This is a genomic window from Sinomicrobium halophytocola (genome assembly GCF_052983395.1).
In genome coordinates this window covers 346029-403699 of record NZ_JBRKIT010000042.1, presented here as the reverse complement: position 1 = coordinate 403699, position 57671 = coordinate 346029, and the positions used below count along the sequence as shown (strand labels likewise).

The 57671-nt window shown below is 43.6% G+C and carries 36 protein-coding genes and 1 tRNA gene (2 of these 37 cut by a window edge); 13 read left to right on the top strand and 24 right to left on the bottom strand.

Annotation, left to right across the window (positions count from 1 at the left end; all coding sequences use genetic code 11):
* The 5 genes from ACVBDY_RS20030 to ACVBDY_RS20010 form a co-directional block, all read right to left on the bottom strand.
* Positions 1-430: the start of a DegT/DnrJ/EryC1/StrS family aminotransferase gene (locus ACVBDY_RS20030; protein ID WP_447177240.1), read on the bottom strand. 803 nt of this gene lie to the left of the window's left edge; the window shows 430 of its 1233 coding nt (coding positions 1-430); its start codon is at positions 428-430; its stop codon lies off the left edge, out of view.
* Between the two features lie 3 nt (positions 431-433).
* Positions 434-922: a RidA family protein gene (locus ACVBDY_RS20025; protein ID WP_447177239.1), complete on the bottom strand. Its 489-nt coding sequence runs from the start codon at positions 920-922 to the stop codon at positions 434-436.
* Between the two features lie 14 nt (positions 923-936).
* Complete coding sequence (locus ACVBDY_RS20020) at positions 937-2475, bottom strand: SusD/RagB family nutrient-binding outer membrane lipoprotein (protein WP_447177238.1); 1539 nt, start codon at positions 2473-2475, stop codon at positions 937-939.
* An 11-nt stretch (positions 2476-2486) separates the two neighbouring features.
* Positions 2487-5945: a SusC/RagA family TonB-linked outer membrane protein gene (locus ACVBDY_RS20015; protein ID WP_447177237.1), complete on the bottom strand. Its 3459-nt coding sequence runs from the start codon at positions 5943-5945 to the stop codon at positions 2487-2489.
* A gap of 140 nt (positions 5946-6085) precedes the next feature.
* Positions 6086-7243, bottom strand: a complete 1158-nt coding sequence (locus ACVBDY_RS20010; protein ID WP_447177253.1) for a FecR family protein — start codon at positions 7241-7243, stop codon at positions 6086-6088.
* A gap of 124 nt (positions 7244-7367) precedes the next feature.
* Between ACVBDY_RS20010 and ACVBDY_RS20005 the strand changes: the two genes are divergently transcribed.
* On the top strand, positions 7368-7967 hold the full coding sequence (locus ACVBDY_RS20005; protein WP_447177236.1) for an RNA polymerase sigma factor: 600 nt from the start codon (positions 7368-7370) through the stop codon (positions 7965-7967).
* A gap of 59 nt (positions 7968-8026) precedes the next feature.
* Here ACVBDY_RS20005 and ACVBDY_RS20000 read toward each other — a convergent pair.
* A tRNA-Gln gene (locus tag ACVBDY_RS20000) sits at positions 8027-8098 on the bottom strand.
* A 175-nt stretch (positions 8099-8273) separates the two neighbouring features.
* Between ACVBDY_RS20000 and ACVBDY_RS19995 the strand changes: the two genes are divergently transcribed.
* The 8 genes from ACVBDY_RS19995 (at position 8274) to ACVBDY_RS19960 (ending at position 23477) form a co-directional block, all read left to right on the top strand.
* Positions 8274-11522, top strand: a complete 3249-nt coding sequence (locus ACVBDY_RS19995) for a protein O-mannosyl-transferase family (RefSeq protein ID WP_447177235.1) — start codon at positions 8274-8276, stop codon at positions 11520-11522.
* Between the two features lie 77 nt (positions 11523-11599).
* Positions 11600-14908: a glycosyltransferase family 117 protein gene (locus ACVBDY_RS19990; RefSeq protein WP_447177234.1), complete on the top strand. Its 3309-nt coding sequence runs from the start codon at positions 11600-11602 to the stop codon at positions 14906-14908.
* 104 nt (positions 14909-15012) lie between these two features.
* A complete protein-coding gene (mscL, locus tag ACVBDY_RS19985) occupies positions 15013-15426 on the top strand; it encodes a large-conductance mechanosensitive channel protein MscL (protein WP_447177233.1) in 414 nt (137 codons plus the stop codon).
* A 433-nt stretch (positions 15427-15859) separates the two neighbouring features.
* Positions 15860-16852 (top strand): aspartate-semialdehyde dehydrogenase, encoded by a 993-nt coding sequence (locus tag ACVBDY_RS19980; protein ID WP_447177232.1) that lies wholly within the window; start codon positions 15860-15862, stop codon positions 16850-16852.
* A gap of 179 nt (positions 16853-17031) precedes the next feature.
* The gene (locus tag ACVBDY_RS19975) at positions 17032-17352 is read left to right on the top strand and encodes a hypothetical protein (protein ID WP_447177231.1); all 321 of its coding nucleotides are present in this window, start codon (positions 17032-17034) and stop codon (positions 17350-17352) included.
* A gap of 222 nt (positions 17353-17574) precedes the next feature.
* Complete coding sequence (locus tag ACVBDY_RS19970) at positions 17575-19989, top strand: TonB-dependent receptor (RefSeq protein WP_447177230.1); 2415 nt, start codon at positions 17575-17577, stop codon at positions 19987-19989.
* 19 nt (positions 19990-20008) lie between these two features.
* Positions 20009-20623 carry a type 1 periplasmic binding fold superfamily protein gene (locus ACVBDY_RS19965; RefSeq protein WP_447177229.1) on the top strand — a complete coding sequence of 205 codons (615 nt, stop codon included), beginning with the start codon at positions 20009-20011 and terminating at the stop codon, positions 20621-20623.
* A gap of 694 nt (positions 20624-21317) precedes the next feature.
* The gene (locus ACVBDY_RS19960) at positions 21318-23477 is read left to right on the top strand and encodes a prolyl oligopeptidase family serine peptidase (RefSeq protein ID WP_447177228.1); all 2160 of its coding nucleotides are present in this window, start codon (positions 21318-21320) and stop codon (positions 23475-23477) included.
* 53 nt (positions 23478-23530) lie between these two features.
* On the opposite strand, the gene ACVBDY_RS19955 is transcribed toward ACVBDY_RS19960, so the two are convergent.
* From ACVBDY_RS19955 to ACVBDY_RS19940, 4 genes are all read right to left on the bottom strand, one after another.
* Positions 23531-23827, bottom strand: a complete 297-nt coding sequence (locus ACVBDY_RS19955; RefSeq protein WP_447177227.1) for a thioredoxin family protein — start codon at positions 23825-23827, stop codon at positions 23531-23533.
* Positions 23828-23870: 43 nt separating this feature from the next.
* Positions 23871-25100 carry a metallophosphoesterase gene (locus ACVBDY_RS19950; protein ID WP_447177226.1) on the bottom strand — a complete coding sequence of 410 codons (1230 nt, stop codon included), beginning with the start codon at positions 25098-25100 and terminating at the stop codon, positions 23871-23873.
* 176 nt (positions 25101-25276) lie between these two features.
* The gene (locus tag ACVBDY_RS19945) at positions 25277-26875 is read right to left on the bottom strand and encodes a RagB/SusD family nutrient uptake outer membrane protein (protein WP_447177225.1); all 1599 of its coding nucleotides are present in this window, start codon (positions 26873-26875) and stop codon (positions 25277-25279) included.
* Between the two features lie 4 nt (positions 26876-26879).
* Positions 26880-29960, bottom strand: coding sequence for a SusC/RagA family TonB-linked outer membrane protein (locus ACVBDY_RS19940; RefSeq protein ID WP_447177224.1), 3081 nt, complete (start codon positions 29958-29960; stop codon positions 26880-26882).
* Positions 29961-30352: 392 nt separating this feature from the next.
* Between ACVBDY_RS19940 and ACVBDY_RS19935 the strand changes: the two genes are divergently transcribed.
* On the top strand, positions 30353-31411 hold the full coding sequence (locus ACVBDY_RS19935) for a sensor histidine kinase (RefSeq protein ID WP_447177223.1): 1059 nt from the start codon (positions 30353-30355) through the stop codon (positions 31409-31411).
* Positions 31412-31413: 2 nt separating this feature from the next.
* Here ACVBDY_RS19935 and ACVBDY_RS19930 read toward each other — a convergent pair whose 3' ends face one another.
* The 4 genes from ACVBDY_RS19930 to ACVBDY_RS19915 all read right to left on the bottom strand — a co-directional run bounded on the left by ACVBDY_RS19930 (position 31414) and on the right by ACVBDY_RS19915 (position 38433).
* The gene (locus ACVBDY_RS19930) at positions 31414-32145 is read right to left on the bottom strand and encodes a copper homeostasis protein CutC (RefSeq protein WP_447177222.1); all 732 of its coding nucleotides are present in this window, start codon (positions 32143-32145) and stop codon (positions 31414-31416) included.
* A 128-nt stretch (positions 32146-32273) separates the two neighbouring features.
* A complete protein-coding gene (locus ACVBDY_RS19925) occupies positions 32274-33950 on the bottom strand; it encodes a beta-N-acetylhexosaminidase (protein WP_447177221.1) in 1677 nt (558 codons plus the stop codon).
* Positions 33951-34195: 245 nt separating this feature from the next.
* The gene (locus tag ACVBDY_RS19920) at positions 34196-36499 is read right to left on the bottom strand and encodes an NADP-dependent malic enzyme (RefSeq protein ID WP_447177220.1); all 2304 of its coding nucleotides are present in this window, start codon (positions 36497-36499) and stop codon (positions 34196-34198) included.
* A gap of 131 nt (positions 36500-36630) precedes the next feature.
* Positions 36631-38433 (bottom strand): glycoside hydrolase family 15 protein, encoded by a 1803-nt coding sequence (locus ACVBDY_RS19915; RefSeq protein WP_447177219.1) that lies wholly within the window; start codon positions 38431-38433, stop codon positions 36631-36633.
* A 301-nt stretch (positions 38434-38734) separates the two neighbouring features.
* Here ACVBDY_RS19915 and ACVBDY_RS19910 point away from each other — a divergent pair, with 301 nt between their 5' ends.
* Positions 38735-40954: a bifunctional alpha,alpha-trehalose-phosphate synthase (UDP-forming)/trehalose-phosphatase gene (locus tag ACVBDY_RS19910; protein WP_447177218.1), complete on the top strand. Its 2220-nt coding sequence runs from the start codon at positions 38735-38737 to the stop codon at positions 40952-40954.
* A 288-nt stretch (positions 40955-41242) separates the two neighbouring features.
* Complete coding sequence (locus ACVBDY_RS19905) at positions 41243-42280, top strand: LacI family DNA-binding transcriptional regulator (RefSeq protein ID WP_447177217.1); 1038 nt, start codon at positions 41243-41245, stop codon at positions 42278-42280.
* Positions 42281-42288: 8 nt separating this feature from the next.
* On the opposite strand, the gene queG is transcribed toward ACVBDY_RS19905, so the two are convergent.
* The 3 genes from queG to ruvB all read right to left on the bottom strand — a co-directional run bounded on the left by queG (position 42289) and on the right by ruvB (position 47637).
* The gene (gene queG, locus ACVBDY_RS19900) at positions 42289-43227 is read right to left on the bottom strand and encodes a tRNA epoxyqueuosine(34) reductase QueG (RefSeq protein WP_447177216.1); all 939 of its coding nucleotides are present in this window, start codon (positions 43225-43227) and stop codon (positions 42289-42291) included.
* An 84-nt stretch (positions 43228-43311) separates the two neighbouring features.
* Positions 43312-46476: a TonB-dependent receptor gene (locus tag ACVBDY_RS19895; RefSeq protein WP_447177215.1), complete on the bottom strand. Its 3165-nt coding sequence runs from the start codon at positions 46474-46476 to the stop codon at positions 43312-43314.
* A gap of 138 nt (positions 46477-46614) precedes the next feature.
* Positions 46615-47637, bottom strand: coding sequence for a Holliday junction branch migration DNA helicase RuvB (ruvB, locus tag ACVBDY_RS19890; protein WP_447177214.1), 1023 nt, complete (start codon positions 47635-47637; stop codon positions 46615-46617).
* A gap of 139 nt (positions 47638-47776) precedes the next feature.
* On the opposite strand from ruvB, the gene ACVBDY_RS19885 reads away from it, so the two are divergent.
* Complete coding sequence (locus ACVBDY_RS19885; RefSeq protein WP_447177213.1) at positions 47777-50044, top strand: acyl-CoA dehydrogenase family protein; 2268 nt, start codon at positions 47777-47779, stop codon at positions 50042-50044.
* A 53-nt stretch (positions 50045-50097) separates the two neighbouring features.
* Here ACVBDY_RS19885 and ACVBDY_RS19880 read toward each other — a convergent pair whose 3' ends face one another.
* From ACVBDY_RS19880 to ACVBDY_RS19850, 7 genes are all read right to left on the bottom strand, one after another.
* Positions 50098-51918 (bottom strand): cytochrome c oxidase subunit I, encoded by a 1821-nt coding sequence (locus ACVBDY_RS19880; RefSeq protein WP_447177212.1) that lies wholly within the window; start codon positions 51916-51918, stop codon positions 50098-50100.
* A 64-nt stretch (positions 51919-51982) separates the two neighbouring features.
* The gene (locus ACVBDY_RS19875) at positions 51983-53047 is read right to left on the bottom strand and encodes a cytochrome c oxidase subunit II (protein ID WP_447177211.1); all 1065 of its coding nucleotides are present in this window, start codon (positions 53045-53047) and stop codon (positions 51983-51985) included.
* Between the two features lie 35 nt (positions 53048-53082).
* Positions 53083-54399 (bottom strand): quinol:cytochrome C oxidoreductase, encoded by a 1317-nt coding sequence (locus ACVBDY_RS19870; RefSeq protein ID WP_447177210.1) that lies wholly within the window; start codon positions 54397-54399, stop codon positions 53083-53085.
* A gap of 112 nt (positions 54400-54511) precedes the next feature.
* On the bottom strand, positions 54512-55075 hold the full coding sequence (locus ACVBDY_RS19865; RefSeq protein ID WP_447177209.1) for a c-type cytochrome: 564 nt from the start codon (positions 55073-55075) through the stop codon (positions 54512-54514).
* A 129-nt stretch (positions 55076-55204) separates the two neighbouring features.
* Positions 55205-55729 (bottom strand): DUF3341 domain-containing protein, encoded by a 525-nt coding sequence (locus tag ACVBDY_RS19860; protein WP_447177208.1) that lies wholly within the window; start codon positions 55727-55729, stop codon positions 55205-55207.
* Entirely contained in the window at positions 55722-57113 is a 1392-nt protein-coding gene (nrfD, locus tag ACVBDY_RS19855; RefSeq protein WP_447177207.1) for an NrfD/PsrC family molybdoenzyme membrane anchor subunit, read from the bottom strand. The genes ACVBDY_RS19860 and nrfD overlap by 8 nt, the downstream gene beginning before the upstream one ends.
* A 105-nt stretch (positions 57114-57218) precedes the next feature.
* Positions 57219-57671 carry the end of a TAT-variant-translocated molybdopterin oxidoreductase gene (locus tag ACVBDY_RS19850; RefSeq protein ID WP_447177206.1) on the bottom strand. It continues 2673 nt past the right edge of the window, so the window shows 453 of its 3126 coding nt (coding positions 2674-3126); the start codon falls outside the window, past its right edge; its stop codon occupies positions 57219-57221.

Genomic DNA, 57671 nt, shown 5'->3' with positions numbered 1-57671 from the left:
TCATACCGGTCCCTGCCAGGTGCGGAAGTTTTGCCGCCTTTTCCGGATCGGTACCGGTCAACACCCCGGCAGTGCCAAGGGTAATTGCCGAAGCCGCTCCCGAAGTGACCGTAGCTGCCTCACAGCCAAGTAAAGCAGCTATACGTTCACCTACTTTATCCTGAAGTTCATCGATATTGACAAAGTCTTCGGAAGTTCCCATATAGGCCTGTTTTACCTCATCTGCCATCAAAGATCCGGTCATGGAAGTATAGGTGCCGGCCGCATTGATAAAAGTCCTGACACCCAGTTCCTGCAAATAATTACGGGCAATTGGCATTGTCACTTCAGGCTGTATTAACCTAGAGGCTGTTGCGAGATCAAAAGACATCAGACCTCCCATAAGCGGGAGGGCTGATAATTGTTGTATTAACCTGCGTCTGCTGATCATAGCTTATGATTTTAACGTAGCAATACAGTCTATTTCCACCAGCGAATCCCCGGGAACACCTCCATATACCGCTACGGTAGTACGTACCGGAGGTTTCTTTCCGAACTTGCCGTGGTACACTTCGTTCATGGCTTTGTAATCGTGCAGATCGGCCAGATATACATTCACTTTCAATACATGCTCCATAGAAGAACCTGCCTTTTCCAGTTCTTTTTTCAGTTCTTCCAGGACGTGCTCCGTATGGTCTTTGATATCTCCTTCGAAATGAGCTCCCTTCCCGGCAATATACACCAGCCCGTTATGCACCACCGAGCTGGAGAACAGGGGGACCTCCTGGTCCTCATCTTCTTCTCTTTTAAACCTGGTAATCGGTGAAGCTGATGCATTTCCGGGGCTTCCCGAATTCAAAGTTCTTCCGAAAGCAGCTACTCCGACCAAACCTAAAACCGAGGTAGCAATTTTGCGCAAAGCGCCTCTTCTTTGTGTTTCCATAATAATCTCTGTTTTTATTGTTCGACATCCCACCAAACCCGTGTTACAAACGTGTCCGCTCCCTGGATCTTAATCGCTTCCTGGTAGCTTTCCGTATTCACGCTTATTTCACTTGGCGGATAAGTTAATCTCCTTGGTATAGTCCCGTTGGTCAGGTTTCCGGTGACATCCACCGGGGTCAGTTCGGGGTATCCCGTTCTTCTCCAGTTGGAATATACTTCTATTTCATCCGGGAAAACGGACACCCAGAACTGGGTATGAATAGCTTCCATCTGCTCTTCAAAAGAAGATGGCAGAGGATGGCTGTCAATATAATCCTGTATCTTGTCACTTGGAATAGCCGCACCATTCCCATAAAGGCTTCCCATATTATTCATAGCGTTACCAATTGCTTTCTCATAATAGGCAGACGGATCTCCGGAAGTCCATCCCCGTACGGCGCTTTCGGCCAGGAGCAGGTTCATTTCTGCGCTTCCCATTACGGTCAATGATGCGGTAAGAGAAAGGAAAGTCCCCAGGTTAGGTTCGGATAACGCCCCGAAGTCAGCCGGTTTGTTTACCAGTCCGTTTGGCATCCCCTGCTGAATAGTAGTAGTAGTATCCTGTAATCCGTTTACCCAAACGGCTGCTATGGAGGTTAAACGAGGATCGTCATTTTCCCTGAGATGATTTATAAAAGTAGCTGAAAACTTTCCGCCTTCGGTATTGCTTGACCCTCCGTTGGATACACTATAATTATTATTGCGCAACTGAAAGGAAATAGGATTTGAATTGATTTCCTGGCCGCCTACATAAGGCATGATCGCCTCATCCGCTGTATTTTCTATAACTCCTCCGGCAATAGCGGTCTGAGCCCATGTTTGCGCCGAAGAAGCATCGACCTTGGTCATTCGCATGGCCAGACGAAGCATGAGGGAATATGCGAATTTTCTCCATTTCCCGATATCTCCTCCGTAGATAAGATCGCCACTACCAAAGGTTTCTTTGCCGCTGTCGAAAGCATCAATAGACGTTTGTAATGTGGAAAGCATACCTTTATAGATATCTTCCTGGGTATCGTAAGCCGGACTGTAGTTTCCTTCGCCATACGCGGTAACAGCTTCCGTGTATGGGATCATCCCGTACAAATCGGTTACCCGGTGAAAGATGTACACTTTCCATATGGAAGCGATGGCATGCATATTCGCTTTATCTTCATCGCCTTCCAGAACATTTACGACTTTTCCGATCTCATTGATCCCATCTACATAGGCTCCGGAAAAATAGGCATAAGGATATGTTCCGGAGGTATAAACATATTTATCTCCCAATCCCGGAACTTCGAGATAGGTGGCAAAATGTTGTACAAACCCTCCCGCAGAAAACTCATATACTGTTCCGGTACTATTGTTCAATGCATCGTAAAGCGATTTGGTAAACATATATTCGGGCTCCACCTGGGTTGAAGCATCCGGGTTCGTGTTCTCTTCTTCAAAGCCTTTGTCACATGACACCATGAACAACGGTGCCCATATCCATAAAGCGACGAGGTATTTTATGTTTAGTTTCTTCATGATGATTTCCATTAAAATTTTAGCATTAGGTTCAGGCCGTAACTCCTTGTTCTCGGAAGTGCAAAAGATTCGAATCCCTGGGCATTACCGTTGGTAAATGCGGATTCGGGATCAAAATTGTCCGTTTTACTATAGAGCAGGGCCAGGTTCCTGGCTATGAACGATACGGATGCGGATTGCAGTTTGAACAACTTCAGTTTATCCACCGGGATATTGTAACTCAATACGACCTGTCTCAGCTTTACAAAACTCCCGTCGTATATAAACTGGTCCGAATAGTTTTTCATATTCTCATAATAGGACCGGATTTCGGAAGAAGGAATATTATTGGTATAGGGGTTTCCGCTTTCATCAACACCGGTTAATGCCAGGCCTTCTTCACGTCCTTCCAGGGTTCTTTTGGACAGGCCAAAGCGTGTGGCATACACGTTTAACACGGAGAATACATCGTTACCAAATCTTCCGTCAACCAGCACATCCAAAGAAAAGTTCTTGTATTTAAAATGATTATTAAGCCCCATGGAAAGCGGAGCTACGGAATTCCCTATTTTTTTCAGTTCGCTTTTTACGGGGAAACCGGAGGAGGAATCGAAAACGATGTTCCCGTTGTCGTCCCTTAACATGGAATATCCCTTGATAATACCAAAAGGCTGTCCGACTTCATGGTGGATTTCTGCCCAGGCCCCTACGGAGCTTGCCACGGAAATCGTATTCAACCCTTCAGCCAGTTGTACTACTTCGCTATTGTTATAGGCAAAATTATAACCGACATTCCAGGTGAAATTATCGTTTCTCACCGGGGTTCCGTCGAGAGTAACTTCAATACCTTTATTGACCACTTTACCTACGTTGAAATAGGTATATTCATATCCTGTGGTAACGGGTAATTGTGCATTTACGATATCATCGGTTGTCGTTTTGTTGTAGTAAGCTACATCAAAACCAAAACGATTACCGAACATTTTGGATTCAAGACCGAATTCATAGGTGGTGGAAGTATAAGGGCGCAAATCGGAATTAGCCAGCAGGCGCTGTCCGGAAACCTGGGTAACCTGTTGTAACGGTTCTCCGCTACTCGGCACCATGGTATAGCTTTCGCTAAGGGTATAAGGGTCAGGCAAACCTCCGCCTACCTGTGCCCAGGAACCCCTGAGTTTTCCGTAGTTCACCCATTCCGGCAATTTCAGTACCTGCGAAAATATGAACCCGGCACCTACGGACGGATAAAATATATTGTTATTGCTGTTACTGCCGTCAGAAGCTGTTAAGGTAGAGAACCAGTCTTCCCGGGCCGTTGCGTTAAAGTACAGGAAGTCCTTATAACTCAGATCCAAAGAAGCAAAAACAGAATTTGTGGTCAGGTGTTTATTCGTAGGGATGGTAGTACTCGTGGCCAGGTTGGTAAAGCTGTAGAAGAACGGGATAATAAACTGGGTACCGTCAAAAGACGTCTGTTCGTTCTTGTACTTCCGGATATTGCCGCCTACCATGGCCCCGAGGTTAATATCCTCCGATATGTCCTTGTTGTAGTTAATGTTCAACATGCTGTTGGTTTCACTGACGATAAGATCAAAACCGTGATATTCACCTGCGGCATTATTGGTATAAAGGGTTCCTGTAGGGAGTATCGCGGTAAAATTAAAATTGCTGTAATCCTTACTTACCGATCCTTTAACGGACAACTCTTCGGTAACCTGATAATTTAATGAAAACTGTCCTATAAAACGGTCCCTGACTTCATTATTTTTAAACTTGTTCGCTACGAAATAGGGGTTTGAAGCGTAAGGCGTTTCGTTCCATTCTATTTCTGTACCATTTTCGTCATAACCGGGGTCCAGCCATCTGGCATCCACGGTATTGGCCAGCATATTTAGCCAGTTGGGATTTCCGGTTGCATCTCCTGCACTCGATTTGTTATACGCCTTGGATTTATTGAACTGGACCATTCCTTCCAGAGTCAGTTTTTCTCCTATTTTAGAATTGAAGTTCAGGCTAAATATCCGTCGGTTAAAGCTGTTGTTAGGCACTAAACCTTTATTATCCGTATCCGATGCCGAAAACCTGTAACTGGTCTTTTCTCCTCCTCCACTGATCGCCACTGTGTTGGTAAAAGTAGTACCGGTATTATAAAAGTTTTTGACGTTGTTCTTCTTAGCCGTATAAGGATGTAGCTGTCCGTCAAAGGCAATATAATCAGAACCATCGATGAGGGCTCCCCAGTTTCTCCTGCCCCAGGTAACGGCCTCGGATTGATTGCCGGGTTTTTGCCCGCCGTTCCCCTGCCCGTATACGTATTGCCAGTCGGTAAAATCCATAGGGGAATCGAGGGTAAAACTGGAGTTCACTTCTATGCCTATACCTGTTTGTAAAGCGCCTTTTTTGGTGGTGATAATTATGGCCCCGTTGGATGCCCGTGAACCGTAAAGAGCGGCTGCCGTGGCTCCCTTCAATACACTTATAGATTCGATATCATCAGGGTTAATGCCTCCCGTACCATCGCCATGGTCAATGTTAAAACCTCCTCCGCTTGTAGAAGCGCTACCTCCCATAGTGGTATTGTCCATAGGCATCCCATTGATAACGTACAGCGGTTGATTATCTCCGGACAGCGAGGTATTACCGCGGATGACAACCCTGCTGGACCCCCCGGCCCCGGTAGCAAGACTGGAAACATTCACACCTGCTATTCTCCCGGACAGCGCGTTTGCCAGGTTTGTTTCTTTGGCCTGGGTAAACTGGTCGCCGCCCACTTCGGTAACGGCATAGGTCAGGGAGCGTTTTTCCTTTTTAATACCCAATGCTGTTACCACAACTTCACCTAACTGCTCCGTATTGGGCATTAATTTCACATTTATCACAGTTTCACCGCCCACTGTTATTTCCTGAGGTTTAAAACCCATTGCCGAAAATGTGAGTACCGCGCCTTCATTTACGGCAATGGCATAATTTCCGTCAAAATCGGTGGACGTACCGTTATCGGTCCCCTTTTCTACAATGTTTACGGCAGGTAAGGGTATCCCCTGATCGTCTGCAACAACTCCGGTAACCTGAAGCTGTACCGGTCCCCGTACATCAGGTTTGGCAGAAGGCGGATTGGCCAGGCTTTGCTTTTTTCTCTTTAAAAGAAAGACCTGCTTGTCCAGAATCGCGTATTCCGTCTCCGAACTATTGAACATTACATCGAGTACTTTGGTAATTAATTCATTAGATACTTTTAAGGTTATCTTCCTGTTCAGATCCACATCTTCCAGTTTGTACACAAACTGGTAATCTGTTTTGCGCTCTATCTGCTCCAGAACCTGCCGGACAGATTTTTGACTGATGTCCAAAGAGACCTTATTATGCTGCGAATAGGAATTATTCGCATGCATAGCAAAAAGTGCCATAAATAGGAAGAGTGCACTTAGCTTCATCTTAAGGTCAAATTTTAATAGCTGAAAATTACTTTTACGCTTAAGAAGTTTTTTCATACTTTTGTACTGTTTATGAGTGGTTAATGACTAAGGATTAATCGCATCGTATGTAATCGGGAAATGGGCCAACATTTTCCGATTTTTTTTATCTCCGATGCACGTCTTTTTTCGTTTCAAAATGTTACATAGGCATTTTTTTATTTTATTATAATAGTATCTTCTTTAATAGTATAGCTTATACCGTACATCTTTTCAAAGTAAAAAAGAATACGTTCAAGCTTGACATCGCTTCCGAAACTGGTATTGAATTTTGATTTTCCCAGTTCCTGGTTATCATTGATAATTTTTACGTTATAATGTCTTTCCAGGGTTTCGAGAATCTCATTAAAGGTTTTGTTCCTGAATATAAGTTTACCATTCATCCATGCGGTATACAGGTACGTATCTACTTCTTCCACATCTATCGTCTCGGAATTACTTTTCAGTTCTCCCCTGAAACCGGGTTTTAACACCACCCCGGTTTTGTGCTGTTTATCAGGCGTATTGGGTTGCATTTTTACGGAACCTTCTACCAGCACTACTTCCGAAAGGTCTTTGTCCCGATAGCTGGAAATATTGAACTTCGTTCCCAACACTTCAATCTGCAGATCATCCGAACTAATCACAAAAGGATGTTCTTTATCCTTCGAAACCTCAAAAAATGCTTCTCCTTGCAGATATACTTCCCTGTTTCCCGTATTGCGGAAATACACCGGATATTTCAGAGTTGTCCCGGCATTCAGATGCACTATAGTACTATCTGCCAGTACCAGCTTAAACCGGTTGCCGTTAGGTACTTCGATGGTATTGTACTCCGGATCACCGCTATTTTTTGCTTTTGACAAAATATTGTAGTAATTGAGCTGGTTGGACTTGTAGTGACTTTTGACCCTTCCATTGCTCGTAACATCTACCAGTGTATCTGCCAGGTTCAAAACCCGGGTCTTTCCGTCACCCAATTTCAGGACTACCGATGTATTGGTATCCACCAGATCGTCTGGATTGACCTTAGATGAAAGGTACTCCCGAATAAAAAAAACAGACCCTAAAACCAGGATTAAAATGGCGGCTGCCATGGAATAAGTAAAAACCCTGGTACTTAATTTTCTAACCGGTTTTTCTTTTTCATTGATTTTATTCCATATTTTTGGATAGGTTTCGTCCGCATCGCCATTATGAAGTAGCTGTAACAGGTCCTGGTTTGATTTCACATAGCCCTCAAACACCTTTTGATTGTCCGGAATAGCTAACCAATCCCGGAGTTCTTGCAGTTCTTCCGGCGTCAGGGAATCCGATAAAAATTTAACTATTAGCACTTCCAAATTAACATCATTTTTAACCTATTACGTTGATTTCAACAAAACCCTTAACAATAATTTAATTTTTTTTTCAATATTTATCTGTTTAAGGGAATTTTTTCTAAAACTAAACTAACTCAGAATGGATAAAAGCATAGTTAAATCTATTAAAGAAGATGACGAAAAAGCCTTTTATATTTTTTTTACGGAATACTACAGCAAGCTTTTTGCCTATACTATGTCTCATGTGGTAGATAAAGACATTGCAGAAGACATAACACAACAAGCTTTTGTCAATTTTTGGATAAACCGGAAAAAGATAAACGAAAACGATTCCCCGAAAAGTTATTTATACACCACTGCGTACAACCTCTATGTCGATTATTACAGAAAAGAAAAAATGCAGTATTCTGTTTTCGATCAGCTTAAGGCAAAAGCCATTGAAGAAAACGAAAGGGAAAACAAGGAACTCACCGAAAGGCGCCTGCAAAGGCTGAAAGAAACTATAGACATATTACCCTATCGTTGTAAAAGAATTCTGGAAATGAACAAGATCGAAGGTCTCAAATATCGTGAAATATCGGAAATACTGGGTATATCGGTCAAAACGGTGGAATCGCAAATGCGGATAGCATTTCAAAAAATCCGGGAGGCATTTAAAGACGAGGAACTGTTCCTTTTTTTCCTGTCCAGAACTTTCAATAATGAGAAAAGCACACTTAAACAAAAAATCCAGACTTAAGACTACTAAAACCACAAAAAAATCCCGATTCGTATTTGAACCGGGATCTCTGCTGGCAGTTGGCCTACAAGGACTCGAACCTTGAACGACTGAACCAAAATCAGCTGTGTTACCAATTACACCATAGGCCAGTGCTTTATTGCGGATGCAAATTTATAACAAAGTTTGATTTGCACAAATATTTTTCACCTTTTTTATTTCCCCTCATAGTTCCTCCCGGCTACGATGATTGGAGGGCTTTAACCTTTATTTAAGAAAATAAGATGGTTTTATTCTTATTTTCACTTTCTAAACACCAAAATATCCATGATTACAACTGTTTTTAACCGCTGGAATACACTTCTCGGATGGGTTGTATTCCTCATTGCTTTAACGACATACGGGCTTACAGTCGAGCCTACGGTAAGTTTCTGGGATTGCGGGGAGTATATTGCTACTTCCTCCGGACTGGAGGTAGGACATCCTCCGGGGGCCCCTCTTTTTCAAATGCTCGGTGCCGTTTTTTCCATATTCGCAACGGGGCCCGGGGATATTGCCCTGGCTGTCAATTGTATTTCGGTACTATCCAGTGCGTTTACCATTTTATTTATGTTCTGGGTCATCACCAACCTGGTGAAAAAGATCGCTATAAGAAACGGAGAAATGTCCGCAGAAACTGCCATTGCCATTTTAGGTAGTGGAGTTGTTGGTTCCCTGGCCTTTACTTTTTCCGATTCTTTCTGGTTTAGCGCCGTAGAAGCCGAAGTTTATGCCATGGCCAGTCTTCTGATGTCCCTTCTGTTATGGCTGGGACTAAAGTGGACCGACAATCTGCATTCTCCCCGGGGAAACCGGTGGTTACTACTTATAGCCCTCATTACCGGTATGGCATTCGGACTGCACTTCATGGGATTTCTCGCCATCCCTTCTGTTGTTCTTCTGTACTATTTTAAAAAATACCGCTCCACAACGGTTAAAAATTTCATAGCAGCTCATTTCTTAGCAATCGTTATTCTCATTCTTGTATATCAATTCTCACTCACATATATTTTGAAGTTATTCGCATGGGGTGAGCTGTTTATTGTCAACCACACCGGATTACCGTTTCATTCCGGTAGTATTATCACGGCACTTGCAATAATCACATTATTCGGTTTTGCGCTCCGGTACACCAGGCGGAGAAAACTATACCAGGCCAATACTTTAGTACTTTGCCTGTTGCTAATGTATATTGGTTTCTCTTCCTGGCTGATGCTGCCAATACGGGCCAATGCCCATACGCCTATTAACGAAAACGACCCGTCGGATGCCCGCCTCCTCCTCTCTTACTACAACCGGGAACAATACGGAGATGCCAATTCTCCACTCTACGGCACCATGTATTCTGATATGTTTGCCGAAAAAGATGCGGACCAGCCGTTCAAGGACGATAAACCAAAATACGAACAGGATGAGAAAACAGGAAATTATGTGGTTGTCAACAAGTATAAAAACGTTCTCCAAGCCCCCAACAGTAGGCATGTAGGTATTTTGCCACGAATGTGGAGCAGGGAACATGCAGCTAACTACATGAAACTCTCCCGCCCGTTACAGTTCAGCATTAAATCCGAATATATCTCCAACAAAGAATTAAAAGACACCATAAACCGGTTTAAAGCAGATTATACTTCGGGCAAGATCAACGAAGAAGGTTATGTGGATTTCCTGCAACAACTGGCACCCTATATAAACGTAGCCCCTCCCGCTCTGTGGGACAATCTTAAATTCATGTTCCAATACCAGTTCGGCTATATGTACTGGCGCTATTTTATGTGGAATTTTGCAGGACGCCAGAACGATATCCAGGGACAAATGGATAATAACGGTAACTGGATAAGCGGTGTAAAGGCCGTAGATGAAAAATTCATAGGTTCTCAGGATAACCTGCCATCGGATGTTTTGAACAATAAGGCGAGGAATACATATTTCTTTCTTCCTCTCCTCTTAGGACTGGTAGGACTTCTTTTCCAGGTACGAAAAGACCCGAAACGCTTTTGGGTGCTTTTTGTGTTTTTTATCTTTACTGGTATTGCCATACAATTTTATACCAATGTACGCCCCTTCGAACCCCGAGAAAGGGATTATTCCCTTGTTGGCTCCTTTTATATTTTCGCTATCTGGATCGGCATGGGAGTTTTTGCCCTGTACAACGGCCTTCGGAAATTACTGTCGCCGAAAATATTGGCACCGGCTGTTAAAATAATCTGCCTGCTTGCCGTACCTGTGATTATGGCTTATCAAAACTGGGATGACCATGACAGGTCCGATCGTTATATTGCCCGGGCTATGGCCAGAAACACGCTCGATTCCATTCAAAAGGATGCTGATGCCATCGTATTTACCCTGGGGGAAAACGATATTTTCGGTATGTGGTATGCCCAGGAGGTGGAAAAACACCGTACCGATGTGCGGGTGGTTTACCCGGGTTACCTGGCTACAGACTGGTATATCGACCAGATGAAACAAAAAGCTCATAAAAGCAACCCCGTCCCTTCTCAACTGATACACAAACAGTATGTATACGGAACAAGAGATATCTTGTATCATCAACCGCTTACGGAAGAAAGGTGGGACATTAAACGCTTTATGAACTGGATTGCCAATGATGAAAATACGGTAGAAAACCTCATCCGCCGACAAGGTGGCTCCCCGGAACAATACCCGGAAGCCTTTCGGAATACTGTCTTCTATCCTACCAATAAAATCCGGGTTCCCGTAAATAAAGAAAATGTACTGCGCAGCGGACTGGTTAAAAATAAAGATGAACATCTAATAACGGACTATATAGACATAGACCTACCCCAAGGCGGTATGACCAAAAGCCAGATGATGCTGCTGGATATCCTTGCGAATAACGACTGGAAACGTCCCATTTATTTCACCGGGGGAAGTTTTGACCCGGCAGATTATTTATGGCTCCGGGAATATATGCAACTGGACGGGTTGGTATACAAACTGGTTCCCATAAAAACTCCCGTGTCCAAAGAAAATCCTTATGAAATGGGCAGGATCGACAGTGACCTCATGTATGATAAGGTTATGAAGTGGGATTGGGGGAATTCCGATAAAGAGGGCGTTTATCACGACTCCATTATACGCAGGAGAAGTATTTCATATCGCATAAATATGGCACGCCTTGCGGAAACACTATTACGGGAAAACAAAAAGGATAGAGCTATTAAAGTCATGGATCTGGCCATACAGAAGATGCCACCGGACCATTACGGGTATTACACCTTTCTGGAACCATTTATAGAAGGTTACTACCAGGCCGGAGATACCGGAAAGGCCCGGGACCTCTTTCGGAAAACCAGTAAAAAATATCAGGAGAACCTGGATTACTACCTGACTTCGTGCAACCATCCGTTCATTACGGCAGAAGACATAGTGTTCGATATACAGCGTTACAGGTCACTGGTAGATATTGTGGTGAAAAACGATGAAGAAGCATTCGGAAAAGAAGAAACCACAAGGTTTAACCGCTACCTTGACCGTATGGAAAACGATTATCTGTCAAGGCAATCCGCAAAACTGTAAGAACCGTTAAATAGATAAAAACCCGCCTTATATACCGAATAATTATTAAATTCGCCTTTTCAGAGAAAACCAGGTTTATGACGACAGACATATTTAAACGATGGGATACTATTACCGGATGGATCATATTTGCCATCGCTTTACTGACTTACGCGCTCACCGTTGAACCCACGGTAAGTTTCTGGGATTGTGGAGAATACATATCAACTTCGGCAAGACTTGAAGTAGGGCACCCTCCGGGGGCGCCACTCTTTCAGATGCTGGGCGCTTTCTTCGCCATGTTCGCCCCAAGTACGGAATACGTAGCCCTGATGGTCAACTGTATGTCTGTACTTTCCAGTGCCTTCACCATACTCTTTTTGTTCTGGATCATTACTAACCTGGCCGGAAAAATGGCTGCCAGCGAAGGCGAAATATCCCGTCCGGCAACCATCGCTATTCTGGGTAGTGGCGCAGTAGGGGCCCTGGCCTATACTTTTTCCGACAGTTTCTGGTTCAATGCCGTGGAAGCAGAAGTTTATGCCATGGCTAGTTTACTGATGTCCCTCCTGCTATGGCTGGGTATCAAGTGGGTTGACGAGCTCCATTCTCCCCGGGGTAACCGATGGCTGGTTCTCATAGCCCTTGTAACCGGCCTTACCTTCGGTGTACAGTTTATGGGGTTCCTGGCTATTCCCACCATAGGGTTATTATATTATTTTAAAAATTACAAGACCGTCACGGTAAAGAATTTTTTACTTGCCAATATTGCCGTGGTGGTAATCCTGCTTCTCATATATAAATTTTCACTGACCTATGTCCTGAATTTTTTCGGATGGAGCGAGATATTCTTCGTAAACACCATAGGCTTGCCATTTAATTCGGGTACCATTATTATGGTAACCATCTTTATACTGATATTCTATTTTGCCCTTCGATATACCCGGAAGCACAGACTTTACCTGGCCAATACCATCACCCTCTGTTTTATGTTCATGTTTATCGGCTTCTCTTCCTGGCTGATGCTGCCTATCCGGGCAAATGCACATACGCCAATTAACGAAAACGATCCGGCTGATGCCCGTGCGCTCCTGGCTTACTACAACAGGGAACAATATCCCGGTGTGGACAGTCCGGTTTACGGGGCCATGTATTCGGATATGTTTGCAGGACAGGATGAAGCAGAGCCTTATAAAGATGATACGCCCAAATACGAGCAGGACAAAAAAACAGGAAAATATGTTGTCGTAAATCATTACGAGAACTCCATTCCTAATTCCAACAGTAAACACGTAGGCCTGCTTCCCCGGATGTGGAGTTCAGAACACGCAGCCAATTACATGAGATTTACCAGGCCCCTGGATTTCAGAATAAAATCGGAATACATTTCCAATACCGACCTGAAAAATGCCATTAACCAGTTCCGGACCGATTATGCGAACGGCAGGATAGACGAAGACGGCTATGTGAATTTTCTTCAGCAATTCGGTCAGTATATCAATGTAGACCCGCCCGCATTGTCCGACAATATAGGCTTTATGTTCCGGTATCAGTTCGGATATATGTACTGGCGCTATTTTATGTGGAATTTTGTGGGACGCCAGGATGATATCCAGGGAAAAATGGACAATCACGGCAACTGGCTGAGCGGTATTAAATTTATTGACGAATGGCACCTCGGCCCGCAGGATAACCTGCCTTCAGATGAACTGAACAATAAAGGCAGGAATACTTATTTCTTCCTACCCATGATCCTTGGTATTATAGGACTTATTTTCCAGATCCGGAGAAATCCGAAACAATTCTGGGCACTCTTCGTGTTTTTCATGTTTACGGGTATAGCCATTCAGTTCTATACCAACGTCAGGCCTTTCGAACCACGGGAAAGGGATTATTCGCTGGTAGGTTCTTTCTATATTTTTGCGATATGGATAGGCATCGGTGTCTTTGCCCTGTACGAAGAATTTAAAAAACGGCTCTCTCCTAAAATACTGGCCCCCGCTGTTACGGCTGCATGTCTCCTTGCCGTTCCGGCAGTTATGGCATACCAGAACTGGGATGACCACGATCGCTCCGGAAGATATACGGCCGAAGCTATAGCGAGGAATTATTTGAATTCTATCCAGGAAGATGCCGGCTCCATTATTTTCTCTATCGGGGACAACGATACTTTCGGCCTGTGGTATATCCAGGAAATCGAAGGGCACCGTACCGATGTAAGGGTGATAAATTCCAGTCTCTTTGCTACCGACTGGTATATTGACCAGATGAAACGAAAGGCATACGAAAGCGAACCCATACCTTCACAACTCACCCATGCACAGTATGCTTATGGAGTACGGGATGCCATTTACTACCAGAATCTTACGGATGAACGCTGGGACATAAAAAGATTCATGGATTGGGTAGCCAATGATGACAACACCATAGGAAACCTCATAAAAAGGCAGGGGGGGGATGTACGGCAGTATCCGGAAAACACCAAGAGTACCATATTCTACCCTACCAATAAAATAAGAATACCCGTCAACAAGGAAAACGTTCTCAAAAGCGGGCTGGTGAAAGAGAAAGATAGCGCTCTTATTGTGGATTATATAGATATAGATCTCCCGAAAAACGCTATCGGCAAGAACAGGATGATGATGCTGGACATCCTTGCAAATAACGACTGGAAACGTCCTATATACTTTACCGGAGGAAGCTTCGCCGCCGCAGAATACATCTGGATGAAAGATTACCTCCAGCTGGATGGCATGGTTTACAAACTGGTTCCTATCAAAACTCCTGGAGAACAGGGAAATTTTGAAATGGGAAGAATTGATAGTGACCTTATGTATAATATCGTTCAGAAATGGGCTTGGGGGAATTCCGGTTCCCCGGACATATATCACGATCCGGAGACCCGTAAAAACAGTATTTCGTACCGAAGCAACATGGCCAGGCTCACCGACACCCTCCTGAAGGAAGGCGAAAAAGAAAAAGCCAGGGAGATTATTGACCTCACCATGGAAAAATTTCCATTCGAATATTATGGGTACTATGTTTTCCTGGAGCCTTATGTAAATGGCTATTACAAAACCGGGCAGACCGAAAAAGCAAGGGAACTGTTCCTGAAAATAGCCGGAAAATATCAGGAAAACCTGTCTTATTATCTCTCCTCCAGAAGCGCATTTACATCCCAGGAAAGTATTATCTATGACATACAGCGTTACAGAAGTGTACTGGATGTAGTCGTAGAAAATGATGAAGAAAGTTTCGGAAAAAAACAAACCGACACCTTCAACAGCTACCTGGACCGCCTGGAACAATCCTATAACGGACCGGCAAGTGATTCCATAGAAATTATGGAGGAACCACCGGTAAAACAGCCCATCGAACAACCAATGGAAGAACAACCTGTGGAATAAATAATTCCGTGTATTTTAACATTTTTTCAAAAAGAAAAAAGACAATTTTGTATATTAGTACCATTATATCTTTTTAGAATTTTATAATTTATATTAAAACAGCTATGGGTTTCTTCAAAGACTTTAAATCGTTTTTATTAAAAGGAGACATTGTTAACCTGGCCACCGCCGTTATCGTAGCCGGAGCATTCGGTAAGATCGTTTCCTCCTTCACCAACGACATACTGATGCCCCCCGTTGGATTATTACTGGGAAATATGGATTTTTCCGAGTTGAAATACGAATTAAAAGAAGCAGTAACAAATGCTTCCGGAGAAATTACCCAGGCAGCCGTGACCATTAATTACGGTAACTTTATTCAATTTATTATTGACTTCGTTATCATAGGGTTGTGCATCTTTGTATTGCTCAAAGCATATGAAAAAAGCAAGAAAAAAGAAGAGCCCGCCCCTGTAGCACCAAAAGGACCTACACAGGAAGAATTACTTACGGAAATAAGAGACTTATTGAAGAAATAAACCGCTTCACTACATATTCTAATCTAAACCCTCCCCAAAAAAGGAGGGTCTTTTTTTGCTCACCCGGAGGTATGCTTAATTCAAAAAAGGTTTCGACCCCGCTCCGGACAGCACACCAAAATAGAGGGCTGATTATCAGATAAAAAATAACCGGGAAAAACACTGCAGAGCTACCGGATCTCCAACTTTAAAAAAAATGAATTGTTTTAAATAGAACATTTTGTTTTAAAATTATATTTCTTTCCCAAATAACTTGCCCGTCTGGTTTTTATACCTACTTTTGCTAGCTCAAAATTGTTTAACCGATTTTTGCTGATATAAACATATGAAATGCCCGTAACCAATTTTTTGGACATCTACCTATACGGTAATCGGGGCATTTCACCTGCCTGCCGGCAGGTCTGACCATTTAAAAACAAATAAATATTAACAGATGAAAATTGCAGTTGTAGGCGCCACCGGAATGGTTGGCGAAGTTATGTTACAGGTGCTTGAAGAACGCCGTTTTCCCATAACAGAATTATTACCCGTGGCTTCGGAAAGATCCCTGGGAAAAGAGATTCTTTTCCAGGGCAAGCCCCATAAGGTTATTAGTCTAGCCGATGCGGTAGTTGCCAGACCGGCAATCGCGTTGTTCTCAGCAGGCGGCGCTACTTCTCTTGAATGGGCTCCTAAATTTGCAGAAGCAGGGACTATTGTTGTAGACAATTCCTCTGCATGGCGTATGGACCCGGAGAAAAAACTGGTAGTTCCGGAGATCAATGCCACAACAATCACAAAAGAAGACCGGATCATCGCTAACCCTAACTGTTCCACCATACAAATGGTTATGGCCCTGGCTCCGTTACATAATAAATATACCATAAAAAGGGTAGTGGTCTCTACCTACCAATCCATTACAGGCACCGGTGTAAAAGCCGTACGCCAGCTGGAAAACGAATACAAAGGAATACAGGGAGAAATGGCCTATCCTTATCCCATACACCGAAATGCATTACCGCACTGTGACGTATTTGAAGAAAACGGCTATACTAAAGAGGAAATGAAACTCGTAAGGGAAACTCAAAAAATATTGGACGACAATACCATTGCCGTTACCGCTACCGCCATCCGGATTCCCGTAGTGGGCGGTCACAGCGAATCGGTAAACCTGCAGTTTGAAAATGACTTTGAAGTAGAAGACATCCGCAGAATCCTAAACGAGACTCCCGGAGTTACCGTACAGGACAATACGGACACCAATACCTACCCGATGCCGATATACGCACGGGGCAAGGATGATGTCTTTGTAGGAAGGATAAGACGGGATCATTCGCAGCCCAATAGTCTTAACATGTGGATCGTGGCAGACAACCTTCGAAAAGGTGCCGCCACCAACACCGTTCAGATCGCGGAATATCTTGTTGCCAATAAACTGGCAGAGTAAGATTTCCGGCCACGATAAAAAGTGTACTGAGTTCTGAATTCAGTGCACTTTTTGCTTTTCAACACAAGAAGACAGCTTACATTATTTCCTTCCCGATAACGAAGGAATCTACAATACCCTCCTAAGGTTTTGTTAAAAACCTGCTCCGTTCCGTTTTGTTTTTCATATTTTTGCATGCAATGAAGGCATTTAGGGCGCATATCAGTTTTTCCCTTGTGGCCGCAGTATTATTTTCCATACTGTTCCAGGCCTATCATGTCATTGATCACGCTTCCGAAACACCGCTCTTACTTAAGGAGAAGCAAAGTACGATCAACCAATCGGTGTCCAAATGTCTCGTTTGTGATTTCAAATTCTCAATCTTTAATACTCCAGAAATTATAAATTTCACTCCGCAAGGGGCTATGGAGTTTACAATTTACATCAACTCCTATATTCCTCCTGCACTTTCTGCATCGGGTGAGGGTATAAAGGCCCTCAGGGCTCCTCCTTATGCATAAACAGTATTTTCTGACCAGATAATTGTTACTATCCTATCGTGTGTTTTTACGGGTATAGTATCTTTTTCCGATACTTTCCGAATTACATATTTTTCCAAAACAGGGCTGTAACCGGCATGAAAATACTTTCTTTCCATTACAGGGAAGACTAACTGCATTCCACAACAGGGAATTATTCTCAGAATTCCTTGTCGATCCTAATCAAAAACCAGTTGAAGGCTTATGAAATTAGTATTTCCTTTATTTCTGTTCATTTCCTTGTTTGGAAATCCGGAAGTCGTTCTATCTCAAAATTGCAGCGCTGTGCTTCAGGGTGAAGTAGTAGACTTTCACGATGGTACTCCGCTAATGAATGCGGTAGTACAGATTCTTGATACCAAAAAGGCCACAGTCACCGATATCGATGGTAAATTCACTATTACAGGAATATGTCCGGGTAGCTATGAAATGGAAATATCACACGAATCATGTACCACCCGTATTATGAGTATTGAGATCTCCGGAAATACCAAACAGCGTATTACTCTGGAACATCACCTTGAAGAACTCAAAGAGGTCGTAGTAGAAGGCAACAGAGACCATCCGATTACCAACTCGGGTACGGAGCAGGTACTACACCAGGAAGTCATTGAAAAGTTCAGTAGTGCCTCATTGGGAGATGCCTTAAAGGAAATAAGCGGTGTGTCATCCCTGAATACGGGAAGTTCCATCGTAAAACCGGTAATACAGGGATTGCACAGCAGCCGCGTTATCACTATGAACAACGGGGTACGGTTACAGGACCAGGAATGGGGAATGGAACATGCTCCAAACCTCGACCTGAACGCGGCCGGCAGCCTGACCGTCGTTAAAGGTGCGGCAGCCCTGCAATACGGTGGCGATGCCATAGGAGGAGTGATCATTGCCGATCCGCAGAAAATCCCGGTAAAAGATACCTTATACGGCAAAACCCTCCTTTCCGGAGCCACAAATGGCCGGGGGGGAGCATTAGTTTCGTCCCTTACCAAAAGTTACAAGAGCGGGTGGTATTGGTCCGTTCAGGGTACATTAAAACGTTACGGGGATTTCAAAGCCCCGGATTATTCCCTGACAAATACCGGATATTCGCAACAAGCTTTTACCTCCTCATTCGGATTAAACAAGTTCACATACGGATTCGATTTTTACTATAGTTTTTACCGCAATGAAATAGGGATATTAAGGTCCTCCCACATCGGCAGCCAGGAGGATCTGCTCAACGCCATTAACAGTCGGCAGCCTTATGTTATAGAACCCTTTTCCTATGACATCAATGCTCCCAAACAGGAAGTTACTCACCACCTGGCAAAACTTCGTTTCTTTCAGAGATTCGAAAAACTCGGAAAGTGGAATGTGCAGTACGATTTTCAGCAGAACAACCGGCAGGAATACGATATCCGGAGAGGAAACCTCAAAGGAGTACCTGCTATGGATATGGAACTTACCACGCATACCCTGACCTCCGACTTTCAGTTCGATGCCCACAGCGGCCGTAAAATAAATACGGGCGTTATGCTCCGCTACCAAACGAACCTGCCAGACCCGGAAACGGGTGTACGCAGGTTAATTCCGGATTACGACCGTTATGATGTCGGGGCTTTTGCCTCCATCTCCCAATACCTGACGGATGTCCTGGTCCTGGATGCCGGCTTGCGTTATGATTTCTCTCATCTTGATGCGAAGAAATTCTACCAGAAGAGCCGTTGGGAACAACAAGGATATGATGAGGATTTTCAGGATATTATTATAGAAGATTACGGAGATCAGTGGCTGACCAATCCGGTTTTCGATTTCCACAGTATTTCCGCAACGGCCGGCCTTAAATACAAGTTAGGTTCTAATGAAATACATTTTAACTATGCCATGGCCAACCGCGCCCCCAACCCGGCAGAACTATTCAGCGACGGGCTTCACCATTCCGCTGCTGCTATTGAACTGGGGGATTTGAGAATGGATCAGGAAACATCGCACAAGTTCTCTTTTTCCTTTTCCAGGGATACAAAAAAATTACACTTAACCCTGGTCCCTTATGCCAATTTTATTAATGATTTTATGCTTCTGGAACCCACAGGGGGCGAACTGACCATCCGGGGAGCATTCCCCGTATGGCAATATAAACAGGTGAACGCCCGTTTTTTAGGCGTGGATTTCGATGCTACCTACCACATCTCTGACAACTGGGTTTTTGAACATAAATTCGCATACGTCCACGCCAGGGACGTAACAAGAGACAGGCCTCTTATCGATATCCCGTCTGCCAATACTTCAAACCGGGTAACATTTACCAAACCGGAATGGAGAAACCTGCAATTAACGCTGAGAAGCGACTATTTCTTCAAACAAAACGAATTCCCCGACAACAACTTTGATCTCCGAGTAGTAGAGAACGGAGAATATGTAAACCGGGAAGTGGATATAAGCACTCCTCCCGGCGCCTATCATCTTTTGGGAATGGACGCATCCGCCGGTTTTCCATTCCTTAAAAAATCGGAGATAACCGTAGGGGTTTCCGTCAATAATATTTTCAATACAAGCTACAGGGATTACCTGAACAGGCTCCGGTTTTTCTCGGATGATCTGGGCAGAAACTTCCAGCTGCAGATAAAGATTAATTACTAATTTAATAACCATTTGTACTATGAAGACAATCAAATTACTTGCTTTTTTATTCACAGGAGCCCTGTTTTTAACCTCCTGCTCCGGTGACGATGATAATCCGGACCCCGTCAACGAGGAAGAACTGATCACCAAAGTCACTCTAACCCTAGAGGCCGAAGGCCTGGAAACCGTGACAATGGAGTATTCGGACGAAAGCGGATTGGGCCACGACCATGACGATGAAGGCGAAGAGGAAGACGATCATGACCATGACGGACTTGAAGGTGTTGTTTCAGGATCCCTGAAACCAAATACCACCTATACAGGGTCTATAGCGCTGTGGAACGAATCTGCTTCCCCCGCTGAAAATGTAACCGAGGAAATAGAAAAAGAGGCAGACGAACACCAGTTCTTCTACCAGGCTATCGGCGAACTGGATATTGACTCCGACTATCTGGACAAGGAGTCCGATTACCTCTCTAACGATTCGAATAACCCGGTAGGACTTAAGTTTAGCTTAACTACAGGCGCCGAAGGACATGGTGACCTGAGGGTCATACTTCGTCACCAGCCTAAAAAGCCAAATACCGGGCTTGACGATGCGGGAGGAGAAACAGATATGGACATCAGCTTTCATACACATATAGAGGAATAAAATTCCAGGAAAAAGGATTGAAAAAGCTAAAGAGGCGGTGTATGGTTACATCGCCTCTTTTACTTAACAAGATCAACCTAAAACAAAACCCAAAAAGGGGGGCGCCGGCGCAAACTATAAAGCCGGAACGCCACTCCTTTAAGGCCCCCTAAAACCTAAAAATCTTTTTATTACATTTACAATTATCCAAAAAATTAATAATAGCATATCGTTTTAATTCATCAGAAATACCATCTCCCATCTTATCCTCTTCCTATAATTTTTAAACAACGAGGTAAAAGTAAACTTCCCCTGGTATCCGTACAACAAGTTGTAGTCTGCATTTATAAATCAAGGGTACATTTCCGATGAAAATCACTACATCAAAAACCAGTTAAAAACTTGATAATAAAATAAATAAAAACGAACAAGGTGTTAAAAAACAACGACTAGAACCAGACAAGTATTACGGCCTGAAAAAAGCTGCTTTTATGCAATTCTGCCTGATTAAACTGCACTGTTTTTTATATCGACCACTAACTTTTTTACAAAGTAGGAAGGATATATCCGGTGTGCTTATAAAAAGCACGGGGTTCGAGCTTAAATATGTGATTTTAACAGAGGTTGTCTTCAAAAGAAACAACCCAATTCTTCTTTCTACCTGCATTTTACCTTATTTTTGGGTACACAAAGACATACACTAACCACAAACGAAATGAGAAAAACAGTAATCCTTGCTATCGCAACACCACTCCTGTGGTGTTCCTGTGAAGAAAAAGAAAATAACGAAATGAGCATAACTTATCCTGAAACCAAAAAAACAGAAGTCTCGGATCTATATTTCAACACGGAAATAAAAGATCCTTATCGCTGGCTTGAAGATGACAGGTCTGCAGAAACCGCCGAATGGGTGAAAGCTGAAAACAAGATTACACAGGATTTCCTGAAGCAGATACCGTTCCGCGAGCAGATCAAAGAACGTCTGGAAAAACTCTGGGACTACGAAAAAATATCGGCTCCTACCCGGGAGGGGAATTATACTTATTACTACAAAAATGATGGTTTACAGGACCAGTCGGTTTTATACCGGAAAAATGAAGAAGGAGAAGAAGAAGTTTTCCTCGATCCGAATACGTTTTCAAAAGACGGTACGATATCTCTGGGCGAAATGGATTTTTCCAAAGACGGCAGCCTTTTTGCGTATTCCATTTCCGAGGGAGGAAGTGACTGGAGAAAAGTCATAGTTATGGATGCTGTTTCTAAGGAAATCAAGGAGGACACCCTTACCAACATCAAGTTCAGCGGAATTTCCTGGAAAGCTAACGAAGGCTTCTATTATTCCAGTTATGACAAACCGGAAGGCAGCGAGCTTTCCGCCAAAACCGACCAGCACAAGCTGTATTTCCACAAACTGGGAACCCCGCAAAAGGAAGACATTGTTGTTTTTGGTGACTCACCAGAACAAAAAAACAGATATGTAGGCGGCTATGTGACGGAAGACCAACACTATCTGATCATATCTGCTGCAAATTCCACTTCGGGAAATAAGCTGTACATCATGGACCTTGAATCTCCCGTACCGGAACTTAAGACCATAACGGACAGTGAAGAAAATGATCTGGGTGTCCTAGACAACAAAGACTCCTTGCTTTACATAGTGACCAACTTCAACGCTCCTAATCAGAAAGTCGTTACCGTCGATGCTTCCGATCCTTCCCGGGAAAACTGGAAAGACCTCATCCCGGAAACGAAAAATGTACTTCAAATATCTAAAGGAGGAGGCTTCTTCTTTGCCAAATACATGGTCGATGCTATATCCAAAGTGTACCAATACGACTATGAAGGGAATAAAATAAGGGAAATAGAGCTTCCAGGTATCGGTACAGTAAGCGGATTCGGAGGAAAAGAAAACCAGGGAGAACTGTATTATTCCTTTACCAATTACAATGTACCTGCCCGTATATACTCTTATGACGTTAATAGTGGTATATCGTCCCTTTATTGGAATTCCGAGATAGATTTCAACCCGGACGATTATATTTCGGAACAGATATTCTACAATTCCAAAGACGGCACGCGCATCCCCATGATCATTACGTATAAAAAGGGAATAGAATTCAACGGAAAAAACCCCACCATACTGTATGGCTACGGAGGATTTAATATAAGCCTTCAACCTTCCTTCAGCACTCCCAATGTCATCTGGCTGGAACAGGGTGGTATTTATGCCGTCCCCAATATCCGCGGAGGCGGGGAATATGGTAAAAAATGGCATGATGCCGGTACCAAAACGCAAAAACAAAACGTATTTGACGATTTTATCGCAGCTGCGGAATACCTTATAAAAAATCAATATACTTCACCGGACTATCTCGCTGTAAGAGGGGGCTCCAATGGCGGATTACTGGTCGGCGCCATCATGACACAACGCCCGGACCTTATGAAAGTGGCACTTCCCGCCGTTGGTGTCCTGGATATGCTCCGTTATCATAAATTCACCGCGGGAGCAGGTTGGGCCTACGATTACGGCACTTCCGAAGACAGTGAAGAAATGTTCGAGTATCTGTTGAACTATTCTCCCCTGCACAATATTAAAGACACCGTACAATACCCGGCGACATTGATCACTACGGCAGACCATGATGATCGTGTTGTGCCGGCACACAGTTTTAAATTTGCCGCTACTTTGCAGGAAAAACAGACAGGGAATAACCCTATTCTCATACGTATAGAGACAGATGCGGGCCATGGTGCGGGAACGCCTATCAGTAAAACAATAGAACAAACCGCAGATATTTTCGGATTTACATTATATGAAATGGGATATAAAAAATTGCCTAATCCCGAAATAGAAAAAGAAGAAGCTTTCCAATAGCAAAAAACAATTCCTCTCCGGTTTCTGAAAACAATCGGAGAGGAAATATATTTTTATATATGTTCCTGTAGTAATCCAATAAGGGTATTGGCATCGAGTTCTCCGCTTTGACGCCAGACCATTTCCCCTCCCTTATAAATCATAAGGGTAGGCAAACCTTTAACCCTGAGAGCATTGGCCAGTTCCTGGTTTTTATCCACATCAATTTTAATCACTTTTGCCTTATCACCTATAGCTGCGGCCACATCCCGGAGTACGGGGTGCATTGCCGTAGATGCCTCGTTCCAGTCAGTATAGAAATCCAAGAGGACCGGGACACTGATATCTATTAATTCACCGAATTTTGACATTTTTGCACGGAATTAGTAATACAAATGTAATATTTTCTATGAATTATGCGGTTTTTCCGGCTTTTTTTAGTTCTATTACGGTAATTTCAGGCCAGATTCCTAATCTTCCGGGATAACCTAAAAAGCCCAGTCCCCGGTTCACATTAATATACTGCTCCATTTCTTTATAAATGCCAGCCCAGTACTTATAACGCCATTTGATTGGGCTCCATTTTATCCATCCGGGAATTTCCACCCCAAATTGCATTCCGTGGGTATGTCCGCTAAGCGTCAGATGATAATGGTAAGGATGGTCTATTACCTGTTGTTCCCAATGCGACGGATCGTGGCTCATAAGTATTTTAAAATCTCCTTTATCTACATGCTGTATGGCCTTATCCAGGTCTCCCGCCTTCTTAAAGCCTCCCATCCCCCAGTTTTCCACACCTATAAGAGCTATCCTGTCCCCTCCTTTCTGCAAGTGCCTGCTTTCGTTGAGTAAAAGATCAAAGCCCAGCTGTTGCTGTAATCCTTTCAGCTGCTCCAAATTGGCTTCTTTTTCTTCCTCACTGCTCCAATGTGCATAATCCCCGTAATCGTGATTACCCAGTACGGAAAACATGCCGTCTCTGGCCTTTAAACGGGAAAAAGTCTCCATCCACGGGAGCAGTTCTTCGGATTTATTATTCACAATATCTCCTGTAAAAAGAAGAATATCCCCGTCCTGCTGGTTTATAAGGTCAACAGCATATGCTACCTTTTCCTTATCGTCGAAACTCCCGCTGTGAATATCCGATATCTGCGTGATCTTATACCCGTCAAAAGCATCGGGCAGGTCTTCAAATTCCAGGGTGTGTTTTAAAACCCGGAAATCATATTTCCCTTTGTAAATTCCGTACAAAAGACCCGCAAAAGGTATGGATGCCACACCGAGGGCAACAGCACTCAAAAATTTTCTCCGTGATGGTATAACAGTATCGGATGCAGAACTATTCCACTTCCGAAATCCTCCGATAACCAGTCGAGTCAGGTCTTCTCCAAGCAGGAAAATAACCACTACGAGTTGAAATACCATAAAAATTATCAGGTAAGCCAGGGCATAACTGCGGGCACCGCTGGTCCATTTTCCTCCGCCTGACAAAACAAAATGATACATAAAATTACCCAGTACAATCAAAGCTAAGAACGCATAGACACCTAAAGCATACGGATTTTTAGTAAAAACCCGGATCGCCTGAAAGGCATAAAATCCCAACAAGAGATATAATAAAACGAAGAGAATCCAATTCCACATGGGCAACCTGTTAGTTTTAAGGGTATAAAATTAACACATTAAAGTTCCTGTGGTTGTTATGGTTATGTTAAAGAAAGCGGGGATATGGCAGTATCCCCGCTTTGAACCACTATGACAAAAAGTATAGCCGATTGTTAGTTGCTACGACTTCTGTAAAAAATTATACGAAAGCCCCCTTAAAAATTAGGCCCTCCGGTATCCCACCAAAGTCTTGTCCCCCCAGTATCCGGGCCGGACAAATACCCTGCCGCTATTTCCACGTTGGCATTATTGGTGTTTTTTTCACTGTCAACGAAATTAATACGGCGTATTTGTATGTCCGTATCAATAGTTCCGCCACTATTATTTATCATTACCGGAAAAATCCTCGGATACCCGGTACGCCGAAACTCGCTCCAGGCTTCCTGCCCATCGGGGAACATGGCTATCCACTTTTGTGTGATAATCTGCTCCAGTTGCTCTTCTTTGGTACCTCCTACATTGTAAGCTATGGTAACATCCTCCGGATAGGCATAATTATTCTCCGAATTAACGGCATCCACGTAATCTGCCGGGGTACTGGTATTATCGGCAATATAATCGTCTACGCCGCCAATACCATGTTGGGCAAAGGAAGCCCGGATACCATTTTCATAATTGGTTTGGGCATCACCTGCCCCTACCCAACCACGTAATGCGGCTTCGGCTTTCAAGAAGTGTATCTCGGCAGCGGTCATCCAGTCTTTGGAAGTTAAATCTTCCAGGTAACCTCCCAATCTGGAATGTTCGCCATAATCTGATTTTGCTTCCATGGCTACGCCCATTCGTATTCCTTTGTACTCACCTTCAACGGTTTCATCCAGCGCAGGTTCAAAATACCGGATCAGGCGACTATCATTAAAACCTTTTAATATAGCTTCCATTTCTGCGGACATCCGGATGTCTCCCCATTCGTCATTAATAACCGATAAAGGATGCTTAAACCCCTGCATATTTACAGACATATCTTCGGTTTCCAGCAAGCCTGCATCACTGGAAAGGGCCTTTTCTCCTTCAATTTTTGCCAACTCCGGATCTACGTTAGATACCCGGATGGCCAGTCGTAAACGCAAGGAATTCGCAAAAGTTCGCCATTTGGCAATATCTCCTTTAAAATCGGACTGGTCAAATAGTTCGAATTGTGGTTGGCCTACGAAATCCTTTAACCCGTCTATTGCACCTCCCAAATCTTCAAAAAAGGCATGATATGCCGTTTCCTGTGAATCATATTCTCCGGTAGTTTCATAATCATTGAATTTGGTATACCTGATCGGGCCAAATACATCCGACACCCTGTGCATGGCCATTACCTTGATAATATCCGAGAGGTAAGAAAACATAATGGCATTGTCAAAATCGGTCATAGCTACCTGTTCGTCCACCCCTCTGGCATATGGCATTACCCCGTTTCCTTCACTGGCGTCATAGGCATCGGTCCATATAAACTGGTTCCAGCCGTTATTAAGCCGATAGGTCTGATTATTGATATTCCCTTCAAAAGGGGTAGGCGCGGTCATATACCCCGAAAATACATCGGCATTCAGATTGTGCTGTAACTGGTAATTCCAGGTTGGTTCTACACGGATAACGTTGGAAAACATGGGAGGGAATTTCGCTCCGATATTATTAAAACGCTGTTTCAGGCTTTCGTCGGAAATACCGTGAGGGTCCGTATTGATCTCTTCGAAATCTCCCGTGCATCCGGCTATACTTGAAGCCAGGATAGCGATAACAGTATATATTGTGATATGTTTCATTTTTTTAGAAATTTACGTTAAGGTTCAGCCCAATACTTCTTGTGGAAGGTTGATTATAAATATCCACCCCCTGTAGCCCTAATCCTGTACTTGCAGCAATATTGGGATCGAAAGGAGCATCTTTATAAAAGAAGAAGAGATTGTTGGCAATTACGGAAAAGTTGAGCTTTTCTATAAAACTATCCTTAAAAGCCAGGGTATATCCTACGGAGAGTTCCCTTAAACTTATGTTGGTAGCATCATACACGTATTCTCCAAGCATACCGGCCCTTCCTCCAACGGCTGCATAGTATTGCTGCGCGCTTATTTGCGATGCAGCGCCGGTTTCATCCACTACATTAATCATCCCTTCATTGGTATTACGGGCTTTGGCCGATGCTTTAGAGACCCCGTAATAATCATTTACAGCCTCTGTAACACTCAACACATCACCGCCAAACTTACCATCAATCAAAAGGTTTACAGTAAAATTCCCGATTTCCAAAGAGTTATTCCATCCCAACGTAAAATCGGGCTGAGCATAGGCTACGGTTTCAAAATCCGTTGACATCAAAGTTCCCGAAGAATTAACCAAAGGCGTCCCGTTTTCATCCCTTATCAAAGAACGCGCTTTGATACTCCCGAAGTTTTCTCCTTCTATCAGTGAATATTCATATCCGTTGACTCCACTTGCGGTAATAATTGCTTCACCGTCCTGCAACGAAGGGTGCACAGATACTACTTTATTATCATTTTTAGCAAAATTGAAAGCCGTGTTCCATACTAACTTTTCATTTGCAACAGGTTTACCATCCAGGACTATTTCAAATCCTTTATTGGTTATTTCCCCTGCATTTACAATATTCTGGGAATACCCGTAGGGATTGGGTTCTGCCTGAATATAAAATATCTGATCTGTTGTCCGGGTGTCATAATATGTAAAGTCAATACCCAAACGTCCTTGTAAAAAACGCCACTCCGTACCAAACTCAAAAGACTTTTGCCGCTCCGGCTTTAAAGTCTCTCCCTCTATGGGAGCAAAAACCGGAGATCCTACATTAGGATCAGACGCCGATATATGATTCAGCGGAATTGTGGCATATGGAGGAATATCTTTACCTACCTCGGCATAGGAAGCCCTTACTTTGGCAAAATAAATCGCTTCCGGCAGCGTAAACATTTGAGACAAAATGCCGGTTACTCCCACCGAAGGATAGAAAAAGGAATAGCTATTGGTCTCGGCCAGGGTAGAAGACCAGTCTGTCCTTCCCGTTACATCGAGATATATCATATTTTTATAATCCAGGTTGGCAGATCCGAATACGGACTGTACTTCTCGGTTCGATACCGATTGTCGCATGTTATTGGTAGTTGAAATGTTTGCCAATGTAAATATATTCGGATAATTCAACCCTGTTCCACTTCTCCCGGAATCGATATAGATCTTGTCCCCTATCTTGTATTTGGTGAGACTGGTACCCAACAATACATTCAGGGAAAATTCGTCAGACAGATCCTTAGCATAATTGGCAATAAAATCTATATATTGCTGGGTGTTTTCGGTTTTTTCCAGTATATACCGCCCATTTGTTCCGGAATTCACAGGATCGGTCCCTGCGTATATTCTTTTATCGAAAGTATAAAATGACTTGTCAAAACTCCCCCTTGACTGTATGGAAAACGCATCGGTTATCTGGTATTTCACGGATAAATTCGCAAGTACCCTTTGTGCTATGTCTTTACTCGGATTCCGGTGAATGAGCCAATACGGGTTTTGTTGTATATTCTCATCAAAAGATGAAGCGTACTGATCCATCATATTGTCTTCTTCATTGAAATACTCAAATTTATCCTTATAAATATTCCTGTCTATTCCCACAGGATGCAGGTACATTCCGGTCAAAGGATTGGAATACAAGCCATTTGTCGGACGGTTCCTTATACGTTGATCTGAGAGATTTACACTTGCGGAGACATCTATTTTATCATCGAGAAGTTTCACGGTTTCTCTTAGAGTAATATTATTCCGTACCAGGCGGTTTTCTGGGATTACCCCGCTGCCTATGGTATTGGCATATGAAAAATAGGTTTGGGCCTTTTGATTTCCGCCGGTTATGGAGAGGGAATTTATTGCAGTAAAACCGGTTTCAAAGAAGTCTTTGGGGTCATTGCTAATTCCGTCAGCCTTTTCTCCCCAGGATTTCGGATCGGCAACACGCCCGTTCTCGGCAATGTCCTGTCCTACCGAAACGGATTGGTATTCGGATTGCAGCTTCGGAAGTGACATTACATTGTCAACTGTAAAACTGGAGTTAAAATTAACGGACAATACGCCTTCTTTTCCTTTTTTGGTAGTGATAAGGATCACTCCATTGGCTCCCTGGCTACCATAAAGTGCAGATGCAGATGCCCCTTTAAGCACCGTCATACTTTCTATATCATCCGGGTTTAACATGGACACCGCATCGCCCCCGTCGCGGTTCCCGGTCTGACTACCAAAAATATTAGTCCCGGGATCTTCCCCGTTAGACCCGTTACCCGTATTTAACATGGGGACCCCATCAATGACATAAAGAGGGTCGTTATTGCTGGTAGAAGAATTTCCCCGCAAAACCACCTTTACAGCCCCACCAAGACCGGAAGAACTACGGGTGATGGTAACTCCGGCAGATTTACCGGACAAACTATTAATAGGGTTGGTCTGTTTTACTTTGGTCAGCTCATCCCCTTTAACTTCCTGGGCGGCATACGTCAAAGCCTTCTTTTCCCGGGAAATACCCAGTGCCGTAACCACTACCTCGTCGAGTTGAGAGGCATCTTCAGCAAGGGCCACATCTATTACGGACCGGTCATCTACCGTAATCGTTTGTGTTACAAAACCCAAATAGGAAAACTGCAGCTGTTGTCCTTCAGAAATCACTATGGTATAATTTCCGTCAAAATCGGTGGTCGTACCTGTGGCCCCTCCTGCTACCAGGATATTCACCCCGGGTAATGGAGCTTGATCCGCCTTTGAAGTTACCGTTCCGGTAACTGTTTTTTCCTGACCATAGACAAGCGCCGACATGGAAAGAAAGCATAGGCTCATTACTAAAATTCTCTTCATTTGTTATTTTTTTTGATTTGACAAAGAACATCCCATTGTGAAATTCTAGGATAACACAAATTTTCCCGGAAAACATATGAAAAGATTACCCGAAAGGACTCGTGTACACTTCACAATGAATGATTGACTTTAGTTAGTGATCCTAAACTATAATTATTAAATTTTTGTTAAAAATTATTTATATCAACAACACGTAATAAACAATATACAGCACATATTCGTAGACAAACGATTAAGTATATAAAAACAACACACCATATTAACATTATAGTGTTTCTTTTTTTAACTTAGGGACTGTTTAAGCACCGGAACGATAAGATTCATCAAACAAAACACAGCATACTTATATTCCGTAATATCGATGATACCACAAAACCTAACCATATCGGTACATGAAAAAGACATCCGAAACTATTGCATACAATTACACCATACCCTTAAAGTACCACCTTCTCTTCTGGATCATCTATTATTTGTTTAACACTATACGCTGGGGCGGTTATTTTGATGACTACTTTTATTCGGCAAAGTCCAACCTTGTCAGTTTTTTTGTTAGCATCCTTTTTTGTTACTGGCACATCTATTTCCTGATTCCGAAATACATCGTCGGGAAAAAGATCATCCCTTACATCTCCTGGATGGTGATCTCCTCTGTTTTCTTTTACTTTCTGAAAACAGGGATGATATATCTGTTCATAGACAAGGCAATCTGGCCGGAAGCACCGGAGGGACAGACAGCCCCGAGTTTCAATCATTTTATTACGGTTGTTCTTGGAGAGTTATATGTAGTAGCTTTCGTATCTGCCATAAAACTGACTATAGACTGGATCTCTGTAAAAAATCAGCGGGATGAACTGCAAAAACTACAGCTGCAAACGGAGATCAAATATCTCAGGGCACAGATACAACCACACTTTTTCTTTAATACACTCAACAGTTTATATGCATTGACCCTGAAGAAATCGGACAACGCTCCGAAGGTAGTAGTAAAACTTTCGGAAATCATGCGATATGTACTTTATGATGTACAGGAACCCGATATACCTCTTACGAAGGAGATCCGGTATATCAACAGTTATGTTAATCTCGAGGAACTCCGCCGCGGTAATGTGGAGCTCTCACTCAGCATTATAGGAAATATAGAAGATGTAAAAGCTCCTCCTTTATTATTCCTGCCTTTTATAGAAAACTGTTTTAAGCATGGTGGCAGTTCTGATAAGGATATGCATATAGATATTACTTTTAAATCGCTTCCCGGCGACAACAGCCTGCACTTCCTGATCAAAAATACCATAAACCCCGAAGACGATTCCATAAAACCCAGGGGTGGAATAGGTATACAAAATGTAAAACGAAGACTTTTCCTGTTATACCAGAACAATTTTGTACTGCAAACGGGGATAAAAAGACAGTGTTTTATAGCTTACCTTAAAATCCCCGTATCCGCATAATATCAGCTATTTTGAAGTTTGCTTATAATGGCTTCTATTTTATCTATATCCGAATAAGCTATCGCAGTTTCATCCTGAAATTTAAGGCTGTTCATGGAGATTTTCGGGGTTTCGGATAAAACCTGCCGAAATGTGGTTGCTGAAAAATGAATTTCCCGAAACCCACTCTCTAAAAAATCCGTGATGTTATCCACATTCACCCCTCCTCCGGGCATGATAGCGGGGTGTCCCTGACAATGTTTCTGTAACTTTATCAGCATATCCATCCCCTCGAAGGCGGTGCTTTTTTGCCCGGAAGTCAGTATTCTTTTTACTCCCAGGTTGTGTAACCGATCTGCTGTTTCCAGGGGATGGTCGACCCAGTCAAAAGCGCGGTGAAATGTAAAGGGAAGAGAACCGGAGATATTCACTAACTCCCCGGTGCGTTCCGCATCCAGATCATTTTCCCGGGTCAGGACCCCGGATACAATCCCGGCACAACCGATTTCCCGGCAAAATTCTATATCCCGTTTCATAATATCAAACTCCGCATCATCATAGCAGAAATTACCACTCCTCGGGCGGATAAGCACGTAAACCGGAATATCGAGTTCTTCTGTCACTTTCTTTATCAATCCATAAGATGGGGTAATTCCCCCGACTGCGAGTTCCGTACAGAGTTCTATACGATCTGCCCCGGCAAGTTGAGCATTAGAGGCAGATAGAAACGAATTGGCACAAATTTCTATTAACATGAGGTATTTTATTATTATATTTTCACAAATAATCTATTACAATTAAAAGAACGCGGGCACCTTCCTGAAGGTGCCCTTTATTGATTTATCGTTCTGTTAATGAAGTTTTTTATAAGAAAACCGAGGCTTTATTTCTTTTCGGCAGTCAGTTCATCTCCGCCATCCTCGTTTTTATCCCCATATTTTACTCCCATGGCGTCCAGCCTTTTTATAACGGGTTCCAGGCGATAGAGGAAATTATTATAATCTTTATTCTCTTTTGCGCTCCAGGCCACTTCACCCATGGCAATGGCACGCGGATACTCCATATATTCCACTTTTTCCGGGGAATCTATATATTCCGTCCATAAATTCACCTGGCTACCGAGCACATACTTTGCCTCCTCAGCGGTCAGTTCTTCCGGTATCGGTTCAAAGCTGTAAACCTTTTCCAGGGGCAGGTATCCACCTATTGCCAGGGGATCTTTATTTTCTTTGTCCTCTTTGTACTGATAATAATCCAGGTAACAGTAAGCCGTCGGGGTCATTATAACGTCATGGTGTTGTTTTGCCGCTTCTACGGCCCCTTCAATACCTCTCCATGACATTACCGTAGCGTTTGGTGCCAGACCTCCTTCGAGTATTTCATCCCAACCTATGATCTCCCTGCCTTTACTGTTCAGGTATTTCTCGATCCGCTGAATGAAATAGCTTTGCAGTTCGTGTTCGTCGGCAAGTCCTTCGCTTCGTATGAGCGCCTGACAAATATCGCATTGTTCCCATTTTTCTTTAGGCGCTTCATCACCCCCGATATGGATATATTTACTGGGGAAAAGCTCCATAACCTCATCCAGAACCCCTTCCAGGAAGGTAAAGGTTTCTTCCTTGGTACAGTAAATATTACTATGTATCCCCCAAAGGCCCTGTACCTGATAAGGTCCTCCTGTACAACCGAGTTCCGGATAAGAGGCCAGCGCCGCTTCGGAATGGCCCGGCATTTCTATTTCGGGAATTACGGTCACAAAGCGTTCCTGTGCATATTTCACCACTTCCTTTACTTCTTCCTGCGTATAAAACCCTCCGTAACGATTGGTATCCCATTTTCTCGGTTCATCCTTATAATGCCCTATAACCGTACTGTCGCGATAGGCTCCTACTTCCGTTAACTTAGGATATTTTTTTATTTCAATACGCCATCCCTGATCTTCGGTAAGATGCCAGTGAAACGTATTGAATTTGAACATCGCCATCAGGTCTATATATTTCTTAACAAACTCCACCGGAAAAAAATGCCGCCCTACATCCAGCATCTGCCCCCGGTAAGCAAAACGAGGTTCGTCATATATTTCCACTGTAGGAATGGCTATTTCTTTTTCTCCGTTCTCCCGGTAGTTCCCGCTTTCCAATGCCACAGGCATAAGCTGCCGAAGACTCTGAATAGCATAAAAGGCCCCTTTGGGAGTAGCCGCGGAAATAATGATCTTCTTTGGCGCTACACTCAGTTTGTATCCTTCTTCATTGGTTATGGTGCCATCTTCCAGAAATACTACGGTGTTACGGGAGTCTTCATCGGTCTTCTCCATCCGGATTTCCGAACGGTTGTTTACATAGTCGGAGAAAAAAGTGGCCACCTGAGAAAAAGATTCCGGGAATAAAATTTTTGTGTCCTCATCCAGAACAAAAACGTCATTTTGAAATTCTATCTCCAAAGGTTGTGGGATTACACCTACTTTTTCAACATTCTTCTCCTCTTTCGAACAAGCGGAATAGAGAAGAACCAATGTCATTAGTATACAAAACCGGGTCGTTTGTCTAATAATACGCATAAAGGTCATAGTTTTTGAATTAACATGCTTTAAATCAAATATATAAAAATACATTTAAAAACCATCAAAAATGTTTTTTTACAAAGTGTTATCGATACCATTTTTCAATTCCATTAACAGAAGCTTTTGATAAGTGAAAACGGACGACCCTATATGACACAGCCGGGAAATCGTACTCGATTCCCGGCTGTATATACTATAACGGACATTGGTCATCTTCCGTGTTATTCAGGGCTGATGCCCGGTTAGATCTCCGCAGCCATTTGCTTTTCCTTTTTCTCCTTTTCCTGGGCATCCACGACAACAACAGCCGCAATGTTCACCATTTCCTCTACACTTGCCCCCAGTTGCAATATGTGTACGGGCTTTCGCATTCCCATCAATATAGGACCTATGGAATCTGCCTTATTGAGTTCTTTCATTAACTTATAGGTAATGTTGGCTGCATCCAGATTGGGAAATATAAGTGTATTTACTTTTTTACCTGCCAGTTTGGAGAACGGAAATTTATCCTGGAGCATATCCTTGTTGAGTGCAAAATCCGATTGCAATTCTCCATCCACGATGATATCCGGATAGTACTTGTGCAGATACGTCACTGCTTCCCGTACCTTTGAAGCTTCCGGGAAGGAGGAAGAACCGAAGTTACCGTAAGAAAGCATCGCAATAACCGGTTCAAAACCGAACATCTTCACCGTATGGGCCGTCATTTGTGCAATCTTGGCGAGTTCTTTTCCGGTAGGGTTGATGTTTATGGAAGTATCCGAGAGGAACATGGGCCCTCTTTCCGTGATCATCAGGTTCATGGCAGCGACTTTGGCCGTTCCTTTCGCTTTTCCGATCAGTTCGAGCATGGGTTTTACGACAGATGGATAACTCCTGGAATATCCTGTGATCAGACCGTCCGCATCTCCTTCATTAACCATCATTGCGGCAAAATAATTGCGTTCACGCATTTTCTTTTCTGCCTCATAAAGAGTGATCCCGCTTCGCTGTCTGCTCTCCCAGTAACGTCTTGCATAATGATTTTTCTTATCATTATGTTCGTCGGTTTTGGGATCAATGATCGCGATATCCGCATCAAATTCGATCTCCTTCTTGAGTTCCCGGATAATATCTTCCCGCCCTAAAAGTATAGGATGTCCTATACCTTCTTCATAAACAATTTGAGCAGCTTTCAGCACATCGAGCTGGTCTGCTTCTGCAAAAACAATACGCTTCGGGTCGGTCTTCGCCCTGTTGTGGAGCAATCGCACTATTTTGTTGTCGTTACCTAACCTCTGCATGAGTTCTTCCTCATACTTTCCCCAATCGTCTATGGGTTCTGTAGCTACTCCGCTTTCCATAGCAGCCTTAGCCACCGCAGGAGGAACCTTGGCAATTAGTCTCGGGTCAAAAGGTTTTGGAATGATATATTCCCTTCCGAAGTTGAGTTTGGTTTCTCCGTAAGCAATATTCACCTGCTCCGGTACGCTTTCCTTAGCCAGTTCTGCAAGCGCCAATACGGCAGCCTTTTTCATTTCTTCGTTGATCTTCGTTGCCCGTACATCCAGGGCTCCGCGGAAAATAAACGGAAAACCGAGCACGTTGTTTACCTGGTTAGGATGATCGGAACGCCCTGTTGCCATGATAATATCTTTACGAGTCGCAACCGCCAGATCATAAGAAATCTCCGGATCGGGATTTGCCATGGCAAAAACAATAGGATTATCAGCCATGGACAACAGCATTTCCGGGGTTACGATATCCGCAATAGACAGGCCTATGAAAACATCGGCATCTACCATGGCTTCTTCCAGGGTATCTATTTTACGGTCGGAAGCAAATTCCATTTTTTCCGTAGAGAGATTTTCCCGGTCTTTCCGGATAACCCCTTTACTGTCAAGCATTACAATATTTTCTGCCCTGGCGCCGAAAGATTTGTACAACTTGGTACAGGATACAGCCGCCGCACCTGCTCCGCTTACCACTATCCTTATCTCTTCCATGGTTTTCCCGGAGATCTCCACAGCATTGAGCAGTGCGGCAGCCGATATAATGGCCGTACCGTGCTGGTCGTCGTGCATGACCGGTATGTCCAGTTCTTCTTTCAGTCTTCTCTCTATTTCAAAGGCTTCGGGGGCTTTTATATCTTCGAGATTGATCCCTCCAAATGTAGGCGCTATGTTTTTTACCGTTTCGATGAACTTGTCCACATCTTTGGTATCCACCTCTATATCAAACACATCGATATCCGCAAATATCTTAAAGAGCAACCCTTTACCTTCCATAACGGGTTTTGCCGCACTGGGACCTATATCCCCCAACCCGAGGACCGCTGTTCCGTTGGATATTACGGCAACCAGGTTGCCTTTGGAAGTATATTTATATGCATTGCTGACATCCTTCTCAATTTCCAGGCAGGGTTCCGCGACACCGGGAGAATACGCAAGCGCGAGGTCTCTTTGCGTAGCGTAGCGTTTGGTAGGAACCACTTTTATTTTTCCCGGCTGGGGTTTTGCATGGTAAACCAAAGCCTCTCTTCTGAGCTTGTTATTCTTTTTAGTCATGTCCAGTATTTTATAGGAAATACAAAGGTAAAAGGAAAATTAACTGGGGACATAAGAAATCGTTAAAATTGAGACGCCGGATACAGGAAATCCGGCGCTCTTCAAATCTTATGTTTATCCGTCCGCATCTATCAGTGCACGGCCACTTTTATCTCTTCTTCTTCGGTAATTACATTAGATAGGTTTATAGCTGTTTCTATGAGGGCCAGGTGGGAATAAGCCTGTGGAAAATTCCCAAGTAACCTTTTCGTTTTAAAATCGATATCTTCACTGAAAAGCCCAAGGTGGTTACTGTAAGAAAGTAGTTTTCCAAACATCTTTATCGCCTTTTTGTGCTCCCCTATTTTATACAGGCTGTTAATAAACCAAAAGGTACATACGGTGAAAGAAGACGTTGGGAGACCGAAATCATCTTTGTTCTTATAGCGATACAGCAATCCTTCATAGCACAGTTCTTTTTCGATAGCCTTTACGGTTTTGATATATTTAGGGTCATTGGCCTTGATAAAACCATAAGGCTCCATCAACAGTACGGAGGCATCGAGATCTTCAATACTATAGGCCTGGGTAAATGCCTGGACTTTCTCATTCCACGCCTTCTCCAGTATATCTTCACGTATCTGGAGTTCCAGGTCTATCCACTTGGTCACATGCTGGGCTTTCCCCAGGACATGTGCCACCTTTATGGCACGGTCTATAGCCACCCAGCAAAGAACTTTGGAAAAAGTAAAATGACGTTCTTCCGTACGGAATTCCCAAATCCCCTTATCCGGCTCTTCCCAGTGTTCGCGAACCACCCATACGATACCTTTGGTAATGGTCCACAATTCCTCACAGTTATCCAGTGAGGTTTCAAATTTTACGATCTGCTGGTGAATTACATCCATGAGGATGCCGTAAACATCATTCTGACGCTGCTCGTAAGCGGCATTACCGATCCGCACCGGTTTGGAGTTTCCATAACCTTTAAGATGATCCAGCGTTTTTTCCTCCAGTATTTTTTCTTTGTTGATACCATACATGATCTGCAACTTTTCATCTTTATCCGGTATGATATCTATGATAAATTGTAAATATTTCCCGGCTAAATCCACATGCCCCAGAGCAGAAACGACTTTTATAACCATAGAGGCATCCCGTATCCAGCAAAAGCGATAATCCCAGTTTCTTACTTCTCCAATAGTTTCCGGAAGCGAGGTGGTTGCAGCGGCCAGTACAGCACCGGTCCTGTTATGACTCAGTAATTTGAGGGTCAGGGCACTTCGTGTAATCTCCTGGTTGTACTTCTTATAGGAAGGCGTACGGTCTGTCCAGTTCAGCCAGTATACCTTGGTACGCTGCATGTCCAGGTAGGCTTGCTGGGTATTCTGCCGGAATATTTTTTCGTTATAACTGAGCAGAAAGAACTCATCCTGTTTGAGCTTTATCTCCTCACAGTCCACAACCTTTTTCTTGTCCAGGCTGCTGTACAGGTACAGGGAATCATATTTGCCTTCCTGTGTAACACTCACAATATAATCCGGTTTTATTTTTGTGGAAGTGTCGGCTATGGCATATTCCAATTTAGGATCGTACTTCACCCGGAATACAGGACGCCCGGATACATATTGTATGTACCGGATAATATCGGGCGGAGCATAATGTCCACTGCTCTCCAGTTTATACCTCGGCATAAAATCATATACCTCAAAAATATTCTTTCCTTCCGAAAACCTGGTAACCAATATATTAGTATTCGGTATATAGTTTTGTCCTATATTATAATTATCGGATACGAGAATTTCAAAACTGCCGCCGATCTCGTCATCCAGTAACTTAGCAAAAACCGATGATGAGTCAAATTCGGGAAGACAACACCAGTCCAGGGAACCCGTTTTGGAGATTAATGCCGCACTTTTACAATTTCCTATGATTCCGTAATCGAGATTATCCATTAATTCAAGTATGGTTAAAGTGATTTGTATTTGTAGTAAACGCCCGCTTCCGGAACCATCCCGACTTGATGTTACACATTTCGGAACTGTGTTTCCCTAAACAGGTATGTACTCCTTTAATAATACCTTTTAAGACCTTAAAATTCGAATAAAATCCTTAAATTAACGAAAAAAAGATCGGTTAATTAAACTTTTGCGAAATAAATAAAATAAAAAGGAGGCGAGTCGTGGAATGAAAAAAAATACGCATTTATAATATGAAAAAGAAAACAACGCAAAGAGCTATAAAATTACAAATCCAATGAACAAAACCATAATTGTTTCTAACAGACTTCCTTTACAAATATCCTTACATAATAACAATCTGGTAGTCACCCCAAGTGTGGGCGGACTGGCTACCGGAATGAAATCCGTGCATGACGGTAGTGAAAGCTTGTGGATAGGATGGTCCGGCCTGAAAGAAGAAGAACTCGATCAAAATCTCACCGAAAAGGTCAATGCGGCCATAGCCAAAGAGAACTGTGCCGCAGTATCCCTTACCGGGGAAGACCTCGACAACTTCTATTACGGATTCAGCAACAACACATTATGGCCTATGTTTCATTATTTCATGGAATATACCACTTTTGAAGGTGAGCACTGGGAATCCTATAAAGAGGTCAACCGGAAATTCGCTGCAACCGTATTAGAACACACCAATGACGGGGATACCATATGGGTGCACGACTACCAATTATTACTGCTTCCGGAACTCATAAAACGGGAACGTCCCAATGTTTCCATCGGTTTCTTTCTCCATATCCCTTTTCCTTCCTACGAAGTATTCCGGACACTCCCGTGGCGGGAGGAATTGTTGAACGGCATGCTGGGAGCCGATCTTCTGGGCTTCCACACCTACGATTACGAAAGGCATTTTCTGAGTTCCGTGCGCCGCATATTACGCCTGGACACTCATTTTAATGAGATCTCGTATCAGGGGCGTACACTTCGGGTGGACTCTTTCCCTATGGGGATCGACTATGACAAATTCCGCAATGCCGCCATTGCACATAATAAACAGGATCCGGAACAAAAATCCGACTTACAGAAACGACTGGATGCGCACTTACAATCTGCCCCCGATGCCAAGATGATATTGTCCATAGACCGATTGGATTATACCAAGGGCATCCCCAACAGACTGAAGGCATTCGAATATTTTCTGGAAAAATATCCACAATTCCGGGAAAAAGTACGTTTTATATTACTGGCTGTACCTTCACGTTCCAATGTACCACAATACCAGTTACTGAAAAAAGATACGGACGAACTGGTAGGACGTATCAACGGAAAATTCTCTACGGTAAACTGGACCCCGATCTGGTATTTCTACCGTTCCATGCCCTTCGAAAACCTCATCGACCTGTATACTTCATGCGGAGTCGCCCTGATAACACCTATCCGGGACGGTATGAACCTGGTCGCCAAAGAATATATAGCTACGCGGGTGGACAAAGACGGTGTTCTTGTTTTGAGCGAAATGGCAGGAGCGGCAAAGGAAATGAATGAGGCTCTGCTCATCAATCCGAATAATTTCGAACAGATGGCCGATACGTTAAAAAGGGCCCTGGAAATGACCGAAGAAGAGCAGACGGAAAGAAATGCCTTCATGCAACATCGCCTGGAACGGTACAGCGTGGAAAAATGGGCCAAAGAATTTATGAAAGCCCTTCAGGCCACCAAACAACAACACCATGTTATCGTCTCCAAAAAAATAACCCCGGAGATCAAAGAACAATTATTGAACTCCTACCATAAGGCAAAAAGAAAACTCATTCTCGTGGATTACGACGGCACCCTAGTCAATTTCACCAACTTACCCAAAGACGCCAAACCGGATGATGCACTCTACGATCTCCTGGACAACCTGAACAACCGGAAAAATACGGACCTCGTTATCATAAGCGGCCGGGATAAAGAAACCTTTACCAAATGGTTCGGTAACCGGGGGTATATGCTTATCGTAGAGCACGGCGTATGGTTAAAATCCGGCGACAAGGAATGGCAGGCACTTGAGAAACTGAAAAAAGACTGGATGAATAACCTGAGACCCATTATAGAAACTTTTGTAGACCGTACCCCGGGAACTTTTATAGAAGAAAAGAATTTTTCACTGGCATGGCATTTCCGTAAGGCCGACCCGGAGCTGGCCCAAACGCGTGCCATGGAACTGAAAACTGTTCTTACCAGCCTGATTTCCAATCATGAACTAAGCGTACTGGAAGGCAATAAGGTAATAGAGATCAAAAGCAGTAATGTAAATAAAGGAAGGGCTTCGTCACGCCTGCTTGCAGAGAAAAATTATGATTTTATCTTTGCCATTGGTGACGACTGGACCGACGAGTATATGTTCCAGGAACTTCCCGAAGAAGCTTACACCGTAAAAGTAGGCGCCAAGGAAACCAGTGCAAGGTATTACCTGGATGACACAGATAGTGTCCGGGAATTACTAAATGGATTTTTAAGCAATAACAAGACCTAAAAAGAGGAACTTTATTTGCTTTTTTATACTAAGCCGGAGTCGAAAAAACATATCAGCAGGACTTTTCCGGTGCCAAATTCCCTGTTCTGACGGTATGGGAAGAGTCCTTTTTGTTTGTAAACGAAATACCTTCAAAATAAAAAATATAACACATTTGAAATATAAGAAGATATATTTTATTGAATATCTATTTTTTTGATACCAAAAAATGTATTTCTTTTGTATTATGGCTCCTTATACATGCCGTAAGAGATTTTGTGTAGAAAGCCTCTCTTTAATGAGAATATTATGAGTCAAGTTACCTTAAAAGATATAGCTTCCATACTGGGGGTTTCGGTCACCACGGTATCCAAAGCACTAAAAGACTACCCGGATATCAGCAATGACACCAAGCATGCGGTAAAACTTTTGGCAGAAAAGCTGAACTACAAGCCCAATATACATGCTGTGACATTGCGTAGCAATCAATCCAAAACCATAGGGGTGATCCTGCCCAAAGTAGACCACCAGTTTTTTGCGGAGACCATTACCGGTATTATTTCCGAAGCTAACATACACGGTTACCAGGTTATCGTTTTGTTCTCTGATGAATCCATGACTATGGAAGAAAAACAGGTAGACCTGCTTCTCGAAAAAAGGGTGGATGGCATTCTGATGTCGCTCGCTAACGAAACCAACCGTTACGATCACCTGCACAAGGTCGTCAAAAATCAGGTTCCTCTGGTGTTATTCGATAAAATCACACGTCAGGTAAACTGTTCCAAAGTGATCATAGATGATGAAAAGGCGGCTTTTAAAGCTGTTGAACATCTTATAAAAACAGGTTGTCGGAAGATCGCTCTCTTTGGCGGGCCCAGGTTTCCAAGCAACTACAATTCCCGACTGAAAGGATATACCAAGGCCCTGGAGAAACACGGAATAACTCCGGACGAATCGCTGGTATATATCTGTGAAGATCTGAGTATCGCCGAAGGAAGAGAAAATGCCGAGGAATTACTACAGGTACACCCGGACACCGATGCTGTTTTTTGCATTACGGACCATATAGCTCTCGGTGCCATTTCTTACCTGAACGATGCCAGTATTTCCATTCCGGACCAGGTATCCGTCATGGGGTTCAGCAATTGGCTCATAACCCCGTATATAAAACCCCACCTTTCTACAATAGACCAGCCCAGTGTCCAAATAGGCAAGGAATCCGCTTCCCTGCTCATTGATGAGATACATCGCAAGAACAAAAAGTTACCGGTGGAATTCTATGAGATCAAACTACAGACACACCTGGTATTACGGGAAACTACCAAGGCCATTGTAGTTAATAAGTAAGAAAGGTATCAGGATTTTTTCAAAAATTTTATATTCCGCTTCAGCCCTTCATACTTTGTGCGTTTCACGGCAGATTTCCTGAAAATTTCCCGGAAGACATCCTCTGTAATCTCCTCCCAGTCCTTTTTGTTCATTTTCAACAGGTCCGGATGCGGATCAAAAAGAGGTTCACTATGGGCTTTGGAAAAGCGATTCCACGGACACACGTCCTGACACACATCACATCCAAACATCCAGTCGTCCAGCTTTCCATCAAGTTCAACAGGGATATTACCTTTCAGTTCTATGGTAAAATAGGAAATACATTTGCTTCCGTCCACCACCATCGGTTCTACAATGGCCTGGGTGGGACAGGCATCTATACAGGCCGTACAGCTACCACAATGGTCCGTTGTGACGGGATGGTCATATTCCAGTTCCAGATCTAAGATGAGTTCGGCGATGAAAAAGAAAGACCCTACCTTTTTGGTTATCAGGTTGCTGTTCTTTCCTATCCAGCCTAACCCGCTCCGGGTTGCCCATGCCCTGTCCAGTACCGGTGCGGAATCCACAAAGGCCCTGCCGCCTACTTCCCCTATCTCTTCCCGGATAAACTCCAAAAGCTGTTTTAATTTATCCTTGATAACAAAATGATAATCATGACCGTAAGCATATTTGGAGATCTTAGGGCTATCCGTATCCTGAGATTGCACCTCTTCCGGAAAATAATTAAGGGTAAGGGATATAACGCTTTTTGCTCCGTCTACCAGTAGCCGGGGATCCAGCCGTTTGTCAAAGTGGTTTTCCATATATCCCATTTCGCCGTGCATATTCTGCTTCAGCCATTGTTCCAGGCGAGGGGCTTCTTCTTCCAGGAATTCCGCTTTGGATATACCACAGGACATAAAGCCGAGGCGTTTTGCTTCGGCTTTAATACTTTCTGTATACCTGTGTTTTATATCGATCATGTGGTTGTGTTCTCTACGGACGGGACAAAGATACTTACTTCATCACAATAATCCGAAACATGACAAGAGAACACCATCTCTATATCAGAACCCATACCGGATCCCCAATTGTATCTGGTAGGGATTTCCGGAGGGCGATGCCACCCCGGTATTGGGATTGACATTGTAATTATAAGTATTGGAATCCGTATCAAAACCCCCTATGGAGTAGATATTCTGGTTGCCTAGCGTTTTACGGGCACCCCACTTTTTATTCAGCATATTGGCCAGGTTAAACACATCGGCAGACAATTCCACGTACTGGGATTTAAAGGTGTTGAACCTTTTCCTGAGACTTACGTCCCAGGTGCCGAAGAAATCATTAATCCCGCCATTCCTCCCGGCAATTTTCCCGTAATTGTCCCGAATATAATCTTTCAGGTGCTCACTGGCCTCCGGATTGTTCAATATTTGTTCTATACCCTCCCTGTACGCTTCCGGCGTTGCAGCATTATTCGGATCAAAAATATAGGCCAGGTCATTGGAACTTACGAAATCTCCGTTTACGTTTCCGTTAACTATGAGGGAATAACGCGTACCTCCAAATCCGGAATAGCGGAAAGAAAGGCTAAAACCATGAAAGGTAGGTAATGAACCATATAATACCAGTTTATGACGAAAATGATTATTGGAGTAATTCATCTGCCCAAGGTCTCTCGGGTCGTCCGGGGTCATGGTCACCAGGGTTGCCGTATTGGCCACGTCCCCGTTAAAGCTGGTGTTGTCTTTAGTATCGTTCCAGGTATAACTGAAAGACAATATACCATCCTCAAAATATTGGTATGTCCCATCCAGTACAACAGCATAGTTGTTTACTTTTCCATCACTGTTCAGTTTCAACACACGTCCTACCCTGTCCGTTTTCCTGCCTTCCGCCCAGTTAGCCGCACCGTTGGAAGGGTCTATGGTATTGGCCGGTACATATACCCCCCGGTTCCCTTCGTCAGCCAAACGAAAATAAGGATCATCTACCATATTGGCATCAGTGTACATGTAGTTGTTCCTGGCAAAGGATGCATACAGGCTCAACCCCATTTTAAAACGATTGGTAATAAAACGATTATAGGAAAGGTTAGCTTTATAGAGTGTAGGTATCTTTACATCATCCCCATTCATATTTATGGTATTGACAGGAGTAATACCGAGTTCATCGAGTATTTCTGCTCCCGGGGCTGTGGAAGGATCTTCACGATATCCCGGAAAGTCGGGAGTGGGAATATCCACATCATTCCGGTTAATATCCACAGATGCTACACGGGTGCCATCAAACACCATATTGTTTATCATCACATAGTTATTGATATCCGCTCCGAAAATACCCGCTCCGAAACGCAAAATGTCTTTTTGTCTTTCCCCGATATCCCATGTGGCCTGTATCCTGGGCTGAAGTTGAAATGTGGTAAGGCTTTTATCGGTACGAAGCCCTAAATCTTCGTAGACAATTTCATTAAAGTTCGGCTTATCCATATAGTTGGTATAATCCGCCCGTATACCGGCCATGAATTCAAAACCCGGAAACAGGTTGGTCTGCATCTGCGCATAAGCACCGGTGGCAATGATATTTTGCTTAACCGCCGGATCATTCATTAAATTCACCTCCCGCACATAACGGTAGGGGTCCATGTTTTCAAAATCATCCAGTCCGGTAAAATAAAACCGTCCGTTCATCTCACTTCCGTATACGGACTTCATATGTGTATACATCAGGTCAACCCCGAAAGTATACTCTATTTTATCCGTGCTGTAGTACAGGTTATCCACAAGCTGGAATACATTGTTATAGAATGATTCCGGAATATAACGCTGTCCTCCGAGCTGAATGGTCGTAAATACATCGTTACCGTTTACCTGCGACTGCACCCGCTCTACAATAGCACGGGGAATATTTGCCGAAGGTATCTGGTCTCCCGGAAAAGCGCTTTCTGAAGTCCGCAGGTACTGGAACTTCAGTTCATTTGTCATTTTCGGGTTCAGTTCGGAGCGAAGGGAAGCCAGAAAACTGTTGTCCGTGGTACGCACATTACCGTAAACCTCATATAAGTTGATACTGCTGTTGTCCGAAATCCCCCTTTTATTAAGATCGAAAACGTAATTATTACGGAGCGTCAGGAGGTTCTTTTCATTCAACTGCCAATCGATACGGGCAAATACCGCATCTGTTCCCCGTTTTCTGTTGAAGGAGCCAAACTGCGGAGAATCGGCCACGCTATATTTACTACGTGCAATCTCAAGGAATCGATCGAGGGATTGCTGTGACACGTTATATCTGCGCTCGTCTTCCGGGGTACGTATATCGGCAATCTGTAAAGGATTGGTATCTTCCTGGTGGTCCCATGCCACAAAAAAGTGCATTTTATCTTTAATGATCGGTCCTCCGAGAGAAAAACCGTATTGGTAAGATGAAAAATCTTCATCACGTTTGTTGCCACGAATATCATTCGGACTGGATAACCAGTCGGTACGGGCAAAGGTAAACAGACTACCGGTAAGCGTATTGGTACCGGATTTGGTGACCGTATTTATGGACCCTCCTCCACTTCTTCCGTAGGTGACATCATACTGGTTGGTTGAGACTTTGAACTCACGAATGGCCTCCATAGAAATGGCATACGAACCACCACGACGATTTGCGGTACCTCCGGATGTGGGATTACGTGCCGACATTCCATCTACCGTAAAGTTTGTAGAAGAAGGCAGCTGCCCGGAGAGGCTGTTGCCCGTACTAAGCGGGGACAGGTCTATCAAAGAAGTGAAATTACGTCCGTTTACGGGTAATTTCTGAAGATCGCGGGAGGTTACCGATGTGGCTGCTCCGAAATTCTTTATTGTGTTCTTTAATTCGGAGGCCGATACCACCACTTCATCCAATGCTTCGGCAGATTCTTCCATTTTGAAATCCACCCGGAGTGCATCTCCCTGGTTCAGTTCGTATCCTGTTCTCGTCTGGGTTCCAAAACCGAGGTAAGAAACTGTAATCGTATAAGGCTTGCCAAGCGGAAGTTGTTTGAGACTGTATTTACCATTCATATCAGTGATGGTAGCCGTTGAAAACCCTGTGGATTCATTTTTCACCATGATGGAAACTCCCATCAAGGGTTCGGAAGTATGATCAACGACAGTCCCTTCAATAATAGCATGTGTAGTTTGTGCCGTTATCGTGAACACAGGACATGCCAACCACAATAACAGTAGTAAACGAATAGATTTCATATATAATAAGATTCAGGTTTATGAGGAGCAAAAATAGAACGGGGGCATTATGCGACTGTATTGTACGAATTAAATTAACGTAAACAATACAGTTATCATATTAAAAAAGGGGAGATCAATATCGTTAGAACAGTATTTTCAGAACAGTTCCCTCTGGGAACCGCCCTTGGTCCTGCCAAGATGTTTATAAGCGGCTTCTGTAACCTCCCGCCCGCGGGGGGTTCTCATAATGAACCCTTGTTGGATAAGAAAGGGCTCATATACCTCTTCGATGGTATCCGCGCTTTCGGAAACGGCAGTGGCCAGGGTAGTGATGCCAACGGGGCCTCCCTTAAACTTATCTATAATGGTAGAAAGTATCTTGTTATCCATTTCGTCGAGTCCGTAAGCATCCACATTAAGTGCTTTCAGCCCAAACCTGGCTATCTCTATATCAATATTGCCATTACCCTTGATCTGTGCAAAATCGCGTATCCTGCGCAATAAGGCATTAGCTATACGGGGTGTTCCCCTGCTTCGGCCGGCAATCTCTATTGCGGCTTCCAAAGTAATAGGTGTTTTGAGTATCTGAGCGCTCCGCTCTACGATAGTGGACAAAAGTTCGGTAGTATAATATTGCAGTCTGCTGGAAATACCGAAACGGGCACGCATGGGGGAAGTGAGTAATCCGGAACGCGTTGTTGCCCCTATTAGGGTAAACGGGTTAAGATTGATCTGTACGGTACGGGCATTGGGCCCGCTCTCTATCATAATATCAATCTTGTAATCTTCCATGGCCGAGTACAGGTATTCCTCTACCACAGGACTCAGACGATGGATTTCATCTATAAAAAGTACATCCCTTTCATCCAGGTTGGTCAATAATCCGGCAAGGTCACCGGGTTTGTCCAATACGGGGCCTGAAGTCACTTTTATCCCTACACCCAGTTCGTTGGCCAGGATATGGGCAAGTGTGGTCTTTCCAAGTCCCGGAGGGCCATGAAAAAGGGTGTGGTCCAGGGCATCCCCGCGAAGGTTGGCAGCTTTTACAAAGACCTTCAGGTTTTCCAATACCTGGTCCTGTCCGGCAAAATCATCGAAAGAAAGTGGCCGCAGCGTTTTTTCTATATCGATCTCTTCGGGAGAAAACTGGTCGCCTGTAGGATCCAAATACTCATTCATACGGACAAAGATAGCAGAAATGGACAACAAAAGAATTTATCTTCCCGGCTAAATTAATACACCACGCGTTAATCTTCCTATCTTTTGTGATAAAAATCGTAACTTCCCGTTATGTAATATAAAGATCATCTGCAATTTTATGGAAACCCAAAAATACTCTGCCAATATTGTCAAATATATCCCTTTCCTCTACGTCGTATGGGCCGATGACCTGTTATCGGCTTCGGAAATATCGGTATTTAAAAAGGCAGTTAAAGAAGATTCCCTAAGTAAGGAAGATAGAAAACTGATAAGTTCCTGGTTAAAAACCGATACCCCTCCACTTGACAAAGTTATTACTTCCTGGAAACACCTTATAGACCAATCGGGTATAAAACTTGTGGAGAGCGAGACCTATCCTCTTACCTCGTTCAGTATGAAATTGTCCCTTCCCGGGAACAGTGAAGAAGAGATGTTTGATGAATATCTCAAATCCATAGAGATCAACCTGGGAATGCAGCCCAATCATTACCGGCACCTGTTCGACATAACTACCCGACAATCCCCAAAAGCGGATTTCTATGATTCTATACAAATTGACGGGATTTTAAAAGGTGAACATGCCTCCCACATCGACGCCTTCCGGGAGTTCCTGTCCGATCCTCTTTTCCAATGGGAAATTTCAAGGGACAAAGACATGTTCCGGCTGCGAGTACTGGAACAGGTAAAATTTCTAGCTTCCGCAGGATATGGGGCCATGGCTTACGATAAGGAATACGGTGGAATAGGCAATATGCCTGCATATGCGGGTATCTTTGAAAACCTCATGTTCATAGATGGTAGTCTTACCATAAAATTCGGAGTACAGTTCGGCCTGTTCGGGGGAAGTATCCAGAACCTGGGTACCAAAAAACACCATGACCAATGGCTGAAAGCTACCGGATCAGCCAAAATACTGGGATGTTTCGCCATGACCGAAACCAGGCACGGATCCAATGTACGGGGCATTAAAACAACAGCCACCTATGTTAAAGAAACTGATAGCATTGTCATTGACACCCCCGGCGAGAACGACAATAAGGAATATATAGGTAACGCATTGCACTCCACCATGGCAACCGTATTTGCCCAACTAATTGTAGATGGCACTAATCAGGGAGTGCATGCCATAGTCGTCCGGATACGAGATGAAAAAGGTAACCTGACTCCCGGTGTACGCATCGAAGACAACGGGTACAAACTGGGGCTGAACGGCGTGGATAACGGTAAAATATGGTTCAAAAACGTAAGTGTACCGAGAGAGAACCTTCTCAACCGTTTCGGTAATATTGACAAGAACGGTAATTATACATCGGACATAGATAATCCCAACAAGCGATTTTTTACAATGCTCGGCACTTTGGTAGGCGGACGTATATGCGTGGCCAAAGGAGCGATAGGCGGAACTAAAATGGCCCTGGCAACCGCGGTAAAGTATGCTTTATATCGCAGGCAATTTAACAGCGGGGAAAGGGTTCAGGAAGACCTTATTATGGACTACCCTTCGCACCAATTACGCCTTATCGCCCCTATTACACAAACCTATGTTTACCACGTTACCCTCGAGCATATGATACGTTCTTACTCTTCAGCGTCAGAAGCATCGAGGAGGAAGATAGAAACCCAGGTAGCCGCTTTAAAAGCCCTCATAACCGATTTTTCCAACAAAGCAATACAGGAATGCCGCGAGGCGTGCGGAGGGAAGGGATATCTCCTCGAAAACCGCATTGGCGATCTCAAAAACGATGTAGACATCTTCACTACTTTTGAAGGGGATAATACGGTATTGCTCCAACTCGCAGCCAAAGGGGTACTCACCGACTTCAAATCGGAATTCAACAGTGATAGTTACGGAGATATTCTAAAACTGGTTGGGACGCAGTTAAGCGACCGCCTGACCACTTTTAATCCCCTGTTTACCAATAATACGGATAAAGAACACCTGTTCCACCCGGATTTTCACCTCGAAGCTTTTCAGTACCGTGTACGCCGGCTAACGTTCACTGCCGCTTCGAGAATACGGCGTTACATTAAAAAGGGAGTCCCGCCACAGCAGGTGTCACTCAACATTCAGACACACCTTATAACCCTGGGAAAAGCCTATGGGGTTATGTTATCTTATGAAATATTTGCTGATTTCGTAAAACAAATAGAGGACGAAAAGATGCAGTTTATCTTCCGGAAGTTGGGGACGCTCTATGCCCTGTATCATATCCGGGAGAACGCTGCCTGGTACTTGGAACACGGTTATATAAGCAGCAATAAATCCAAAGCGATAAGACAACGGGTAGAAAGGCTATGTACGGAGCTAAGACCGCATGTGGTATCTTTAGTAGACGGTTTTGGTATTCCGGAACATTGCATGACGGCTCCTATAGGCAAGAAATAAGAAAGGCCCCGTTATCCGGGGCCTTCTCATATATTATATGATGATCTCAAATTCTAGTGGTTGAGCTCTTCTTCTCCTTCTTGTAAAGGTACGGTCTGCGGAACAAAATCCTGTCCGGGTATCACGTACTCTCCATCTTCATTAGTCTTACTGTAGTCATAAGCCCATCGGTGTACTTCCGGTATTTCACCCGGCCAGTTGCCGTGGATATGCTCTACAGGTGTAGTCCATTCCAGCGTATTGGATTTCCAGGGGTTCTTAGGAGCTTTTTCTCCGTAGAATATACTATAGAAAAAGTTATAAAGAAATACTACCTGAACCGCACCGGCTATAAGGGCAAATACGGTCATCACCACATTGATGTCCATAAGGTCATCAAAGATGGGGAAGTTGGTATTGGTATAATAACGTCTGGGCAGACCAGCCATTCCCACAAAGTGCATCGGGAAGAAAATACCGTACGCACAGACCGCGGTGACCCAGAAGTGTACATAACCAAGGTTTTTGTTCATCATCCTTCCGAACATTTTGGGGAACCAGTGGTAAACCCCTGCAAGAAATCCGTATATCGCGGAGATACCCATTACCAGGTGAAAGTGCGCTACAACGAAATAGGTGTCGTGAACGTTAATATCCAGGGTACTGTCCCCAAGGATAATACCGGTAAGGCCTCCGGTAATAAAGGTAGACACCAATCCGATGGAGAACAACATGGCAGGGTTCATCTGTAGGTTTCCTTTCCAAAGAGTGGTGATATAGTTAAATGCCTTTACCGCAGATGGTATGGCGATCAATAATGTTGTAAATGTAAATACCGAACCGAGGAACGGGTTCATCCCGGACACGAACATGTGGTGCCCCCAGACGATTGTTGAAAGGAATGCAATAGCCAATATGGATGCAACCATAGCCCTGTACCCGAATATGGGCTTACGGGAATTAGTCGCGATAATCTCGGATGTGATACCCAATGCCGGTAACAATACGATATATACTTCCGGGTGACCGAGGAACCAGAAAAGGTGTTCGAACAGTACCGGCGAACCTCCCTGATGGTGTAATACTTCTCCCTGGATAAATATATCCGAAAGGAAGAATGAAGTACCGAAACTACGGTCAAAAATAAGCAGTAATGCAGCCGAAAACAGTACCGGGAAAGAAACCACCCCGATAACCGCTGTAATGAACAGGGCCCACATGGTGAGTGGCAACCTGGTCATAGACATCCCTTTTGTCCTGAGGTTTAATACAGTAACGATATAGTTCAGTGAACCGAGCAGGGAAGATGCGATAAATATGGCCATGGAAACAAGCCATAACGTCATTCCCAATCCGGAACCACCCTGCGCCTGTGGCAACGCACTCAGCGGAGGATAGATCGTCCATCCTGCAGCAGCCGGCCCCGCTTCCACAAAAATAGAAGCCACCATGATCACACTGGAAATAAAGAACAGCCAGTAAGAAATCATGTTCATAAATCCGGATGCCATGTCCCGAGCACCGATCTGCAACGGGATCAACAGGTTACTGAACGTACCGCTCAATCCGGCAGTCAATACAAAGAATACCATGATGGTGCCGTGAATCGTTACCAAAGCCAGGTAGATATTCGGGTCCATTACTCCTTCCGGAGCCCATTTACCAAGCAGTATTTCAAATATTTTAAAAGATTCAGAAGGCCATGCCAGTTGCATGCGGAACAACAAAGACATCAAGATACCGATGAAGCCCATGAACAAACCTGTAATGAGGTATTGTTTAGAGATCATCTTGTGATCATAACTGAAAATATATTTCGAAATAAATGTCTCTTTATGATGATGTCCGTGATCGTGTGCCTGATCCCCTGCGTGTGCTGTTGCTGTTGCTGACATAATCTATATACTAATCGTTTTCGTTACTGTTACTTTATTATTTTCAATATATACCCCCGGTTCATTATTCACCGGCTCCGGCAACCATATCCCCAAAGGTTTGTTGTTCTTTTATCCATGCATTGTATTCATCTTCGCTCTCTACAACGATCTTCATCTGCATGTTGTAATGCGAAGTTCCACAAATTTTATTACATAATAAAAGATAATCAAACTCCCAATCTTCCAGATCTTCTCCTTTGGCTCTTCTCTCCGCACGTAATTCATTTATATGCTTTACCTTGGCCTGAATGTCCGGATCCTGGCGCATCTCTTCGGTGGTAATTGTGGGTGTAAAAGAGAACTGGGTGATCATTCCCGGAACACAGTTCATCTGTGCCCGGAAATGCGGCATGTAGGCAGAGTGCAATACGTCCTGAGAACGCATTTTGAAAACCACTTTTCTGTTTACGGGCAAGTGTATTTCGGTAGTGGAAACCACATCGTCCTTTCCGTTGGGGTCCGAAGAATCTATACCTACTATGTTCTGTCCGTCAAAATCGTTAAGGAAACGAACGTTGGCATCGCCGAGTACGTTATCTTCCCCCGCATATCTCGCTTTCCAGTTAAACTGTTGTGCATATAGTTCGATAATCAGCGGATCGTCTTCATCATTGATATCCATAATGGTGGTCCAGGTATAAAGACCGTAAAGGATAAGTCCGGCAAGGGTAATCACGGGAATAATGGTCCAGATGAATTCAAGCTTGTCATTATCGGCATAGAACAGTGCTTTTTTCCCTTTAACACCTCTGTACTTATAGGCAAAGAAATACAAAAGGGTTTGCGTAATAAGCTGTACGACAAATATGAGCACCATAGAAACCGTCATAAGGGTGTCATAGTCGTCCCCGTGAGCGGAAGCTGCCTGGGGTAATAGCACTTTTCCCCATTTCCACAGACTATAAATAGTCAGTACATACAGGAAGCCCAGGAAGGCAAACATTAAATATCCGTTCAGCTTGTTATCCTTATCATTGGCTATCTGAGCATCTTTCAGACCTATCTGAGAGAATTCAAATATCTTCGTCATTTGCCAAACGGCAATGGCAATGAGTATAAGTACAATTATAGTTAATAAAGCAGTCATCTTATTATTTCCTGTTTACTTTAGTTTCTACTGAATTAATAATGAAAGTGTTTGCTCTCTTCTATGAACGGGTTTCGTTTCGGCACCAGCGGTGCTTTGGTGAGTGCACTGAACACTACAAAAATAAACAGCCCCAAGAAGAACAGTACGCCTCCTATTTCTCCTATTCCTATAAACCATTGGTCTCCAACAGTAGCAGGCATTATCATATTATAAATATCAAGGTAATGTCCCATCAATATCACAATACCCGTCATCACCACAAACCAGTTGAGTCGTTTGTAATCACTGTTCATCAATACCAACAGCGGGAACACAAAGTTCAGCACTACCATTCCGAAGAAAGGAAGCTTATAATCTTCTATCCTCGTAACGAAATAAGTAACCTCTTCGGGTATGTTGGAATACCATATCAGCATAAATTGTGAGAACCAGAGATATGTCCAGAATATGCTTATCCCAAACATGAATTTCGCCAGATCGTGTATATGGCTGTCGTTCACCTCTTCCAGGTATCCCCTCGATTTCAAATAAATAGTGACTAGGGCAATAACTGTGATCCCGGATACAAACATGCTGGCAAATACATACCATCCGAACAGGGTACTATACCAGTGCGGATCTACACTCATGATCCAGTCCCAGGACATCATGGATTCAGACACCAGGAAGAACACCAGGAATCCGGCAGATATTTTGAAATTTCTTTTAAAATAGCTGTTGTCATCGGCAGTGTCCTGCGCAATGGAGAATTTTCTTGAAAAATGACGATAGGCCACCCATCCTGCTATGTATATAGCTGCCCTGATAAGAAAGAACGGTACGTTAAGATAACCGGTTTTACCTTGTATCAGCTCATCATGAGCCACTACTTCGGAGTCCATCCAGGTAAACAGGTGATTCATATGCACACCGGACAGTACAAGTATTACAAATACCAGAACGGCTCCGGGAAGCAAATAGGCCGTAATCCCTTCCATCACACGGAAAAGCAATGGGGACCATCCCGCCTGTGACACCCTTTGGATCGCATAAAAAGCGAGTACTCCCAGGGGGATCATCATAAAGAAGAATGCCGCCACATAAAGCGCTGCCCAGGGTTTGTTCTGTAATTGATGTAACAAATGTTCATCGTGCGATGCATCATGAGTCGCATGCTCTTCGTCATGTGTTCCGTGTGCATCATGAGTAGCAGCTTCTTCGTGCCCCCCGCCATGATGCGCATCTGCTACCATAGCTTTTGCCTCTTCTACAGAACCCGGTGCAGCGAGAAAACCATAGCCCAGACCGAGAACACCAACGATCATTAGAACAAATGCAGACAGTCTTAACTTGTTTGAAAACGTGTACATATCCTGAAAATTCTCTTTATTGTATTTTATAATTCCGTATTTCGTGCAGGGAGAAAATTCCCCGTATTAACCTTTTCCGGTTTTGTCCGCGCACTTATACCAATTGAATTTATTACTTAGTCAATTCCCTGTTGAGCTCCTCCACATACATCACTACCTGCCAACGTTCTTTTTCATTGAGCTGGACAGCATAAGACCCCATGGAGTTCAGCCCATAAAATATGACGTGATAAATACTCCCCTCTGTTATTTCCCTGTCCGCATAGCTGGGAACACCTAGAAACTTCTCTCGTTTTACCAGTACACCCTGCCCGTCACCTTTCTCTCCATGACAAACGGCACAATAGATACCAAACAGTTCTTTTCCGTCGCCAAGATTATCCTCCATAGCCAGGCTATCCATTGCAAGAGGGTTTTTCAATTCTGCAGCGGCCAGTTCTTTTCCTTCCACGGTATTTTCATAATCGTAAGGCATCCAGCCACGATTAATCGTATTTTCCGCAGGCAACTGGGCTTCCACACCGTTCTTAAAAGCATCCGATTCCTGATAGGTTTCGTAACCAACAGATTCATACATATTAGGCATAAATTGGTAGTTCGGTCGTGACTTGTTGAAACACGAAGTCATTACCGCTGCCGTACCAAGCACTATTCCTATTTTTATAAAGCTCTTCATTTAAACAGTATTTACGTTGTTAGGTTATTAAGTCACCGGGTTGTTTAGTTAATGAGTCATTCGATTGGCAAAATATCTACAAAGCCTTTAGTAACTCATAACCTATTCACTCCATAACTTATCTCCCCTCTAATGCTTTTCTGAAACTTTTATTTCCACTGCCCCCGTTTCCTGCAAAAAAGCAGACAACTCATCTTCGTTACCACTTATTGCAACTTCCATCAAAAAATGATCGTCCGTAGTTCTAACATCCGGATTCTCCGCTTTTTTAAAGGGCCACAATTTACTTCTAAGGTAAAAGGTGATCACCATAAGGTGAGCTGCAAAGAAAACGGTTAATTCAAACATGATCGGCACAAATGCGGGCATATTACTCAGGAATGAAAAACTGGGCTTACCTCCTATGTTCTGTGGCCAGTCTTCTATCATTATAAAGTTCATCATCGCAACTGCTACACAAAGCCCTACACAACCGTACATAAAAGATGCGATCGCAATTCTGGTGGGAGCTAATCCCATAGCCTTATCCAGGCCGTGCACCGGAAATGGCGTATAAATTTCCTCTATATGATGATGGGCAGCCTTCACCTTTTTTACCGCGGCCAATAATACATCGTCATCGGTATAAATAGCCTGTATTACTTTATTACTCATGATCGCCGTCTCTTAATTTTTTATATTTTTCACCAGATGATTTCATTATAGTCTTCACTTCTGCCTGTGCTATTACTGGGAAAGTCCTGGCATAAAGTAAAAACAGAACAAAGAAAAACCCTATGGTTCCCACGAAAATACCAATATCGATAAATGTAGGCGAGAACATCGTCCAGGAAGAGGGAAGGTAATCCCTGTGAAGTGAAGTAACAATAATCACAAATCGCTCAAACCACATTCCTATATTCACCACGATAGAGATAATAAAAGAGAACATAATACTTGTCCTCAATTTCTTGAACCACATGAACTGCGGAGAGAATACGTTACAGGTCATCATACACCAGTATGCCCATGCGTAAGGACCGGTTGCTCTATTCAGGAAGGCATACTGCTCGTATTCCACACCGGAATACCAGGCGATAAAAAGCTCGGTGATATATGCACATCCAACAATAGATCCGGTGATCATAATAACGATGTTCATCAGCTCTATATGCTGCAGGGTAATATAGTCTTCCAGATTAACAACTTTTCTCATAATGATGAGAAGGGTGTTTACCATTGCAAATCCGGAGAATACCGCACCTGCAACGAAGTAAGGCGGGAAGATAGTTGTATGCCATCCCGGAATAACCGAAGTTGCAAAGTCAAAAGATACGATAGTATGCACAGAAAGTACCAGAGGTGTTGCCAGACCGGCAAGTACCAGTGATACTTCTTCGAACCGTTGCCAGTCTTTTGCTCTTCCGCTCCATCCGAAGCTGAGCAGACTGTATATTTTTTTCTGAAAAGGCTTTACCGCCCTGTCTCTGATCATCGCAAAATCCGGAAGAAGACCCGTCCACCAGAACACCAGCGATACGGACAGGTACGTAGATATTGCAAATACGTCCCAAAGCAGGGGAGAGTTAAAGTTAACCCAAAGCGAACCGAACTGGTTTGGTATCGGCACCACCCAGTATCCGAGCCATGGACGCCCCATGTGTATCAGGGGGAATAATCCGGCCTGTACCACGGAAAAGATGGTCATGGCCTCTGCAGAACGGTTAATAGCCATTCTCCATTTTTGACGGAACAGTAATAACACAGCAGAGATCAATGTTCCCGCGTGTCCAATACCAACCCACCAAACGAAGTTAGTAATATCCCAGGCCCAACCTACGGTTTTATTCAGTCCCCAAGAACCTATTCCTGTTGCAATGGTATAAATTATACACCCTATTCCCCAAAGAAACGCTACCAGTGCAATGGAGAAAACAATCCACCACTGCTTGTTTGCCTTGCCCTCTACGGGCCTGGCTACATCTACCGAAACATCGTGATAGCTCTTATCTCCGATTACCAGGGGTTTACGTATAGGTGCTTCGTAATGCGACGCCATTTTATAATTTTAATATTTATTACTCTTTTTACTTATCGTGATATCGTCAGCACCACCAATGTATCCGAAACTTTTCGTCCTACCTGTAGTGCAAACAATACTGATTTACGCTTCCTCCGTATTTCTCACTTTTACGTGGTAGAACACATTAGGTTTAGTTCCTACATGTTCTAACAGGTGATACATCCTGTCGCTCTTTTTAAGAGCAAACACTTCGTCTTCTTCATTGTTGATATCCCCGAATACCATCGCCCCACTTCCGCAGGCAGCAGAACAAGCCGTCTGGAATTCATCCTTCCGTACTTTTCTACCATCTCTTTTCGCATCGAGAATGGTTTTCTGGGTCATCTGAATACACATAGAGCATTTTTCCATTACACCCCTGGAACGAACCACTACATCCGGGTTAAGAACCATTTTCCCGATATCATCGTTCATGTGGTAATCAAACTCATCGTTATTGTTGTAAAGGAACCAGTTAAAACGACGTACTTTGTAGGGGCAGTTGTTTGCACAGTAACGCGTACCTACACAACGGTTATACGCCATGTGGTTTTG

What these genes read in the sequence shown, in the direction of transcription:
- ACVBDY_RS19875 (WP_447177211.1), bottom strand. Translation starts at nt 53,047, where the DNA reads ATGACTGCTTTATTAACTATAATTGTACTTATACTCATTGCCATTGCC.
- ACVBDY_RS19945 (WP_447177225.1), bottom strand. Translation starts at nt 26,875, where the DNA reads ATGAAACATATCACAATATATACTGTTATCGCTATCCTGGCTTCAAGT.
- ACVBDY_RS19925 (WP_447177221.1), bottom strand. Translation starts at nt 33,950, where the DNA reads ATGCGTATTATTAGACAAACGACCCGGTTTTGTATACTAATGACATTG.
- ACVBDY_RS19905 (WP_447177217.1), top strand. Translation starts at nt 41,243, where the DNA reads ATGAGTCAAGTTACCTTAAAAGATATAGCTTCCATACTGGGGGTTTCG.
- ACVBDY_RS19930 (WP_447177222.1), bottom strand. Translation starts at nt 32,145, where the DNA reads ATGTTAATAGAAATTTGTGCCAATTCGTTTCTATCTGCCTCTAATGCT.
- ACVBDY_RS19965 (WP_447177229.1), top strand. Translation starts at nt 20,009, where the DNA reads ATGAAGACAATCAAATTACTTGCTTTTTTATTCACAGGAGCCCTGTTT.
- ACVBDY_RS20020 (WP_447177238.1), bottom strand. Translation starts at nt 2,475, where the DNA reads ATGAAGAAACTAAACATAAAATACCTCGTCGCTTTATGGATATGGGCA.
- ACVBDY_RS19970 (WP_447177230.1), top strand. Translation starts at nt 17,575, where the DNA reads ATGAAATTAGTATTTCCTTTATTTCTGTTCATTTCCTTGTTTGGAAAT.
- nrfD (WP_447177207.1), bottom strand. Translation starts at nt 57,113, where the DNA reads ATGGCGTCGCATTACGAAGCACCTATACGTAAACCCCTGGTAATCGGA.
- ACVBDY_RS19950 (WP_447177226.1), bottom strand. Translation starts at nt 25,100, where the DNA reads ATGTGGAATTGGATTCTCTTCGTTTTATTATATCTCTTGTTGGGATTT.
- queG (WP_447177216.1), bottom strand. Translation starts at nt 43,227, where the DNA reads ATGATCGATATAAAACACAGGTATACAGAAAGTATTAAAGCCGAAGCA.
- ACVBDY_RS19935 (WP_447177223.1), top strand. Translation starts at nt 30,353, where the DNA reads ATGAAAAAGACATCCGAAACTATTGCATACAATTACACCATACCCTTA.
- ACVBDY_RS19975 (WP_447177231.1), top strand. Translation starts at nt 17,032, where the DNA reads ATGAAGGCATTTAGGGCGCATATCAGTTTTTCCCTTGTGGCCGCAGTA.
- ACVBDY_RS19860 (WP_447177208.1), bottom strand. Translation starts at nt 55,729, where the DNA reads ATGAGTAATAAAGTAATACAGGCTATTTATACCGATGACGATGTATTA.
- ACVBDY_RS20005 (WP_447177236.1), top strand. Translation starts at nt 7,368, where the DNA reads ATGGATAAAAGCATAGTTAAATCTATTAAAGAAGATGACGAAAAAGCC.
- ACVBDY_RS20025 (WP_447177239.1), bottom strand. Translation starts at nt 922, where the DNA reads ATGGAAACACAAAGAAGAGGCGCTTTGCGCAAAATTGCTACCTCGGTT.
- ACVBDY_RS19960 (WP_447177228.1), top strand. Translation starts at nt 21,318, where the DNA reads ATGAGAAAAACAGTAATCCTTGCTATCGCAACACCACTCCTGTGGTGT.
- ACVBDY_RS19980 (WP_447177232.1), top strand. Translation starts at nt 15,860, where the DNA reads ATGAAAATTGCAGTTGTAGGCGCCACCGGAATGGTTGGCGAAGTTATG.
- ACVBDY_RS19940 (WP_447177224.1), bottom strand. Translation starts at nt 29,960, where the DNA reads ATGAAGAGAATTTTAGTAATGAGCCTATGCTTTCTTTCCATGTCGGCG.
- ACVBDY_RS19915 (WP_447177219.1), bottom strand. Translation starts at nt 38,433, where the DNA reads ATGGATAATCTCGATTACGGAATCATAGGAAATTGTAAAAGTGCGGCA.
- ACVBDY_RS19920 (WP_447177220.1), bottom strand. Translation starts at nt 36,499, where the DNA reads ATGACTAAAAAGAATAACAAGCTCAGAAGAGAGGCTTTGGTTTACCAT.
- ACVBDY_RS19880 (WP_447177212.1), bottom strand. Translation starts at nt 51,918, where the DNA reads ATGTCAGCAACAGCAACAGCACACGCAGGGGATCAGGCACACGATCAC.
- ACVBDY_RS19910 (WP_447177218.1), top strand. Translation starts at nt 38,735, where the DNA reads ATGAACAAAACCATAATTGTTTCTAACAGACTTCCTTTACAAATATCC.
- ruvB (WP_447177214.1), bottom strand. Translation starts at nt 47,637, where the DNA reads ATGAATGAGTATTTGGATCCTACAGGCGACCAGTTTTCTCCCGAAGAG.
- ACVBDY_RS19865 (WP_447177209.1), bottom strand. Translation starts at nt 55,075, where the DNA reads ATGAAGAGCTTTATAAAAATAGGAATAGTGCTTGGTACGGCAGCGGTA.
- ACVBDY_RS19895 (WP_447177215.1), bottom strand. Translation starts at nt 46,476, where the DNA reads ATGAAATCTATTCGTTTACTACTGTTATTGTGGTTGGCATGTCCTGTG.
- ACVBDY_RS19870 (WP_447177210.1), bottom strand. Translation starts at nt 54,399, where the DNA reads ATGTACACGTTTTCAAACAAGTTAAGACTGTCTGCATTTGTTCTAATG.
- mscL (WP_447177233.1), top strand. Translation starts at nt 15,013, where the DNA reads ATGGGTTTCTTCAAAGACTTTAAATCGTTTTTATTAAAAGGAGACATT.
- ACVBDY_RS19955 (WP_447177227.1), bottom strand. Translation starts at nt 23,827, where the DNA reads ATGTCAAAATTCGGTGAATTAATAGATATCAGTGTCCCGGTCCTCTTG.
- ACVBDY_RS20015 (WP_447177237.1), bottom strand. Translation starts at nt 5,945, where the DNA reads ATGAAAAAACTTCTTAAGCGTAAAAGTAATTTTCAGCTATTAAAATTT.
- ACVBDY_RS19990 (WP_447177234.1), top strand. Translation starts at nt 11,600, where the DNA reads ATGACGACAGACATATTTAAACGATGGGATACTATTACCGGATGGATC.
- ACVBDY_RS19885 (WP_447177213.1), top strand. Translation starts at nt 47,777, where the DNA reads ATGGAAACCCAAAAATACTCTGCCAATATTGTCAAATATATCCCTTTC.
- ACVBDY_RS19995 (WP_447177235.1), top strand. Translation starts at nt 8,274, where the DNA reads ATGATTACAACTGTTTTTAACCGCTGGAATACACTTCTCGGATGGGTT.